We start from the raw sequence: 57671 nt of genomic DNA on the forward strand, positions 1-57671 counted from the left end.
GATCGGGCGGAAACGAGATGAGAACCGGTGGTTCGAGGAATTTGCCTGTAACAGGATCGTCGCCCGGGTCGCGCCAGCGCTTCAACGGCGCGGGGAGCTCAGCATTCGTCGCGCGGATTACGTTGGCGGGCGCGCCTTGCAAGGGCGCGCGCGCGCCGGGAATACGCTCGAAGGCGTCAAACAACATCGGCGCTGCGGCGCTGCGGCCGACGAGCCCGGGGATGCTCGAATTGTCCGGACGGCCGACCCAGGCGGCAATCACATACTTGCCGTCGTAGCCGATTGCCCAGGCGTCGCGATAACCATAGGACGTGCCGGTCTTGTAGGCGAAGCGTCCGCCCTTGGCGTTGAGCGGCGGCGGTGCGTCTTTCAGGACATCCGTCACATACCACGCCGCGAGCGGTGACATGAGACGATGGGCGTTGACGAGCGGCTTCAGATGCGATGTCGCCCAGACCTTGCCGCGCTCGTTCCAGCGATGGGTCAGCATAATGCTGTCGCCGCCGCGCGCGAGGCCGGCGTAGAGCTGCGTCAGTTCCTCGAGCGTCAAACCCGTACCGCCGAGTGCCATCGCCAACGTCGGCTCGGACTTGTCTGGGAAGCGAGCTTCGACGCCGGCACGGCGGAAGCGGCCAACGAGCTTGCCCGGTCCGACGCGGGCCAAAACGCGGACAGCGGGGATGTTGAACGACTGCTCCAGCGCCTCGCGAATGGAGACGGTGCCGTGATAGCCTTCATCGAAGTTCTTCGGCGCGTAATTGCCGAAGCGAACGGGCCGATCCTCGATGAGTGTTTCGGGATGCGCGAGGCCGGCTTCGAAAGCCAAACCATAAATGAACGGCTTCAACGTCGACCCGGGCGAGCGCACGGCGGTTGCCATGTCGACGGCGCCCTGACGCGATTTATCCATATATCCGGCGGAGCCGACCTCAGCCAAAATCTCGCCCGTCTGATGGTCGGCGACGATGACGGCGGTCGAAACGTTGTCGCCGATCATGCGGGCGTGATCCTGCGCGAGCTTTTCCAGGCTCGCTTGCAGATTGCGGTCGAGCGTCAGCTTGATCACGCTTTCGCTCGGATGGGCGGCAACTTCGCCTTCGGCGAGATGGGGAGCGAGCAGAGGAAACGAGTAGCGCGCGGCTGGAATGCGCTCGGTCTTGGCGCGTTCGGCTTCCGCCAGCGTGATGACGTGTGCGGCGACGGCGCGATTGAGCACGCGATTGCGGGCGCGCAACGCTGCATTCGGATTGCGATCGAGACGGCGAATTTCCGGTGACTGCGGGAGGGCGACAAGAAGAGCAGCTTCGCCGAGCGAGAGGCGGCGTGGTTCCTTGCCGAAATAGGCGAGCGAGGCGGCGCGAACACCTTCGAGATTGCCGCCGAACGGCGCGAGGCGAAGATAGAGCTTGAGGATCTCCGTCTTGGAAAGGGTGCGCTCAAGTTCGATGGCGCGCGCCATCTGGCGAAGCTTGCCGCCCGCCGTGCGCTCGTGACGGCCGTCGAGCAGGCGAGCGACCTGCATCGTCAGCGTCGAGCCACCGGATATGATGCGGCCGTGGCGCAGCATCTGCATCACCGCGCGGAGGATGGCTTTCGAGTCGACACCGTGATGCGAATAGAAGCGCTTGTCTTCGAAGGCGAAGAGCATTTTCAGGTAGTGCGGATCGACGTCCTTGGGATCGAGCGGCAACCGCCACATGCCATCGGTCGTCGTGAAGGCGCGGAGCAGGCGATCGTCGCGGTCGACGACGGTGGTCGATACGGCCCTGGCGTTCTCGAGCGGCAGGGGGCCGGCGTCGGCGAAGGCTTTGAGGTAGAGGCCGCAGGCGCCGGCCGCGAGTACGAAGAATGCCGCGCAAGCCGCAATGGCCACACGGCGCAGCGTGAATGGATTTCGGCTTTTCTCACGCGGCGGAGAAGCAGCGCGAAGGCGAGATAAGAAGGGGACGTAGCGCCGGAGGAGGGTGGCTGACGCTGGGGGCACCGACGGCTCGTCACCCCCTCTCCGGCCTTCCCCCATTGGGGGAACTGCAGACGAGGAGACTTGCGCCCCCTCACCCTGGCCCTCTCCCCGAGGGGAGAGAGAGACGTTCTTCTTTGCCCATGGCCCCAGCCGCACGTCGCATCACTCCTTCGTCGAGACGGCGAGCGTGCCGGCGGCGGAGCGCGCGTACCGTTCGGGCCGGTACATGTCTTCGACGGTTGCCGCCGGATGGACGAACGTGCCCGGCGTCACGGCGCGAACGATGTAGGCCAGCGTCGCGGTGACGGCGGTCGTCTTCGGCTGCGTGGTGCCGTCGGGCAGAACGACCTGGCTCTCCGGCGTGCTGTTGCCGCTTGTGTTGTCCGGCGTATCGCTATTCTCGGCATCCGAGGACGAAGACGATGTCGACGTGCGCACGTTCGCGAAGTTGAACGCGGCGACGAAGCGATCATCGCGGAACTCGGTGTGCTCCGGCTCGGCCGTCGACTTCAGCCACGACAGGCCCGAGATCGCGCCGCTGTCGACAAGGTGCGGGTTTTCGATCTCGAAGCCCGCAGGCAGGCGATCGACGACCATCACGCGGCCGGCAGGATCTTCGGACGTGACCTTCACCACCATGACGAAGCGATCGTTCTGCTTCACCTTGGCCTTGCCGCCGGTGAGGCTTGCCAGATCGATCTTCTTGCCATCGACCGTGTAGGCCTGCCGCTCGATCTTGAAGCCTTTCGAGACGGCGGGTTCCGGCGTCAGCGCTGCGCCGATGACGGAGATCACCGCATCGACGGCGGTGTCGCCGTTGTTGGTGATGGTCAAGGCGCCGTTCTTCAGCTCGGCCGGCGTGAGGCCCTTCAGCAAGGGACCATTCACCGGCTTGCCGTCGATCGACAGCGTTGTTGCTTTCACTTCATCGTTCAAGGCTTTGGCGGCGAGCAGCATCCAGGCCTGTTCCTGCGTGGATGTGTACGTCCGCGTTTCGTAAGCCTTGGCGATGACGGTCGCGAGGCGCGGCTGGTCTTCGCGGGCGATGCCGGTTTCGGCCGCCAACGTGACGAGCGCGGCGCCATCGCGCAGCGTCGAGCCATAGTCGCTGCGATAGCCGCTGTCGGGGGTATCCGGCATGGCGGCCAGTGCGGCGGCGAACGTGCGTTCGGCGCGTTCCTTGTCGCCCATCATCGCGAGCGCCGCGCCGACTTGCGCCTTGGCTAGCGGCGTCGAGAAGCGGCCGATGCGTTCGTCGGCGTAGTATCTCAGGTCACCGATCGGCGCGCGGCCGTTGCGGGCGAGGACATAGAGCGCATAGGCCCGATCTTCGCCACCCTTCTCGAAGTCAGAAGCGTAGGCGATGAAGTTCTGCAGCCGGTCGAGCGCGCGATTGAAGCTCTCACGCGGCACATCGTAGTTGGCTTCCTTGGCGCGCGTCAGGAAGTCGGTGACGTAGGCCGTCAGCCACAGGTCGGTGCTGTAGGGTCCCCAGACGCCGAAGGCACCCGTCGAGTCCTGCATCTCGAAGACGCGGCCGATGGCTTTCTGGACGCGATCCTTCAGTTCCTTGTCCTGGGCGAGACCGATCTGGGCCGCCACCGCGTTGGCGACGACCAGCGGCATCGCTCGCGATACCGTCTGCTCGGCGCAGCCGTACGGATAGCGGTCGAGCTGCGAGAGAAGTGTCGGCACGTCGAGGCGAGCGGCCGGCCCGACCGACATGTTAATGCGGGTTCGCGACGGGATCAGATCGTAGGCGAGATCTGCCGATACGCTGAGCTTGCCGCCGGGCTTCAGCGACGAGATCGTGGTGCGCTTGATATCGCCGGCGGGCGGGAAGACGTTGAACGTCATCTCGCGCTTGACGGCAATGTCGTTGGGCCCGGTGACGACAGCCTTGAGCGTCACTTCGCCAAGCTCCGTCGGCTTGAACAGGATGCGCTGCATCGTGCGTTCGCCCTGTTTCAGGTCAGCCGTCTTGTCGGCAACAGGCGTCAGCGTCTCGTTGCGGTCGTCGCCCGCTTTACGCGACAGCGTCAGCTTGTAGGGCGCGGCCGGGCCATCGACGTTGTGGATGCCGAAGCCGAGGTCGACTTCGTCGCCCAAGGTCATGAAGCGGGGGACCGCGACGGTGAGAGCCACCGCATCCCGGACGATCAAGTCGCCCGAGCCATGACCCACCTTGTCCTTGCTCCATGCCACCGCCATGAACCGCACGGTGCCGTTGAAATCCGGCAGGTCGAACGAGACGCTCGCGGTGCCGTCATCCTTCACCTGAACGATGCCGGAATAGAGCGAGACGACCGTTTCGACCGTGGGGTTGCCTTGCAGCGCCGCGCCCGCGTCACCACCCGAGCGCAGCTTGCCGCGATCGGCGTGCATGCCATCGATCAGCTTGCCGTAGAAGTCGCGGATTTCGAAGGCGAGCTTCTGTTGTTGCGAGAACCACTTCTCAGGCGCGGGCGTCTCGAAGCGTGTGAGGTTCAAGATGCCGAGGTCGACGGCTGCGACGACGACGCGCGCGTCTTCGCCGGGAGCCAAGCCTTCGACTTTCAGCGGCACATCGACGTGCGCGCCGGACTTCACCTTGTCGGGAAGCGTGACCGCAACTTTCAGGTGCTTGCTGCTCTGGTCGATCGGCAGCCAGCGGATACCGATGGCGCGGCTCGGCATGCGCTTTTGCCCCTCGTCCATCGGGCGATAGAGGATTGCGGTGGCGTAGGCGCCGGGGCCCCACTCGCCATCGACGGGGATCTCAACTTCGCCGCCGCCTTTGGCAATGTCGACTTCCTTCATCAGGTCGAGGCCGGTTCCGAGCACGGCGACGAGCGCCTTGCCGCCGAGCTTTGATGCGATGCGCAGCTTCGCGGTGTCGCCCGATTTGTAGCTGTCCTTGTCGAGCGCCACGTCGAGCTGTTCGGGTGAATCGACGTTGTCGCCCGCCGTGTACCAGCCGGCATTGAAGATGATGCTCGAGGCCGGGCCATCGGCAGCGGACGAGGCGATGTCGAGGCGATAGCGGCCCCAGTCGATCGGCTGGGAAATCTTGGCGGCGCCGCCGGCGGTGACGGCGAGCTCGCCACTGCCGATCTTGCGCTTGACCGTGACGGCTTCGTACGTCCAGGCGCCGTCGCGGCGATACCACTGCCAGTTCGTGTCGAGACGCGTCAGAGTCCAGGTGAGATCGCTCGCGGCTTGCGCCTTTCCGTCGGCGCCGAGAAGCACGACGTTGAATTCGGCGTTCTGGCCTTCGGGCGCGGACAAGTTGTCAAACAGCGGCTTGATGCCGATGCGCTGGAGTTTGAGGTCGACGGGGAGCGTCAGGTTGCGCTCGATCGTTCGGCCGCCGTCCTCGCGCAGCTTGACCGTGATCTGCGCTTCGAGCGGCTTCGGCGTCTTGGGCATTTGCGGCAGCGTGATGGGCACAGCGGCCTTGCCGGACTGATCCATGGCAAGGTTCGCCTGCAGTGCCTGACGCGCGGGGTTCACGAGTTCGTCGGCTTGGCCGAACACGTATCCGGCATAGCCCGGCACGTCCTTGTTGGAGGCGCGCACGACGACTTCGCCTTCAAGTCCGAGGCCTGCCGCGGGCGGACCGTAGAGATAACGGCCGTCGGCGTTGATCGACTGGTTCTCATCCGGCGACAAGGCCTTGAGGTCGGACGTGAGCGTCATGTCGAGGCGTTCGGGGACGAAGTCTTCGACGAGGAATGAGCGCTCGGCGATGGGTTCCGCCTTAGGATCGGTATAGAGCTTCACCCGCCACGTGCCGGTCATCGCCGTCTTGGCGAGCGTCAGGATGCGCGAGCGGCCGCCGAGGCCGGCATCGTTCATCAGGAGGCGGGCCTGCTCGACGCCGTCGGGCCGGAAGAGCATCAGCGTCGCGGGGATCGCCGACGCCTTGCCGAACTGATCGCGCACCAGCGCCGTCACGTTCACGTCCTCGCCGCCGCGATAGACACCGCGCTCGGTGTAGATGTAGGCGTCGACCGGGCCGGACGGATCGCGACCCTGCACGCCGCGATCGGAAAGATCGAAGGAGTTGAGCGTCAGGTCGAGGAAAGCGTATTCGCCTTCGCCTTTCTGAGCGACGAGGATGGCGGGCGCGGCGCCGCCTTCGCCTTTCGTGATCGCCGCATCGAACTTGGCATAGCCGCGGCCATCGGTCGTCGCCGTTGCCAGGACTTCGTTGTTCTTGGCGATCAGCTTCACGGACGAGCCGCCGATGCCGGTCGCGTCGCTCAAGGAACGAACGAAGGCGTGGACGCCGTCATTGCCGGAAAAGGCGGTTAGCCCAAGATCAGAGACGATGAACCACTGCGTGGCGCGTTCGTAGCTTTCCTGCTTCTGCTTCTCGGATGGCTTGGCGACGATGACGTAGACGCCGGGTTCGAGCTTGCCGGTGGCGTCCGTCACGGGGACGGCCGTGGTCACGTCCTCGTTGAGCTTCGAGGCGATATCCATCTGGCCCTGGTAGACCTTGATGCCGGAGCGGTCGCGAATGTTGTCGACGTCGTAGCTCGAGAGCTGACGCGCCATGTCGCCGCTCTGCAGCGTTGTCGCCAGATTGCGGTCGCCGATGCGATAGACTTCGACATCGATCTTGCTGGTGTTGGTCGTGGTGACGGGAATGCCCTGCTGGCCGCGTGAGGGCAGCACGTAGGCTTTGCCGCCGAAGCGTACGAAAGGCGAGCGATCGGGGATATAGACGGCGATGTCGGACGTCTTCAGCAGCTTTTCGCCGATGTCGGACGGAAGTCCGGCACGGATCTGGACCTGATAGCGCTCGCCGTACTTCAGGCCTTCGAGGCAGAGCTGCTTGCCGTCCTGCACAAGGTTCTGCGGGTCCTTGCCGCCAACCGAGATGAACTTCGCAACATCGGTCTGCGTGCGCGAAAGGTCTTCGGAGAATTGCAGGCAGAGGCGCGGCGGCGTGGCGTCATTGTCGGTCTTGTAGTCGGTCATGCGGAAGCCGTACTGGCCACGCAGGCGGTCATACATCTCGCGCGTCGTCTGATCGTCGGCGATCGACAGGCTCAAGCTCAACGCGTCGATGGCGGGACGCCAGTAGGAGCGCGCTTCGAGCGTGCGGCCCAAGACGTAGAGCGCGTGCGCCTTCTCGGCATTGCCGGTCGCGCGCTGATAGCCGGTGTAGGCGGCGCCGGAGGCATAGATCGCCAGGTCGTAGCGCTCGTTCGAATTGTTGGGGTCCGGCGGGATGGCGATCAGCGCTTCCGCGAGACGCGTCCAGGCGGCGGAGTCCTGAGCGTTGGCGGAGACGACGTTGGCGAGCGCCCGTGAGGCTGCGCGCGGATCGCTCGCGAAATCTTTCTCGGCCTGCGCCTTGAGCGCGGCCGGCGACTTGCCGTCCGGTTTCCAGTTCGCCTTGAGATAGGCCTCATAGCGTTTGGCGTCGGCGGCGACGCCCTGATGCAGGAAAGGCTTCGGGTCTGCACTGGCAGTTGCGAATGTCGCCAGCATGAGAGTGAAAACCGCTGCAAGGCGCGCGAGGAAAAGCATTGGTCGCATCCTGTTTGAGTGCCTCGATGTCGGAGCGCACGAGCGGCGAGGGACTTCGCGCTCGGGTTGGCCCGCGCCGGAGTATCTTGAAGCGAGCCTTTGCGGGGAAGCCCAACAAGGCTCAAGGGCCGAAGCGCGGCGATAAAATTGGAAGTTCCGTTGGTTGCGCGTTCTTGCGGCCTTTTTCCGACATTGCTCCCAGGGCGAAACTTAACACCCCGGCAAAGTGCGGGGATAAGTTTTTTATCTCGCGGGATATCGGGCCTGACGGCGCGCTGAAACAGGCAGCTGCCGGAAACCGGCCTCGCCGCCCGAATGACAGTTTCCTAACGGCGCACGCTCAAACGGCGAAAAGATGTAACAGGTCTAAACTTTCCCAAGTCATGACTGTGGCCGGGGCGAGCCCGGCCACAGCAAAAGGAAAGTGGTTTCGCCTTAGTGCCGCGGGAGAGGTAGCGGCAGCGCTGCGGGGTCGTCCGACTGCGCGGCGATGATCTCGGGCGAAAGGCGCGGGAGTTTCAGCGGGCGGCCGCGGGACCAGAGTTTCTCAAAGGAGGCGGCGGCGAAGACGCCAATCGATGCGTCTCCCGGATGGTAGAGTTCGAATGCGTCACGCTTTGTGGGATCGCGGCGCAGGCAGTCCCCGATCCAGACATGGGCCGGGCCGACGACCAGCTGTTCGTGCGCCGGACCGAAGCTCGGATCGGCGAGGACGCGGACGTCCGCGTCAGTCATGTCGAGCAGCGATGGCGCGGTGGCATCTTCCATATTGGTGTCGCAGATCACGATGCGGATGTGGGCCGCCTCGACCCGTCCTTCCGACCATGCGGAATGGAGCGCGCGCGCAACCGGGCTGTCGGGACTGCGGACGAAAAGCGTAAGGCTGACCCCATGAGCAAGGGGGGTACGGGAGGCCGTCATCGCCTCGCCGATAAAATCCTTCAGCCGTGATTCCTTATCGGTCCGAGACATAGTCATGAGCCGCGAAGGTGTGGCGGTGCGCATTTATGAGATTCCCATTTCGAACGGTCATGTTCGCAAAGATCGAACGCTCCCCCGGTCGAGCATTCGGTGTCCCCATTAAGCCAGCAAGAATGTTAAACAAGCGTTGCGGGCGGGTTCGATTTAAGGCGAACATCGTTATTCCGTTTTCTTTCCAAGCTCTTTTTTATTCTGCCGCAGGCGGCGCGATGCGCCGGATGAAGGCGCGGTCATGGTCAGAAAGCTGATCATCCTGGGGAATCACGCGTTCGCGCGCGTCGGCCAAGATGGTGCTGGGGGCGGCCGAGAGTTCGACCGAATCGCTCTCGTGTTCTGACGGCCAGCGGCTTTCAAACGCCCGCATGGCCGATTTCAGCGACGGCGGCATCACGGCTTCGCTTACCGGCACCGAGAATGTCGCGGTTTCCCGCTGCAACACGACGTGGGCGTGGGCGGGAGCGGCCTGGAGCGGTTCCGTCTGCAACGTAACCCGGGGAAGGGTGACCACCGTGGCTGGACGGACCTCAGGTGCCGGAGCCTCGGCGGCAAGCTCGGCGATGTTCGTGTTCGCGGCCTTCACCGTCACGTCGGCTTCTGGATCCGGCTTGGGTGCTGGCCGCTTCACGCGCGGGGCCTGCGGCGGCGTCAGCTCGGGCTCAGGCCGGTAGGTTCGTGCGTAGGGTCCGAAACGGGCGGCGTGATCGGGGTCGATCGCCATATTCGGGCGAACCGCGCGAAGGGGCGCTTCGAACCTCGGCGGCGCGGTCGGTTCGCGGTCGTCGACATCATTGCCGGCCTGGAGCGGCGGACGCGGGGTGCTCGGGGTCTCCGGGCCGGGCGCCTGCGGGCCGGGCGTCGTCGTCACCGCGTCGTCTTCGATGTTGCGACCGCCGAACTCATTCCTTTCCGCGCGGCGCGCTGCGCCCATCACCGCGCCGAGGATGATGTCCGACCAGGCGCCGTTGGTGAACTTATAGACGCGGAACGATTCAGAGCCGGCGAACTTCGATCCCTGGCGGGCGAGCCGCTTCTGGATGCTGCCGGTCGTCGGCAGGAGCGTGCGCTTGAAAATCTTCTCGCGCTCGAAGCTGGCGAAGAGATTGGAGAGCAGTTGCGCCTCGACGCGGAGGCTTTCGCGCTGCGCCGGGTTCATGCGCGGCGGTGCATCGAGCGGCACGGCGACGTAATAGTCGCCGTTCATGTCGAAGACGACGTGGCGGAACAACTCGAAGTTCTCGCGGATCTGCTTGTCGCGGTGAATGTCGTTGAAGCGCGAGAGGATCTCGATCACAGGTCCGCGCTCTGCCGCCTTCATCTTCGGCACAAGGCCGTCGAGGCGACCGCCGGGCCGCTGACCCATCGATACGAGGAAGAGGCAGAGATCGACGAACAGAGCGACGGCGAGCGGAACGTAGTCACGCTTCGACAGTCCTGAGGCTTGGCCATCGCCTGAAGCGCGCACTTCCGCCGGGCTCTCGACGGATTGGATCGCCTTCTTTTGCAACTCGCGCAATTCGTCAGCCGAAGGCGGCATCTTGAAAGCAAGCAAGCCGTAGAACGTTGTGGTCAATCGGCGGAACGCTTCGATGGTCGCCTCCGGGCCCTCGACGGTGGCGATCTCGGGCTTTTGCAGTTCGGGAAGCTGATCGATCGCTTTGACGACGCCGCGCAACGCCATTTGCAACTGCGGATCGGGGCAGGAGACGGTGCCCGCTTTACCGTCGCCGAAGGTCGTGCGCTCGGCGCGGTCGGCCAGATCGGTGCGGATCTGGCGAAGCTGTGGGTCGGTGCGGAAGGCGTTAAATCCGGTCGCGGTCAGGTCGAGCTTGCGGCCGAGCGCGCGCATGAATTCATTTCGCGTTCCCGTCTTCGGATCGAATGTCGAGGCGTCCGCCGAGACGATCTTTGTCAGGTCGCCGTTCAGGCCCTGCATGTCGGCTTTCACGGCGCCGATCCGACCCTTCACAAAGTCGGATGCGAACGAGAAACGCTGCGCATCGTCTTCGCGCATCTTCCGGCGCGGTCCGTCGCCCGGCTTCGAGTTCGGACATGAGGTTCCTTTCGTCTGCTCGAGCTGCGCTTTATCGGTTGAGACCTGGGTGAGCTGGGTGAGCGTCGCCTGCAGCTGCTCGAGGCGCGTTTCGGCGCCGTGCAGCGCGTTCTGGACTTCGGAGACGGCGCTTTCCGCCGAGCGCGAGGCTTCCCCCCGGCTTTCCAGCACCTTCCAGTAGAAGCCGAAGCCGAAGCCGATCGAGATCAGCGACAGAAAGATGTAGCCGCCCGCGTAGAAGAGCTTGGTGAAGAACGGGTGCGGTCGGAACAGCTGGTCCAGCAGCCAAATGATCATCGTCATCAGCATCGCGACCGAGAAGCCGACGATGACGCGATGGACGATCGGAAGATCGCCCATGTTGGCTTCGATCAGTTCGAGCATGCCGACGTAGGTCGCGACCCAGGACAGCGCGCCGAGACCGAAAATGAGGATCGCTCGTTTCCAGTCGCGCGGCGGCTTCTGCGGCGCGCCGCTATCGCGCACGTCCGCGTATAGGCGCAGCGAGCCCGCCTCGCGCCCGAGTTCAGCACCATCCCGGTTCATTGCCGCCAACCCTACCCAAGAGAAGCGTGCAGACTCGGCGGCCACTCAGCGTTTTTGATGGTTGAACTGAGGCTGAGCAATGTCGGACTTCCGGCTCTTTTTCAGCGCGGCGATGAATGATGGCTGCAACTGCTGCGTCACGCGCGCTCGACGCTGCGGCGTCGGGCCGATCAGTTCGCGCTCAGTGTGCGCAGTTGTTCGTCGGAGGGCGAGCGCTCGCGCGGAGAGGAAACATCTGTCGCTGCGACGCGGGCAGCAGACGCGGCAGAAGCCACCGGCGTAGCTCGGCGCTGTGGCAGGAAATCGCGACGCGGGTTCGACTTCGCGTGCTCGGCTAAATCATGCAGCAGAACATCGAGCAGCGGCGCGGCGATCTGAGCCGCGTGAAGATCATGCGCCCAGGGTTGCGAGGCATTCCCGGTGCCTACCAGCACGACGTAGGAATAGGCGGCGCCATTCGCGAACTGCAGGCCGCCCGACGCCCAGGTGTCCACGGTCGCGTTCGGATCAAGCGTCACCGAAGTTCCCGTCTTGGCAAAGTGGAGCCGGAGGTCGCCTCGGCGTCGCGCGCACCACTGGCTAAGGCTTTTCAACGTGCCGTAGGACTGGCCAGCGGTCTGATAGCAAAGGGGCGCTTCAAGAAGCGTGCGGATCAGTCCCGACGCGCTCGGTCGGATCAGGGATTTCGGAATGATGGCCGGGCGCGCCTCTGCCGTAATGCCCGCGCCACCTTCGCCTTTCTGCGTGAAGTCGTAGGCCGCAATCAGCGTCGGCGGACGAATGGGTTTCGTTCCGCGTCCGATGAGCGAAGCGAGGATAACGCTCGACATGAAATGCACCCGCCGAGGCGCGCCCGCAATCTGACCAAGAACAACGGCGGTCGACGGTGGCGTGCCACCAAGTGCGGCGGCCGGCGGCATCGTGAAGCCGAAGCCGTCGATCAGCCGCTTGATGGGCGCCTGTCCAAGCTGCGCGCCGCGATTGATGAGCGGCGCATTGAGCGAGCAGGCGAACGCGACGATCGAGCGGCGGCTGCCCGAGTTCGCGCCCTTGGCGCAGGTATCGCCGCCCTGAGCGGGGAACTGGCTGTCGGAATAGAGGCTGTCGGGTCCGTCGCGGCCCTGGTTGGCGAGAGCGACGGCGAGAAGCATTTTGCCGGTGGAAGCGACCTGTCGGCTTTCGAGCGACGGCTCGTATTGGCCCGTATCCGAGCGCCGGGCCGGAAGCGAGCCGAAGTAGGCGGCTGTCTCGCCGGTCTCGTAGTAGCGCACGATGTTGCCATTGCCGTCGGCGGCGACCACGATGACATTGGGAAGCGTTTTATCGGCGCTGACTTTCTTCGGATCGAGAGTGAAAGCCGTGTCGATCCGGGAAGCCCATTTTGCGTCGAGCGAGGCAAGCTCGGAATCGACCTTGTCGCGGAACGCCAAGTTCTCGCCGATATCGAAGGTTGTCGTCACGCCCCGGACGTAGTCGCGCCAGGCGAAGCCGTAGCTCTGCTTCATCTCTTCGCGAATGCCGAAGCGTGCCGCGGGCAAAAGCAGATTGGCGCGGATCATCGGGTTTGCCTCGGCGCGCTTCAGCTGCGTTGGAGCGAAGCGCTCGAGGGCGGCTTCGAGCTTCGGCTTGATCTTGGGGTTCGGCGGTCCGCCGGCGAGGGCCATCAGTTCGAAGACGACCTTCTTCTGCTCGGCTTCGTCAGTGATGAGCTTCTCGGCGCACGTGCGAGCGCGCACTTCGGTGATGTAGCGCCAGCGGTCGAGGCGGACGGCATTCAGCCGATCATTGCCTTCAAGCAGGATGATCGGCTTGTTGACGGCGGAGGCGAGCACAAACTGCTCAGCAGTCGAGAGATCCTTGGCTTCCTTCCCGAATACAACTTGGCTTGTCACCTCCACGCCGTGCAACGGCTGGCCGCCGGTGCGTTGCGCGAGCCAGATGTGGTTCGCCGCCCATTGCTTCAGGAGGGTATCGTCGCCGTCGCGCGTTAGCTCGCGGTAGATCACAGGAGCGAGCCACCATTCGCCGAGCTTGCGCTTCAGCTTTTCGATGCCGCCCTCGTCGGCGCGGGGCGGCGTTTTGTAGATGACGCGGGCGAACTGCATGGGCAGCGTCGAACCGCCAACGCCGAGCACGGGTCTGTGCGCGGCGATCGAGCGCGTGACGGTCGAGACGGGAATTTTCAGAACGCCAACGAGATCGATGCCGAATGGGTTGAGCGGGCCGCCCAGGTAGCGATCCTCGTGATAGGAAAGGCAGCGCCAATATTGTTCGGGCACCTGCCGTACTGGGATCGATTTGTGATCGGGGTTGGCGACGTAATCGCCGAGTGCGATGGCGCTGTCGGTGTAGTTCACGTCGCGCAGGCTATCGAGGCGCGGGTCGAACGTGCCGACGAAATTGCCTTTGGGATCATAGATGGCTGTCGCAAGCCAGCGCTCGGCGTCGTAGCCAAGTTTGTCGTGCATAGACAGATCGCCGAGGTAGCCTCGGACGGGCGCGGCGATGTAGACTAGTGCGATCGCGAAGAGGACGTAGACGATCGCGCCGGTGAAGACGTGGCGCAGTGGTCCGAGCTTTGGATTGAAAGCTACGGCCATCATCAGCCAACGCACGATCCAACGCGGTGCCCATAGGCAGAAGTCCGCGAGGGCGGTCAGATGCCGCAGAAGACGTAACATCGGTGTCGCAAAGCCGCGCTACTGCCAACGCCGTGAGGGGCTTTGGCTAAAAGCTAGACTTAGTTGACCTTTGCGGCGTCAACTCAGCGAAGTCGGGGCAGCTTCGTCGCCCCGTCGCGGCAAATCTATGGCTGGCGCTGACAGCTCAAGCTGACGGCGACGCGCACGCGTTTGCCGGGCGACGGACCGAAAGACCCGCGCTTCAGAAGTTGTTCATCAGAATGAAAAGGCCCACGCCGACCGCTGGACCAATGAGGGCCGCAACGACCATCATGACGAAAGGTTTCGCCACCATAACACTACCCCGCACTGAACTCTTATAAGTTCACTCCACTGTTACGCGCGGCCCTAAACGACGGATCAGCCGGTTTGCCCCCTCGGCCGTCCATCTTATTGTCACTGAAAGGAGCCGCACCCAATCAGCGTAGCTGAGCATAACCCCTACTTCTCAGCTTTCTTGAGACTACAGTGCGGTGAAAAAACTTGACAGGGCCGAGACGAATTTTGCAGGCGGCGGCGTAGAAACCAGAACACACGTCAGAAAATGCTTAATTGAGACGTAGGCCGCTTATTCAGGCGTTGTCCGGCATTCCAGATTTATACGTTTTATCAGCGTGTTATGAATATGTCGTACAGCGACGTTCGCACACGCGTGGCCAACTGCCCGCTCCGCAACATCACAGAATGTGTCGAAAGCTGAAACGCGAATTGAAGGTCAGCGCACGTCGAACAGGCGCAGCTGGCGTTCGTCCGTACCCCTCGTTTCGGCAGCGAGTTGCTCGATCCGGTCGAACGGCACCTGCTCGGCCGCGATAAGCGATCTCTGCGCCTTCATCGGCCTGACGAGGCCTTCCTGAACGAGATGGAATTCGCCCACCGTCTGGCCCGGCAACGCGGACGCCGGGTCAAGGCCGGATTCGGACTGGAACGCGGCTTTGAGCTTGCGGAGGGCTGTATCTTCGCGGACGCGGCCGATGAACCAGCTCGTGATCTGGTCGCGGCTCTTGTAATCGAGGTCGCCGGGCGACTGGGTCGCGAGCATCATGCCGAGGCCGGCAGAGCGCGCCCGCTTCAGAAGGCTCTGAAGCGGTTCGGCCGTGGCGGGTTTCGAGTTCGCGGGAATGTAAAGGTCGGCTTCGTCGAACATGACGACGGCCTGCAGCTCGTCGTTCGGGTTGCGCTGACAGAAGCGAAGCGCCTCCGAGAGGAATTGCGAGACCCAGAACAGGATGTTTTCGTTGTCGCCGAGAAAACCCGTGTAGATGACAGACAGGCGCGTGCGGTTCGGGCGCTGGTAGCGTCCCAATCCGAGCAGGCTTTCCATGCGCAGACTTTCGCCGCCGCCCTCGAAGAGCGCGGCGTTGCGCAGACGCAGCGAGTCGAGCTGCGCCACGAGATCGCGACGAAGCTTGCCTGACGGATCCATGCGCTGGGTCTGGTCAGTGAGTTCGGGATGCTCATCTTCCAGGAGATGGATGAGATCGGCGAGCGTCACTTCATTCGTCGAGAGCGAGCCGAGAATGCGCAGCGCGACTGCGAGCACGCCGGACTGTTTCTGGTGTGTCGCCGAGTTCTTGAGGTGAAGCATTTCGCCGAGCGCGGCGGCAGACAGATTGGCGAGCAGCTGCTGCTCGTGATCGGGCAGTTCGTTGATGCCGTTCGGTAGCAACGTGATCGAGATCGGGCGGCCCGAGGCGCGGCCCGGCGTATAAACGGCGACATCGATGGCGTCGGCGAGTTTTTCGCGTTCAGCGCGGCGGTCCGGCGTCTCGTTATCGTTCGAGCGCCAGACTTCCGGATTGGCATAGCTCGCGAGGTCGCCCTTGCGATCGATAAGAACAGCCGGCACGCCGCGAAGCAGCAGCTGCTCTATGAGCGACAGGGCAAGGGTGGTTTTACCTGAGCCTGAACCACCGAGAAACGCAGCATGGCGCTTCAGGACGCTTTTGTTGAGCGTGACGGGGCGCGTGCCCCGAATGCCGTTTTCTCGTCCCGCAAGAATGCTCGCGCCGTAGCTGCCGTCTTCATCGAGAATGACGGACATCGGCAGATCATCGTCGTTCGCGGGAAGGCCCGAGTCGCTGCCATCAGGGTTTGCGGAGCGCGCCTGCTCGGCGGAGAGCAGATCGAAGCCATCAAGAGAGGACTGCGGATCGTCCATACTTTTGGCGACGAGGCGCGGCACCGGCCGGCCAAGCAGGTCGAGGCGGAGGAGGTGCGTGATCGAGATGAGGCTGGACAGAGGCTTCGTGCCTTCCAGCCATTGCGTCATGCCCGTATCGCCACGGTGATGCGCGGTGAACTCGCGCACCGTCATCATGCGCTCCCACTCGGGGATGGGCACAAGAAGCTGGCGCCCGCCGCCATCGCGGAATTTGCGGAAGGCCTGGGCAGTCTGGTTCTTCTTGTTCGGTGGGAAGTCGCTGGCGCGGAGCATGAAGCAGGGCTTGCCCTGCATCGCCGTCAGCACCTTGTCGAGCTGACGCTTCAGGCCGCCACCCTGTGTCGGGCGGTTGCACAGAAACACGCGAACGTCATTGGCAAAGCCGGTGCGATGCCGAACCGTCAGATCGAAGGCCGGCAAATCATCGCCGAGCTCCAGACGCTTCACCGTCACTTCGATCGATTTGCCCCACTCGTCGCGCGCCAACAAGAGCGCGGCGGACAAGACGTCGACCAGTTCCTGGTCGTCGGCTGGCATTTCGGCTTCGCTCTCGTTGGCAAAGCGCTCCCACATCTCGCGGAACTGCACGGCCGACAACGAACCCGGCGCCTGATCGTCAGGGCTGCCGAAGCCAATCACCTGGCCGAGCGCCTGAGCGAGCGTGGAAATGAAGGACGGGCGTTCTGGCTCGGGTTCGCGCTCGTCGCCTTCCGTGGATGTCGCCTCGCGCAGTCGCGACTGGGCATGCTCCAACAGGCGCCGCGTCGAGAGGCCGCCGAACTCTTCGAAGAATTGCGGGCCGAAGAACTGCGATGCGTCGGGAAAGCTCAACCCGTCGCCGTTCACTTCCGAGTGGTAGGCGATGCGCTTGGAAATGATGAGGCGGGCTTCTTCCGGCGTCCGGCTTTCACGCAGAAGCACGGGTCCCGACTTCTCGATGCGATCGATGTAGGATTGCGCCACGAGGCTGCGCACCTGACCGTAAAAGTCTTCCAGGCACGAGATGATGATGATGGCGTTGGTGAGCCGGTTGGCGATCTGGATCAGGTCGCGAACGGCGCGCTGGAAGCGATCTTCCGCATTGTCGAAGAAGCGCAGGTCTTCGACCTGGTCGATGCAGAAGACCAGCGCGGCGCGGTCCACGGTCCAGACGAGCGCGCCCAGAGCCTTGATGATCTCGAACGCGCGATCTTCCCCGTCGTTGGGATCGAGCGCGCTGACGGCCTCGTGCGCAATCGCAGTCAGGTTGCGACCGTTGAGGTATTGGCGGATGCGCTGATCGATGCGCGGATCTCGGCGCTGGAGATAGAGCAGCGCGCGGACGATGTTGATGTCGAGTTCCTGCGTCTGGAACTTCTCGCAGGCGACGATCTGATCGGCCAACCGGAGAATGAGTTTCGCGAGCTGTTTGTCGTCGAGCGTATCGTCGCGAAGCTTGTCGAGATCGGCCGACGAGATCACCTCGGAATCGAGCACCATCCGATTGGTCAGGCGCGACAGGGCCGACTCGCCGAAACGATCGGGGTCGTATGGCTTCTCCAGAGAATGCACGAGACGGCGCAGATAGAAGTCGGCGTAATTCTGCACGTCCGGCGTCATCTGCGCGTAGCCGAAATAGCTTTGGCCGGTGCGATGCGAATCAGTGCGAAGCGCGCGCAGAAGATGCGTCTTTCCGGCTCCCGATTGGCCATGGAACAGCAGGATGCGATCCTGCATGTGATAGCCGCGGCCGGAGGTGACCGCGTTCAGCAGCTCGCTGAATTTTTGGCGCGCCTTGGCGTGGATCTCCGGCACGTCGACCGGGTCGGCGCGCCATAGATCATCTTCCCAGGTGATCGAATGCTCAAAAGCTTCGCTCAGCTTGTCGGGCGCGAGCGAGGGAGCGAACGTCGACTGTTTGAGGGAGGCGCCTTCAACACCCATTTCGAACCGAAATGCCTTCAATCTTGAACGCGCACAAAGTGCCAGACAGTGTTCTTGTAGAGGATCTTGGAATCCTCGAGCGATTTGAGATCGCGACCGTCTTTGAGATCAGCGGTCGCCAGTTCGAGCTGCCCTGAGCGATGGGCTTCCGCGAGCATTCCCTTGAACGCAATCTCGGATAAACCCCAGTCGGGACGCGCGTTGCGAATCGCCTTCCATACCAAAGAGATAAACGCCTTCCGGTTGCCTGGCCAGCCCTCAGCGACAGGACGTGCCGCGTCGACAACAGCCTGACAGAATTCCGGCATGTCGGGTGGAGAGACAACTCGCGGTGCCGGTTTGACATGGCTCTCGTCGAGCGGAAGTCGATCGTTGGCGGGCTTCGGGGTCGGCGCTCGAACGACGCGCTTACCCGGTTCTTCGCGCGCGTGCGGCCTCGGGGCGTTCGCGCGTGCGCTTTCCTCTTTCGGTCCAACGAGGTTGCGAAGGAGCGCCAGTTCGAGCGCCGAGACGCTTCCCTCGCGAGCTCCGACGATCTCGCAGGCAAGTTGGACGATGAGCTTGCCATCGCTCGATATTTCACGCGGCGACCGGAAGAGTTGTCCGGCGAGAATGCGCCCGGCCTTGGCGGGTAGTCCCGCGCCTTTGCCGAGGCCGGTCTTGATCTTGTTTCCGAAGGCGCGCTCAAGAGCGATGATCGCGAGTTCGGCTCTCAAGTCGGCCGGCGAGAGCACGCGGGCGGTCGTCTTGCCGAAGTGATGCTGCACGATGAGCGCCGCGATGCCTTCGGGGCGAGCAAACGCTTTCCGGATCGAAGGCGTGTCCGTCGCCGATAGAGCGCCAAGTAGCAGAGAAATTTTGGCGTCGGTCCAAGCGGCGGGGAATGTCCGCGACGACGCATAACTCGCCTCTGCAACCTGGCGACCTTTCTCGGTGGAGGCGAGGCGGCCCTTTTGCTCGGTTACGTATTGGGCGCCGATGAGGGTACTGATGGCGAGTTCGGCCGAGCGGCGAAATTCGAGGCTGGACATGCGCGGTGCGAGTAATGGGGCGACATCCCGCTGCAGATCAGCGCGCGTCGCGCCGCCGACCGCTATGCGCAATAGCAAGAGTTCACGGACCGACAGCAGAGGCGATGCCCCGTCGCCAGTCTTCAACTCGGAATGTTCGATGGCTGCACTCATCGAATGGCCTCCCCGCGCGAATCATTTGCGCCGTCGCGACAACTTCGATGATTGGGTGAGCACTTCCAAGAGCCAGGGAAGATTGACCCACAACCCCAAAGGCTCGCTGGCAAAATGCTCCTTTAAGTCCGCTGCGCCAGCCTTTCGCCGTGGCGCGGTCAAAATCGCGACACCTTGTTGGCGCGATCATTACCACGGGGCGGGGTCAGATTTTTCGAGGGTTCCGGTGCCATGGTTGGCTCGCAGAGGCCGTTTCAACGCGCGCTGCGCCGCGTGCAACACTTCATTAGCATTAACGTCCAGTTAACGGATTTCCGGCAATGCTGAAGGCAGCCGCACGTTTAGTGCCGGGAGTTGCTCAAATGTATCGCGTTGCGCTCATCGCCGGGCTGGTCACCGCCCTTGCCGGTTGCAGTCTTGGCTCAACCAATCTTTCCTCAGGCTTCACCGAACCGGATACGACGGCATCGGTGTCACCGTCATCGTACTTGTCGTCATCAAAGAGTGTCGGACTTGGAGGCGAGCCATCCACTCCGCGCGCCGCCGGCGTACAGGTGGCGATGCTCGACAAGGCGCCGTCGGGAACTTTCGAGAAAGCGGAGCCCGGCGTTCTCGCCAGCCGCGATTACTCGCATACCGCGCTCAACGCCGAGATGGCGCGCGACATCATCAATGCCTACCGGAAGAAGTACGGGCTGAAGCCATTGAAGCTCAATCCGGAGCTGACGGAGGCCGCGAAATCGCACTCGAGCGATCTCGCCAAGTGGGATCGCATTTCACACTATGGCTCTGACGGCTCCAATCCCTGGGATCGCGTCAAGCGTACCGGTTACAAGGCGCGACTGACGGCTGAGAACGTCGGCACGGGTCAGGTGAACTTCAACGAAGTTATGAAAGGCTGGGAAGAGAGCCCCGGTCACAACAAGAACCTGCTGACGCCTGATGCGACCAACATGGGCATCGCGCTGGTTCAGGATCCTCACACCGAGTTCAAGTCGTTCTGGACCCTCGTCCTCGCGGCGCCGATGTAGTTCTGATGATTGGCGTTGGCTGTTCGCCAGCGCCGGTCTTCTCAGTTTTCTTCGAGACGCTCGCGTTCGCGGGTCCTGACAAGTTCAGCGACACCGGTCCACGCCCACGCCCGTCCGGCGTCGCCCTTCTGTCCATGATAGAGGGCGAAGAAATCAGCGATACTTGCGGCAAAGAGGCCGTGTTTACCTTCCAGAACCTCCGCCATCGCGCCGAGGTCTTGCGGCGGTGGTGTGCAGTCGATTTCGCCGCCATGGGTGGGCAGGGAGCTTGTTGCGCGCGTTGGCGAGCTCATCGTGTCAGTCCTATTCAATTCTCGAATGCGGATTAGCGAGGAGCTAAAAGCAAATTTGACGCCACGCAGCGTTTGCGCGCATTCCGCCGCTCTCGAAGATTGGTTAAACTGATCATCTTTCATTGGCTTCGCCGGGCAAAAGCGGCGAATGGCTGGGATATGCGTCTCATGCGTAGACTTCGCACCGCATTAGTGATCGCGATTGTCGCGGCGCCGCTCGTCGCCTTGAGCGTCCACGCGGAAGGCAAGAGCCGTTCCATTTTGCTCACGTGTACCGGAATGGAACTGACGCAGAGCCCTGACCCGGACAATGCTGCGCCGGACGCGAACTCAGGGCAGCAGCCGGATGATGGCTCGCCGGGGAACTCGCAAGCGCCCGGTGATGATGATGCGACGGGAGATGGCGAAGACGCCGATCCGGGTTCGACGCCCGATACCGCGCAGCCGCCAGGATGCCATTTCCAGAATGGGCCGCTTGAGCTGATCGTTTAGCTTAAAGATGGTTTGAGCTAGTCGGCCGTCGCCTGGGACGCGGGCTTGGCGTCTTCGGCGGCGCCTGAAGCGGCGGGTTCGGCAGCCTTAGGCGCGTCCTCGGTTTGCGGTCCCTTCAGGGACGAGCGAGAGTCTGCCGCAGCGTCATCGCTCTTCTTGGCGGACTTCTGTTTTGCCGCGAGCTTGTTCTTCGATCTGTGCTTCGCGCCGGCGGTATGCCGCTTGTGGCCGCCACATCCCCACGCGGCCACCGTATCGCGCACCGACATCACCGTCTTGAAGTTCGGATCCATCGGGTAGGTGTCGATCGTGGAGCTGTTGAAGAGCTGCTTCCAATCGTAATTCTGGAAACCGTACTCAAGCAGGCTCGCGGCGCGAACGGCGCGTTCGTTGCCGGAGGACTCGCCGAGCACGATCGCCATCAGGCGGCGGTTGTCGCGCGTGGCGCTGGCGACGACGTTGTAACCGGAGTCGCAGGTGAAGCCGGTCTTCAGACCGTCGGCGCCTGCAAAGGTTTTCAACAACGCGTTATGGCTGCCGAGGCGACGTTTGCCGATGTGCATCGCCGGCATCGCCCAGTAGCTCGCGTATTCGGGATATTCGCTCACTACCGCGCGCGCGATCTTGGCGATGTCGCGTGCGCTCGTCAGCTGGCCCGGGTCGGGTAGGCCATTGGTGTTGACGAAGTTGGTGTGGGTCATGCCGAGGCGCTTTGCCGTCGCGTTCATCCGCTCGATAAAGGCCGACTCGCTCCCCGAGATCGCCTCGGCCAGCATCACGGTGACGTCGTTGGCAGATTTGATGATGACCGCTTGCAGGGCCTGCTCGACCGTCAGCGTCTGGCCGACCTGAAGTCCGACTTTGCTTGGCGGTTGGAGCGTGGCGGGCAGCGAACAGGGAATCTTGTCGCTGAGATGGATCTTGCCTTCCTTCACCGCTTCGAAAGCGACGTAGGCCGTCATCAGCTTCGTCAAGGAAGCCGGGTGCCAAATATCATCGATGTCTTCGGCGTAAAGGATTTTTCCAGTCGAGGGCTCGAACAGGAGCGTCGGGCCAGCAGCGGCGGGCGATGTCGCCAGCCACATCAAAACAGCGGCCACGATGCTCGTCGTCAATGAGCGCATTCAAGTCCTCAATATTCTTTCTTATTCGGCTAGCATATTCGCGCCGAAGGGCCAACCTTGCCCTACCGGGCGCTGACCATATGCCAAGTTGTGTTGCTTATGCGGCGCTACTTCAGGGAACGCCTAGTCCCTCGCGGAATTTCACGATTGGCCACAATTAGTCTATTGCGACCACTCACGAGATACCAGCACGATGTCCAGGTGTTCCACGGGCAATGTTACTAAACGCGGTAAGCAAGCCGCGGAATCGCAGGGTTGATCTTTCCGCCGCATGTCGCATCGAACTCACCACCATCCGCCGGAGATAAGTTCGCGCGAACGCATCGCGATCTTTTCAGCGCTCGCGCTGGTGTTGCTGCTCGCGTCGCTGGACCAGACTATCGTGTCGACCGCTTTGCCGACGATCGTGCGTGAGATCGGCGGGCTTTCGCATCTTTCCTGGATCGTCACGGCATATCTGCTTGCGACCACGATCGTCGTGCCGCTCTACGGCAAGCTCGGAGATCTCTTCGGCCGGCGGACCGTGCTGCAGGTCGCGGTCGTGATCTTTCTCGTCGGATCGGGATTATGCGGCGCGGCGCAAAATCTACCGGAGCTCATTGCGTTTCGTATCCTGCAGGGATTAGGCGGCGGGGGATTGATCGTCACTGCGATGGCGGTGGTCGGCGATGTCGTGCCGCCGCGCGAGCGCGGACGCTATCAGGGATTTTTCGGCGGCGTTTTCGGACTGTCGACTGTGCTTGGTCCGCTCATTGGCGGCTTCATCGTCGGTAACGCGTCATGGCGATGGATCTTCCTGATCAATCTGCCGTTCGGCATCCTCGCGCTCGCTGTGATCAACCGAACCTTCCGGCCGCAACGGCAGCCTTCGAAAATTCAGATCGATTACCCCGGCGCAATACTGCTGGCGCTAGCGCTTTCCTCAATCGTCATCATTACCAGCCTCGGGGCGACGTTCGCGACGGAAGCGCCGGTGAGCTTGGTGGCTTTTACGCTGCTCGGCGCAGCGTCGCTCGCCGCGTTTATCTACGTCGAGACGCGCGTGCCCGATCCACTGTTGCCGCTTTCGCTTTTCAAGAACCGGTCGTTCGTCGTTGCCGCTGCGATCGGGTTCATCGTCGGCTTGGCGCTGTTTGGATCGATCACGCTGCTCCCGCTCTATTTGCAGATCGTCAAGGGACTGGATCCGACAAGTGCCGGCTTGCATCTGACGCCGATGATGCTTGGCGTTTTCGCCAGTTCCATCACGAGTGGCCAGATCATCAGCCGGATCGGGCGCTACAAGATTTTCCCCATCATGGGGACCGGGATCATGACGGTTGCGCTGATGCTGTTGTCGAGCATCACAGTCGAAACCTCGGCGTGGACGGCATCGGTCTACATGGTCTTGCTCGGGCTCGGTCTCGGTATGGTCATGCAGATCTTGGTTATGGCGGTGCAGAACGCGGTCGCCTACGAACAATTGGGTGTCGCGACTTCAGGCACGACGCTGTTTCGCTCGATTGGCGGGTCTGTCGGCGCGGCCCTCTTCGGGGCGATCTTCGCCTATTCGCTTGGCGAAGAAATCAAAACGGCGATGCCGGCGCTGGCCGACACCATGAGTGATCCGGCTGCGATCTCAACGCTCACCGGAGCGGCGAAAGCAACTTATAACGAGCTTTTCGTCGCCGCGCTGCGTCCGGTGTTCCAGACGGCGGCGGTAACCGCGTTCGTTGCTTTTGTTCTGGCCTTCACCATCAAGGAAGTGCCTTTGCGGGCGACGCTGACGACGGAGCCATCGAACGATCCGCTGCAGATGCCGCGCGACGCGACTTCGCTCGACGAGCTCAGGACAATCGTGTCGCGTGCCACAGCGAAGGAAAATCGCTGGCGGGTCTACGAGCTGGCGGCGAAACGGAACGGCGTCGATCTCCAGCCGGACGAATTTTGGCTTCTCGCACGCATCGGCGAAGCGGGCGGGCGTGAAAGCAAGGAGAATTTGCGGAAGAAGCTCGGGCCGAGGGAGCTGCATCAGCCACGCCCTATTGGACGTCTCGAGGACGCCGGCATGGCGCGCGAAGCGCATGGCGGATTTGTCGAGCTGACGGATAAAGGAAGGTCGCTCTATGCGCACCTTCTCAAGCAGCGTGAAGACAACCTGGCGCACATGCTTGCCGATTGGGATCGCAACGAGCATCCGGAAGTGAAGGCCTTGATGCGAGAGATGGCGCAGTCATTCGCCAGCTCTCCACCCATCAAGCCTGCGGTCAGTGCCGCTGTTTCGACAGCTCACTGATTTCCGCGAACTCCTTATCGCTCAGTTCGATGTTCGCACCGGCGACGTTCTCTTCGAGGTGTTTGACCTTCGATGTTCCGGGGATCGGCAGCATCACCGGGCTTCGCTTCAAGAGCCACGCCAGCGCGATCTGGCTTGGCCCGGCATCGTGACTTTTGGCAATAGCTTCGAAACGCGAGCCGGGTTTGGCGAGATCGCCGGCCGCCAATGGATACCAGGGAATGAAACCGATGTTGTTCTTCTCGCAGAAGTCGAGGACGTCCTCGCTGGCGCGATCGACAAGGTTATAGCGGTTCTGGACGGTCGCGACCTTGAAGAACTTCTGCGCCGCCTCGATTTCCTTGATGCCGACTTCGCTCAAGCCGACGTGGCGGATCAGTCCTTCGGACTGCATAGCCTTGATCGCATCGAACTGCTCGTTCTGCGGAACCTTGGAGTCGATGCGGTGCAATTGCCAAAGGTCGAGACGCTCAACGCCCAGGCGGCGGATGCTCAGGATCACCTGCTGACGGAGATACTCGGGACGGCCTAGTGGAATCCAGACGTTCGGACCCGTGCGCGCCAGGCCGGCTTTGGTGGCGATCTTGATGTCTTTGTACGGATAGAGAGCTTCGCGTATCAGCCGCTCACTGACTTCGGGTCCGTAGCTATCTGCTGTGTCGATGAAGTCGATGCCGAGTTCAGGGAGCTTGCGAAGCGTGCGGAGCGACTCTTCCTTGTCTTCAGGCTCACCCCAGACTCCCGAGCCTGTGATCCGCATGGCGCCGAAGCCCAAGCGGTTGACGGACATGTCTCCGCCGATCTTGAAAACTCCGGAGTGGTTTCTCACGATCGTTGTGGTTGCCATGGGGAAGCCTTTCGTTTTGTGCGAGGGGAGGCGCGGAGCGGTGGGGGTCCAGCAATTGCCGCTACGACCAGGCCGCCTTGCGGTAGTCGCACAAGTCGCCAGCCGTTGCGGCGTTCCAATTGTTCGTTAGCGTGCGTCGCGCGGCGTCGGCATGACTTCCGAGCACGCGGTCTGTACGCGAATGTCAGTGCCTATGAAGCGGCAAATTTCCTCCTTGCGAGAGGGATTGTTGCGGATTGCTGCGGGCGACGTCTTGAACCCATATTCACGGGCAACCTTCGCCAAATAGCCGTCGCGGCAGTAGGGCGTCGAAATGGGCTGGCCCTGAACGATCTGATAATCTTCCTGGCATTCGATCGCGGCCGCGTTGGAAGCGGCTAGCGCGACGCATGATCCCGCGAGAAGGCAAAGTTTAGCGGCTTGGTACTTCATGATTGAGTAACTCCGGTTCGCGCTTGATGTGAGGGCAATCAAGCTGATGGGGCAAAAGCGTGAACGCTCGCCGCCGGACACGTTCTCTCAATCATATAGGCGCGATCGGAGGATGCTCAATACGGGCCGCGAGAGGCGATGCTTGCAATCACCCCATCGAGCGCCTGGATACGCTCGTCGTAAACGGCGGTGAGGCAGCCGACGTTTCTGCCGCACGCATCACGCGACGCCAGCCATTTGCGTTGCGCCTCCTGAATGTCGCCGCGTTGGCCCATGGCGACCAAAGAGGTCGCGACGGAATAGAGGGTCGCCATACGGGCTTCGCTCTGTCCAAGAGCGTAAGAGTCACAAATGGTTCGCTCCGCCGGGGACTCCGCCTTGGAGCAGTTCAGCGGCGCGTAGTCGGCGGCCATCGCGGAAGTCGACGCGCACGCCAGTGCCGTCACCATGAAAGTCGTGGCGTACCGAACCATATCCGTCTCCTTGCGGGATTTTAGAACATAGAGGCGAGCGAACGCTGCAAAGTGTCGAAGCCTTTGCTGATCGTCGTCTCGACATTCTCATATTTGGCGGGCCGGTGTCGCGCCGTCTTTGTCTTTTTTGTCTTTGCGGGCTGTGCCGCCGGGTCGTCGGACGTCGACTTGGTGGCGCTGGGCAATTGCGACGCTGCAGATGGGATTGGAGGTAGGGTGGCGTTCGTCTGCACTTTGGTCGGCGAGGCCGCCGGAGCCGGAACGGACTGCGGCTCGGTCGCCGACTGATCGTTGCTGGCGAGCACCTCATGAGCGCGCGCTGTTTCCGCTGCGGTGGCATCTGAGACGACCGGAGCCGGCGAAGGGTCGGGAGCCTTGGGTGGCACGAGCATGCCGGCCGGCGCCCAAGCTTTCGTCAGCAGAGCCGGCGTTTCCGCTGTGTTGTTCGGGGCCGGGGTGGACGGCAGCGATGCCGTCGAAATCGCTCTTCCCGATGGGCAGGTCGCAGTTTCGTTGGTCTCGATGAGGGCAACCAGCGTGTCATCGGGATTTTCGACCGGTAGCGCCGCGTTCACTGTCGTCACGAAGCCGCGCATGGCGTCTTTCGACGCGTCACTCCAGACGCCGCTGATCGGACCGCGGTAACAGCCCGCACGTGCGAGCGCCTTCTGGAGCTGGCGAACGCGGGTTGCACCGTCCGAGACTGCCGCCATCGAAGGAGCCGACGCCTTTGTCAAGGGCGCCGGTGTCGAGGATGCCTCAACAAGAAGCGGAGAAACGAAGCGGGGAACGCTCGAAGGGGCGAAGGAAACTGTTTCGATTTTCGCGCGGGGCGCAGCAGAGTCGGCGGGATTTGCAGGGGCCGACACACTATCAGGCACGGTCCAGAGATAGATTGCGAGCCCTGCACCTGAGGTGAGCACGAGGAGGCAGAAGCCGCCAAGGACCGTAAAAAGGTTCGCCAGGATTGTTCGAACGCTACTCACGAACAGAACTCAGGTTACTGGAACACAAAAACAAGCTCTCGACGTCGCCCGGCAAAACGAAGCGCCTAATCCGGGTGACGCCCGGTCTGGCATATTGCCGAGTGGGGAATTTGATAGGCCTTGGCAGCCGTGCCGCCTAGTGCGCGGCGGCACGAAGACGGGGAAAATTCAGGCGTTCAGAAAGCTCTCGGCCGAGCGAGGCAAGTTGGCAACAGGTGGGCTGGCGGCGCCGAGGCTGCGACGCTCGGACCCAAACGGCTGCCGGCGGGTCACACCGGCTTGTCATTTTATATGACGTGAATCATTTAACGCACATGTTTCCGTCGGCTGCGATCTCTGTATGGTGGGGCCGCTTGGGGCAAGCCATTGATGGTGGGAGACGAAATGGGACGCGCGCGGATTGTCGTTACGGGATTGGGCGTTGTCTCACCGCTCGGGGGGAATGTCGATACTACCTGGAATCGCCTCATCGCGGGGCAATCGGGCATTCGCCGCCTCGACGACGCGATCGTTCCCGACGTCGATTGTAAGGTCGCGGGCACCGTCTCCGATATTGCCGAGGACCCGGAGGGCTTCGATCCCGGCATCGCGATCCCGGCCAAAGACCGCAAGAAGATGGATCGCTTTATTCAGTTCGCGGTCGAAGCATCCCGGCAGGCTCTGAAGCAGGCGAACTGGGCGCCGGAGGACGAGCGGTCGCGCGAGCGCACGGCGACCGTCATCGGCTCGGGCATCGGTGGTTTCCTCACGATCACTGACGCCGTGCACACCGTCGACAATCGTGGCGCCAAGAAGCTCTCGCCCTTCACGGTTCCGGCGTTTCTCGTCAACCTCGCTGCGGGCAACGTGTCGATCATGTTCGGTCTCAAAGGGCCGCTCGGTGCACCGGTGACAGCATGTGCGGCCAGCGTGCAGGCGATTGGCGACGGCTTGCGGCTGATCCGCAGTGGCGAAGCGGACATCGCCGTTTGTGGAGGGGCGGAAGCGTGCATCAACAGAGTCGCTCTTGGCGCTTTTGCAGCAGCTCGCGCCCTGTCGACCGGCTTCAACGATGAACCAGCCAAAGCATCGCGGCCCTTCGATCAAGCACGGGATGGTTTCGTGATGGGCGAGGGCTCCGGCATGCTCGTGATCGAGACGCTGGAGCATGCGCAGGCGCGCGGCGCGAAGCCGATCGCCGAGCTGGTCGGATACGGCACAAGCGCCGACGCCTATCACCTTACTTCGGGGCCGCCGGATGGCAACGGCGCGCTACGAGCCATGCGGTGGGCGCTGGAGATGGCTGATATCGGACCGGATCGCATCGGCTATCTCAATGCGCACGCGACGTCGACGCAGGTCGGTGATGGTGGCGAGCTCGCCGCCATGCGGGCGCTGTTCGGCAGCAATCGCGGAGCGGCCATTTCCTCGACGAAATCGGCTACCGGGCATCTGCTCGGCGCCGCAGGCGGTCTCGAAGCCGTCTTCTCCGTTCTGGCGCTTCGCGACGGCATCCTGCCGCCGACGCTCAATCTGACCAATCCCGATCCAGAATCGAAAGGTCTTGATCTGATCGGGCCTGAAGCGCGGAAGAGCCAAGTGGAATACGTGCTTTCAAACGGCTTCGGCTTCGGCGGCGTCAACGCTTCGGTGATCTTCAAGCGCTGGGCGGAATGAGACGCGGTGATCAGCGGCCGTCGAGCTTATCGGCCATGGCGCCGATGGTGCGGATGTACACCTCAGCCTTGTTCCACTGGCCGATAACGCCGTAATTCGGCGAGCCGGGCTGCCAACCGGCGCCGCGCTGCCAGCCGTGGCTCGCCAGGAAATTCGCGGTCGAGGCAAGGATGTCAGGCACGCTGTTGATGAGGTCCTTGCGCCCGTCGCCGTCGAAATCTACGGCGTAGCGGATGTATGGTGTGGGGAGGAATTGCGTCTGTCCGATCTCTCCCGCCCAGCCGCCGCGCAGTTGCGACGGTGAGAGGTCGCCTTCCTGTATGATCCGCAGGGCATCCAGCAATTGTCCAGTAAAGAATTCGCTGCGGCGGCAATCGTAGGCGAGTGTCGCCAGCGAGCGGATGATCGAATACTTCGCGCCCATGTTGGCGCCGTAGTTCGTCTCCAGACCCCAGATCGCCACGATGATCGGTGCGGGCACGCCGTAGCGCTGCTCGATGCGGTCGAGGACGGGTCGATAGCGCTGCATCAGCGCGCGGCCATGCTTGATCATGCCGCCGCTGACCCGCCTCGCATAGAATTGTTCGAAGCTGAGTTTGAAAGAATGCTGCGAGCGATCGAGGCGGATCACGGTCGGATCGTAGGAGACGCTCGACAGGGCTGACAGTACCGTTCCGGATTTGATGCCCTGGGCGGCAGCTTCGAGGCGGAAGCGCTGCAGCCAGTTTGAAAAGCCGCCCGGCCCATTCCCGCATTGAGCGGCTTCCGCTGCGCTCCCGAAGCTTGCGAGCAGGAGGCAGGCGATCGCGGCCCCTTTCCACTTCGCGCTGGACAATAAGGGGAGTGCCGGCGGCATGATTGTCATCCGAATGTGAGCCAGATTGGGGGATGAGCGTCGCTTTATGCGCGCCTTGGAGCCTTACTGTCATAAATATTTGGCTGCGCCAATCCGCTCATGCACAGCGCGGCCAGTTCCGCGGGCTGCGGCAGATGGTGCCAAGGCGGCTGTTCCCTGGGGAACAGTGCGGCGGAGGGGGCAGTGCCATCCTGCTACCCCTAGCGATGGCGGACTAAGACATGACTACAAATTTCTTTGCTGCAGTCGATCTCGGCAGCCTGGTTATTGGCGTTGCCGTGATCGCGATCCTGATTTTTTGCCTGTCACTCTGTGTGGAGGAACCGCCAGGCGCGTCAGGCTTTCTGAAGCGCAGCCCGAAGCCGACGGGCGATGATCAGGCGGATGCAGATGAGCGAACGCGCGAACGGCACATCTTGTGAGCCGTTCGCTGTTCGGTACGAAGCGTCAGAGTTTGCAGAAAGTCGCCTGAGCGTGGCAGGTCCACATGCCGCCACTGTCAGAGCAGCGGTATTTCCGCGGGCTGAAGCTGTAGCCGGGCGTGCCGCCACCGGTCATCCAGACCGCCCAGACGCCCCAGTCGGTTGACTGGAGAAGCGCTTCGTCGGCTTGGAACTTCGCCGAATCTTGGGTGAGAGATTCGCCTACTGAGTATTTCTTGAAGCAAGAAGATTTTGCGTTCGCCGGTATCGCGGCGAACGTAGAGGCGGCGAGCGCCGCAAACATCAGCACGGTCAATTTGCGCATCGGCTTCACTCCTGGTGTGAATGGACGTGAAAAGCCGTGCCAGCGTGCCATGCGAGTCGAATCCCTGTTCATCACAAATCGCAGACGGATTTCAATTTCGGGAAGAGGCGGCTCGGTCGCATCAGTTTCTGTCTTTTCTGTAAACTCCGACTTCGCGCGGTTGCGGTCGGGAGCCGGCGTGTCACAGGTGTGCAAAGCTCGCCGGTCAATTAAGTGCGGTCATGTGATAGCAGGGAAAGGCAGTTCCAATGACAGCGCTTTGGAAGTCGAGAGCACTCGCGGCGGGTGTCGTCGCATTCGTCATGGCGCCGGCGCTCGCGTGGGCCGACGACCTCAATTGTCCGACGCCACCTGCGGATCCGCTGCTTGAATTTCTTTCTCCGCCGCCGTGCGATAGTTGCGCGGAAGCCAAAGTCGAAATGGACGAACTGCGCACCATCGAGCGTAACCGTACCGAAGCGCAGGCGAAGCACGCGTTGGCCGACTACGAAATATCCGTCACGCGGTTTCTCGATGGCGCCGACATCAAGTTCGACGCGGCGGCGTTTGCGAAGTGCAAGCCGTTCTTCGATAAGTTCAGCGAGAAAACGAAGGCGGCGGCCGAGCATGCGAAAGATGCGTTCTGCCGGCGGCGCCCGTACAATGTTCCCGGCAACGATCTACAGCCATTGCAGACGGGAAAGAACAGTCCGTCCTATCCTTCTGGGCATACGACCTACGGCGCGGCCATCGGTGCGGTGCTCGCGCAGATGGTGCCGGAAAAGCGTGCCATTCTTTATGCGAGATCCGCCGACTATGGTCACAGTCGCATGGTCGCCGGTGTGCATTACCGTAGCGACGTCGAAGCGGGAAAGCTTCTCGGGCTGGAAGTGGCGACCGAGGCATTCGCGAGAGACGATGCGTTTCGATCCGCATTTCCCGACGCGGCGAGGTGCGTCCGGGAGGCCCTGGGGCTCGCTCCTGACGTGCCGAAGGACGCACCGCAAGCTGCGGTCGAGGCGCCCGCGCCCAAACCCTAGCCATTCGGCATAGACCACTTCGCAGATCTCACTCTCGAGCGCGTGCCGGAGAACCGTCTTCGGCACGTTTGCGTTGGGCGCTCCTGTGTCCGCGCCACAACAAGCGGTTCCCTTCGATCGATGTGACAGCAAGTTCTCTTGAACGTCGAACGCCGATGTTTGCATATATCGGATATTATAACATTGGGAAATCGTCATGGCGTCATCGAAATTGCGCGGCCTCGTTGTGGGCCTCGGAGTAAGTGCGGTTGCTGGACCGTTGTCTTCGGCGCTCGCGCAAACCGCTCCCGCCGCGACGCAAACACCCTCACCGCCTGCGGCCGCCGCGCCGACTGCACCTGCTGAACTGCCGGATGTGGTGGTGGCTGAGCCGAGTGCGAAAGCGGCTTCGAAGACCAAAAAGGCGCCGTCCAAAGCCCGGACCGTTCCGGAGGCTGACAGTCCTTCATCTCCAGCCGCTGCGGACGCAGCGGCGAGCGAAGCTGAAGCTGCGAAAGATCCGTTTGTTTTCCAAACCAATGCCTTCAACGCGGCGCGGAAGGACATCTTCACGCAAGTCGGGACGACTTCATTTTCTTTCGACAGGGACGCGCTGCAGGCCTTGCCTCAGGGGACGCAAACTCCGGTCAGCAAGGCCCTTCTGCAGGCTCCGGGTGTCAGTCAGGATTCGGCGGCGAGCGGTCAGCTCCACGTGCGCAACGAGCACGCGAACCTGCAATACCGCATCAACGGGATTTTGCTTCCCGATGGAGTTTCCGGCTTTAGCGATGTGCTCGAGACGGGATTCATCAACAGTCTCTCGCTCGTCACGGGTGCGCTGCCGGCCGAGTACGGACTGCATACGTCGGGCCTCGTCGATATCACCACGCGTTCCGGAGCGCAGGAGCCGGGGGGAGCGATCAGCTTCTACGGCGGAAGCCGCGGCACCTTTACGCCAAGCATCGAGTACGGCGGGAGTACCGGGGCGGTCGATTACTTCTTCACCGGCCGCTATGTGATGAATGAAGAGGGCATCGAAAATCCCACTGCGAGCTGGGACGCCATCCACGATCACACCGATCAAGAGAAGGGGTTCGGTTACGTCTCGGCGCTGCTCGACGATTCGACACGGCTGAGCTGGATCTCCGGCGTCTCCGTGCAGAATTTTCAAATCCCCAACACGCCTGGCCTCGCGCCGAAGTATTCTGTGCCCGGCGTCCCTGGATTTGACTCCGCTCTTTTGAATGAGACGCAGTTCGAACAGAACTACTATGATGTCATCGCGCTGCAGAGGAAGATCGAGAACGGCGACTATCAGATTGCCTACTTTTCTCGTTACAGTGAGCTGCATTTCAATCCCGATGACATCGGCGATCTCGTCTTCAACGGCATTGCTTCCGATGTGCAGCGACGCAGCTTTCTCAACGGCTTGCAAGCCGACGGCTCGTATCGCCTGAACGCCTTCAACACGCTTAGGGCTGGTTTCACCGTCAGCGCCGAACAGACGAAGGCGATCAGCAATTCATCGGCGATTGCCAACGACGGCTCCGTCAGCAACGGTCTCTTCGATGAAACGTCGAAACTCGGCTGGCTGATCGGCATCTATGCCCAGGACGAAATTCGCCTCACAGACAAGCTTACCCTGAACGTCGGGCTGCGCTTCGACCAGATGTACGAATACGTCGATGCCAATCAGTGGAGCCCGCGCGTCAATCTTGAATATCGGCCCTTCGCTGGCACGACGCTGCATGCGGGCTACGCGCGCTACTTCACGCCGCCGCCGCAGGTCGCCTCAGGTCCAACGAATGTGGCCCTCTTCGATGGAACGGTGGCGGCGAGCAGTTGCCCGGTAGGCGGTTGCGGATTGGTTCAGCCGGAACGGTCGCATTACTTCGATGCAGGCATTACGCAGACGATCTTCCCGGGGCTCGAGGTTGGAGTCGATGCTTACTACAAACTTGCGCGTGATCTTCTCGATGACGGGCAGTTCGGCGCCGCACTCGTTCTCGATGCCTTCAACTACGAGAAGGCTGTGAACAAGGGTATCGAAATTACGACGAAGTACAACTGGGGGAATTTCAGCGCTTATGGCAACGTCGCCATCGGTCAGCAGAAGGGCAAGAACATCGTCTCCAATCAGTTCCTGATTGGTGCGGACGATCTGGCGTACATCGCCGACCACTACATCTTCACGGATCATTCGCAGACGATCACCGCGTCGGCCGGCTTCTCGTATATGTGGGATGGGACGCGTCTTAGCGTGGACATGATCTACGGGAGCGGACTGCGCACCGATACAGGCATTCCCAATGGCGGGACGGTGCCCGCCTATACGCAGGTCAATCTCGGCATCTCGCACGAGTTCGACAATCTTTTCGCGAGTCCGACGACAGTGCGGTTCGATGTCGTCAATGTCTTTGACGAGATCTACGAGATCCGGGACGGACAAGGAATTGGTGTGTTCGCACCGCAGTACGGGCCGCGGCGCGGCTTCTTCGTGGGCGTGTCGCAGAAGTTCTGAAAAAACGAAAAGAGCCCGCCAAACGGCGGGCTCTTCCAATTGTGCGCTAGTGATCGGTTATGGGTTCGTGGACGGCGCGGGCGTCGGGTTGTTAGCCGGCGTATCCGTCGACGACGGGGTATTTGCAGCCGGGCCGTTCTTGCTTCCCGGCGCGCCTTGGACACCAGACGAGTCCTGCGAGGGCAGCGTCGACTTGTCGATGTTGGTGTTGTCGCCGCCTACACCCGTATTGCCGGACGAGGCACCGGTCGAAGATCCGGCCGCAGGCCCGTTCTTGCTGCCCGAGTCACCAGCGACGCCCGGGTTCGAGCTTTGCGGCGACATGGTCGTGCCGGAATTGTTCTGGGCGGAGGACGACGTCGTCGGCTGCGAAGCGGACGTGTCAGCCACCTTCTGGCTGTTGTTATAGAAATACCAGCCGCCGAAAACGATTGCGGCAAGGAATACGATGCCGACGATCAAAGAGCCGGTAGAACCACCAGCATCTTCTTGTCCGAGATTGCGGTCTTGGCCGGTCCGCGGATCTTCATATGTCATGTTGTTTCCTCCGAATACCTGCGCCAAGAACGACCGGGGGCGGTTTCTGGTTCCTGCAACCGGGCGGGAATCGCACGTACTCGGCATTGCGCAGTGGAGATCGGCGGGGCTGTTGGTCATCACTGTTCGATCGGAGGCCCGAGGTCTGCTAGCTGCTGTTGCTATAACTTGTGGATTTCCCGCGTCTTAGGCTGTCGGCGCCTCGCGCGCGTGCCGCATTGTCGTAATGGGATCAATGCTTGGCTTTCCGGCGCAAGTAACCAAATTCTGTTTGCCGCTTCGTGGTTTGTGACTTCGCCCGCTTCGTCAAAGGCCTCTTGCCCAAAATCATTCCGCCGGATGATGATGCGTGGCGTAGAGGCGGGGACGTAGGGCGGATGGGCGAACACAAGACGGTCGCATTTTTTCCCGAGGCCGCTTACGGGCCGGCGCTTAATTCCGTGGGCATCGCGCAGGCAATCGAAGCGCGGGGGCACAAGGCCGTCTTCCTCTCCGATCCGGGCTTCCTCGATGTTTATCGCTCGTATGGTTTCGAAGCGCATCCAATCAATCTGTCCGAGCCGATGCCTCCCGAACAGATGGCGAAGTTCTGGAGCGACTTCATCAACGGCCACATCCCCAATTTCAGAAAGTCGCCGTACGATCAGGTCGACAACTACGTGAAGGATTGCTGGACGGCGATCGTCGACAGCGCGAAATGGGCCCAAAAAGATCTGCCGGACACGCTGGCGCGATTAAATCCCGACCTCATCGCGGTCGACAACGTCATCCTGTTTCCGGCCATCAAGCAATTCGGGAAGCCGTGGGTCAGAATCATTTCCTGCTCGGAGAATGAAATCGACGATCCGGCGATCCCGCCGCATCTATCGGGCTGTTCGGAGCACGATCGAGAGGGTCATCGCGCGTATCGAGCGCATTTCAATGAGGTGATCAAACCGATCCATGACGACTTCAACGGCTTTCTTGCGAGCTGCGGAGAAGCGCCTTATCCGATCGGGCAGTTCTTCGAAACATCGCCGTACATGAATCTCCTGCTCTATCCTGAGGCCGTGAAGTTCAAACGGCAGGAGCAGCTCTCGCCGGCGCAGTTTCAATATCTGGAAGGCTGCGTGCGCAAGGAGCAGCCGTATGACGTTCCAACGTTTGCGGCGAACAACGACAAGCCGCTTATCTATATCTCCTATGGAAGCCTCGGTGCCGGCGATACCGATCTGCTGAAGCGCATAATTGCAGCTTTCGCCAAGCTCCCCTATCGCGCCCTCGTCAACGTCGGCGACTACATCGACCAGTACAGCGAGGTGCCACCGAACGTCATCATCGACAAGTGGTTCCCGCAGCCTTCCGTCATTCCCCAGGTCGATGCCGTCATCCATCACGGCGGCAACAATTCCTTCACGGAGTGTCTCTACTTCGGCAAGCCTGCCATCATCATGCCCTACGTCTGGGATGGTCACGACAATGCAACGCGCGTGGAAGAAACCGGGCATGGGTTCAAGCTTCCGCGCTATGATTGGACGGAAGAGGATCTCGCTGCGAAACTCAATGGGTGCCTGACCGACAGCGCGATGCAGTCAAAGCTTGCGGCGACGAGCGCGCATATGCAGGCGCAAAATGGGCCGGCGAAAGCCGCGGACATTCTCGAGGCGCTGCTACGCCATGGACATTACAACGCTTGAAATTTCGAACTCACGGAAAATGACAGTGAACACGCCCATCATTCGCAATCCCCTGGACGTCACCGATCTCGCAGATTGGGGTGTCATTCCGACAATGATCGAGGGGACTTCGCACACCTCCGGCAAGCTTCTTCACAAGAATGCAAACGGCGATTCCGAGTGCGGCATATGGGTGTGTACGCCGGGCAAATGGGAGTGTCACGTCACACGCGACGAATTCTGCCATTTCCTTTCCGGGCGCTGCACCTATGTGCGCGATGATGGAGAGGTGATCGAGATTACGCCGGGAACGGCGGCGTTCTTCCCGCAGGATTGGAAGGGCGTCTGCACGGTTCATGAAACCGTCCGGAAGGTCTACATGATCCGCTAGCGCTCAGTTTGCGCGGCGCTGAACCCGGAGGATTATGCCATGGCGCAGCAAACCGACAACGCGGCAAAGCCGATCAAAATTCCGGGCCCAGATCATCCGATCATCATCACCGAACACCGTGGCCGCGTGATCGTGACCGTTGCAGGCGAGGTGATCGCGGATACGCTGCACGCTCTTGCGCTGAAGGAAGCGAGCTATCCGCCGGTGCTATATATCCCTCGGGGGGATGTGAAGATGGCGCTTCTGGAGACAACGAGCCATACAACACATTGTCCGTACAAAGGTGCGTGCAGCTATTTCAGCATTGGCGGTGGCGAAGATCGCGTGGTCAACGTGGCGTGGAGCTATGAAGCGCCCCATGAGGCGGTCGCGCAGATAAGAGAGTTCATCGCTTTCTATCCCGACCGCGTCGATCAGATCGAAGAGCTAAGTCGATAGTAGCATTCGGGCGCTCGCAATTTGCTTGCGCGCGCCCGTTGCTATTTGGCTGATTAGAATCGTTCGCCGATCCAATCCTCACTGTTGGCCCACAGCGCTTTGGCACGTTCCGGATCCAGCGCGTAACGTCGAACGCCGCCACTCAGGATGTCCATCTCGCCTTCGTTGATCGCGGCGACGTGGCAATCTTCGCAGTACTTGGCACCTACATCGTCGGCTGGAGCGACGAAGGCTGCCCAGACGGATGTCGCCGCGCCTTGCGGGATCGTTTTCCATTGGAAAGGTGGCCTGCCGAGATTGGCCTGCTGGGCGTTGATCTGTTCGAGCATCTTTTCGATCTCGTGCGGCTCGATGTGACGCGCGAGTTCGGTTCGAATGCCGCCCGGATGAATTGCAGTCGCCCGCACGCCTCGCGACTTATGCCGGCGATCGAACTCGACAGCGAACAGGATGTTCGCGGTCTTCGATCGGCCGTAGGCGATCATAGGCTCATACGGCATGTGCTCGAAGTTGGGGTCGTCCAGATCGACGTCCGAATAGCGGTGTCCGGCGGAGGAGACGTTCACCAGTCGGCCGCCCGATGCGATCAGCGGCGCGATACGATTGACGAAGGCGAAATGGCCGATGTGATTGGTGCCGAACTGTATCTCGAAGCCATCTTCCGTATGCCAGAACGGCGTGCGCATCACGCCAGCGTTGGCAATTACGACATCGAAGGGTCGTGCGTCTGCAAGAAGCTTGTCGGCGCAGGCGCGCACGCTCTTCAAAGACGCCAAGTCAAGTTCTGTGATCGTTATGCTGCCGCCGCCGCGCGTGGCTTCAGCGCGAGCTTCTGCCGTCGCGCGTTCGGCTTTCGCGAGATCGCGCGCGGTGCCAGTCACTTCGGCACCATGCGCCGCCAATACGCGGGCCGTCTCAACCCCTAGCCCCGCGGACACGCCTGTCACCAGAACCCGCTTGCCTTTGAGGTCGACGCCATCAAGGACGTCGTCGGTCGTGGACGTTCTGCCGAACGCCAATGCTACTGTCATGACTGTCTCCTTCGTTGGACGCACGCCTCCGACGGCGACGATCCCTTGTCCGTCGACCTCGATGTGGCATAATAGGAGGGTGCCTCCGCTTATATACGGAGGCATCCTCCGTTTATCAAGAAGGGTATGCGCTTGGCGCGCGAAGAAGACTCAGCCGGTCGGAAGGTGCGCGCGGATGCGGAGCGCAATCGCGAGCGCTTGCTGCAGGCGGCAAAGATCGCTTTCTCGGCAAAAGGCTCGGCGGCAAGCCTGGAGGAGATCGCGCGGGAAGCCGGCGTCGGCATCGGAACGCTCTACCGGCATTTTCCGACGCGCGATGCGTTGATCGAAGCCGTCTACCGTAACGAGGCCGGGCAACTTTTCGCAGCCGCCGAGCAATTTGCAGCGAAGCTACCGCCGGCGGAGGCGCTGCGCCAATGGTTGCTGGTGTCGGTCGATTATCTGGCGACGAAGCGCGGAATGTCGGAAGCGCTCAATTCACTCGTGGGCGGGACTTCGAAACTCTACGAGGCGTCCAGCACACGCTTGAAGGAGGTTTCTGCGATGCTGGTTGGAAACGCGATCGCAAGCGGTGACATCCAGCTCGATACCGAGCCGCTCGATCTTTTGCGCGCGCTTGCGGGCGTCGCGACGCTGAGCCCTGGTCCGTCGAGCACGGAAGCTGCCAAGCGCTTCGTCGATATCCTAATGGCAGGCATCTCGACGCGAACCTGATGGGTTCGCGCCGGGATGCGCCGAGCAAATCAATCGCCGTAGCCGACGATCCCCTTGATCTCGAGGAAGTCGTAAATGGCCCAGTCGGCGTATTCGCGCCCGTTGCCGGATTGCTTGTAGCCGCCGAACGGGGCCATCGTGTCCCAGTCTGGATAGTTGAGGTAGACTGAGCCGGCGCGCATTTTCAGCGCAATGTCGCGAGCGTGCGCAATGTTCTTCGACTGTACGTAGGCAGCAAGGCCGTACACCGTGTCGTTGGCGATGCTCACCGCTTCGTCTTCGTCCTTGTAGGGCATGATCGACAGTACCGGCCCGAAAATTTCCTCGCGCGCGATGGTCATGTTGTTCGTGACGTTGCCGAAGACGGTCGGACGAACATAGAAGCCGCGGTTGAGGTTTTCCGGTCGCCCGAGGCCGCCGGTGACGAGCGTTGCGCCTTCGGCGATGCCAGCCTCGATCAGCCGCTGCACCTTGTCGAACTGGATTTGCGAGACGAGTGGGCCAAGAGCGCTCTTTTCGTCGCGCGGATCGCCCACAGTGAAGGTTTCGGCTTCGGCCTTGGCGTAAGTCAGAGCGTCGTCGTGACGGTCGAGCGGAACCAGCATGCGGGTCGGCGCATCGCAGGATTGACCGGTATTGCCGAAGCAGCCTTGAACGCCTTTACGCACGGCCGTTTCGAAATCGGCGTCAGGCAGGATGATGTTGGCGGATTTACCGCCGAGTTCCTGCGCCACGCGCTTGACCGTATCGGCAGCGGTCTTGGCCACGATGATGCCGGCGCGCGTCGAGCCCGTGAAGGAGACCATGTCGACATCGGGGTGACCGGCCATGATCTGGCCGACATCTGGGCCAGTGCCGTTGACGAGGTTGAAGACGCCTTTGGGCGTGCCGGCTTCTTCCATGATCTCCGCCCATATGATGCCGGAGATCGGCGCGATCTCGGACGGCTTCAACACGGCGGTGCAGCCCGTTGCGATCGCGGGCGCGACCTTGCAGACGATCTGGTTGAGCGGCCAGTTCCAGGGCGTGATCAAGGCGACGACGCCGATCGGCTCTTTGACGATGGTGGTCGTGCCGCGTTTCTCGCTGAACTTGAACTGTTCGAGGCCGGCGATGGTCGCTTCCATATGCGCGCGGCCCGCCCAAGCTTGCGCGTCACGAGCAAAGGAGATCGGCGCGCCCATTTCGCGGCTCACGGCCTGAGCGATGTCCTCGAAGCGTCGATTGTAGATCTCGAGAATTTTGCGCAGGAGGGCGAGCCGATCCGTCACCGAAGTTTGCGAGAAGGAAGGAAATGCGGACTTGGCAGCCGCGACCGCTTTGTCGACGTCGGCCTTCGAGCCAACGGCGATCTTGGTGTAGGCTTCTTCAGTCGAGGGATCGATGACGTCGAGCGTGGCAGGGATGACGGGATCAACCCAGGCGCCGTCGATGTAGAATTTCAGATTGTTCGACATATTTCCTCTAAGCTCCGGGGCTGCTCCGGTCGCGGTCCGGTACGGGCGAGCGCACCATAGTGCGAGCCGCGGCCGCGGCCTTGACCGCGTGCGGGATGCGGCTGTCAATTCCAAAGCGCGGGCCGGTCGGGTCGCCTTGTTGTGATTATATGGAAGCAAGGACGCAAGAGGCTGGCGCACTCGAAGTGCTGTGCGCAGAGCTGGTATGCCTGGAGAAGGAACGGCTCTCAGAGTGTGTGGCGAAGTGGAGAAACGATGGATTATTCCAGCGGCACGATCAGAAATTTTGGTAAGGACCCTGTGAGGGTCCCTACCGTCACGTGCGCATTGTGAAGTCGTCAGATCAACCAGAGACTAGGCCGTTCTTGCAGCCGGCTTTGAATTCTTCCCAGTTGATCGCGCCATTCTGATCAACGTCGACCTGCTTGAAGTCCTTGATGAAGGGAGCGGCCTTGTCGGGCGTCAGGTCGGCGCCACCGGCCTTCTGCCAAGCGGCTGCACACTGATCGTCGGTGAGAGCGGCACCTGAATCTGCAGCGACGGCGACGAGCGGGAATGCAGCGAGCGAAAGAATGACGAGGGACATGCGCATTGGGGGTCTCCTGATTTTCTTGGACGAGCGGTGATTGCTCGGCGTGAGAACTATAAGGCGGAGACACCACGTCACGATAGATGCGGTGGGCTGATAAACGCTTCAATTGGAAAAAGAAATACTTCCAACAGACTCAATCATCGAACGAAATCTTTGCGGAAAATTTACTGTCCGCTGATGGGAGCCGTTACGCTCGCCTTGCGAGGTTGCGGAGAAAAAATCACTGCCCGCTTTCGATCCTCGGGAGGTCTTCGTAGAAAATGCGAGGCGTCGTTTCGAAGAGGATGAGAAGTTCGCGAAGTCGCGACAGCTGGCCACCTCTGCGGTGCGGCGTTCGTCGATCACCAAAGCTGGCGTCGCTGAAGTCAGCGCCCGCCAAGCCTGCGCTTGGACACCTGTCCGCTTCAAAGATTTTGTGGTGCCCCAGGAGGGACTCGAACCCCCACACCCTTGCAGATAGCAGATTTTGAGTCTGCCGCGTCTACCGTTCCGCCACTGAGGCAAGCCGCCCGCCGGGGGCGAAGCGGCGACTTATAACGGCCCATGTCGCCACGTCAACGCGGTACGGTTTATTTCAATGTGTGCGTGACCCGGCCCGTCGCGTGATGGTGCTCAACAACCTCGATTTTATCGCCAACCTTGATGCCCCGCGATTTATAGGCGAGCACACGGACGAGTTGGCCGTCGACAAGGCGGACAATGACGTTTTCGCCATCGGCGGCGTCCTGCTTCGACACCAACGGCTCGATGTCCGTGACGGTGCCGCCAATGTTCTTGTTCTCGACCTTGAGGTCCAGTTCCTCATAGGAAAACGCCAGCCCGATCGCCGCCAAGACGGCGAGGCCGATGCCGGCCTTCTTGGCACGGTCGATCCAGAGTGCCCTTTCGAGCCGCTTTCGTGTTTCTTCGCGCAAGGGCCCCTCCCTAGTCGCGCTGCGTGTACCAGACCTGTCCCCACGGTGTCACCCATTCCGTTAGGGATATGGCGCTGCCGATCTGAATGCTGTGGGGAGTTCGGGTGGCGGCTTCGATCACGCGGCCGTCGGCCAGCTGCACCTTGAAGCGTGGCGGGGTTGCGGGCAGCCATTTCGGGGTTGGATTTCCAAGGTCTACGCCGATGACGACGCCGGACAGTACACCGCGCTCTCTCGATAGGAGATCACGGGCCAAACCGAAGGCAATCCCTACGATGAGCAGGCCGAGAAACAAAGCGAGCCAAATCTTCATGCGTCATGCTCGATCTGGTTCGCTTCGATAGGCGCCCACCAAAAAGCTGGGCGCCGAGATGGGAGGCTGTCAGGCCGCCTTGGCGTAACGATCAACGAGCTTCACGATATCGGCCATGATGTCGTTGAGCTGGAAGTCTTTCGGCGTGTAGACGGCAGCGACGCCGAATGCCTTCAACGTCTTGGCGTCTTCGGGCGGGATGATGCCGCCAACGACGACAGGTACGTCGTCGAGGCCTTCCTTACGCATGCGTTCCATGACGTCTTTGACCAAGGGAACATGCGAGCCGGAGAGGATCGATAAGCCGACGACGTGGACACCTTCATCGACAGCGGCTCGCACAATTTGCGCCGGCGTCAGTCGAATGCCCTCGTAGACGACCTCCATACCGGCATCGCGCGCCCGGACGGCAATCTGCTCCGCACCGTTCGAGTGGCCGTCGAGCCCGGGCTTGCCGACGAGAAATTTGATGCGGCGGCCGAGACGGTCAGAGACTTCCTCGACGTTGGCGCGAACGGCTTCGAGCTGTGTGCTGTCACGGGCGACCGCCGCCTGCGCGACGCCGGTCGGTGCGCGATACTCGCCGAAGATCTTACGCAGCGCCGATCCCCATTCGCCCGTCGTGACGCCGGCCTTGGCGGCGGCGATCGAGGATTCCATGATGTTGCGGCCTTCTTTGGCTGCTCGCTCGACTTCAGCAAGCGCCGCCTCGGCCTTCTTCGCGTCGCGGCTGGAACGCCAAACCTTGAGGCGTTCGATCTGCTCGGCCTCGACGGCCGGATCAACCACCATGATGGCGTCGGAGCCAGCCGAGAGCGGCGAGGCTTCCGTTTCGGTGAACCTGTTGACGCCGACCACCGTCAGCTCGCCACTTTCGATTTGCGACAGGCGAGCCGTGTTGCTTTCGACAAGGCGTCGCTTCATGTAATCAATGGAGGCAACCGCGCCGCCCAGTTTTTCGATGGTGGCGAGTTCGGCCTTGGCTTCTTCCTTCAGCGCGGCAACCTTCTTCGCAACTTCGACGGACCCGTCGAAGATGTCGCCGTATTCGAGCAGATCCGTCTCATAGGCAACGATCTGCTGCATGCGGAGCGACCACTGCTGATCCCAGGGACGCGGCAAGCCGAGGGCCTCGTTCCAGGCGGGAAGCTGCACGGCGCGTGCACGCGCATTTTTCGAAAGCGTGACGGCGAGCATCTCGAGCAAGATGCGATAGACGTTGTTTTCCGCCTGCGGTTCGGTGAGACCGAGTGAGTTCACCTGCACGCCGTAACGGAACATGCGATGCTTGGCATCGGTGACGCCATAGCGTTCGCGCGTGATCTCGTCCCATAGTTCACCGAAAGCGCGCATTTTGCACATTTCAGTGACGAAGCGCATGCCGGCATTGACGAAGAAGGAGATACGGCCAACGACGTTGCCAAACTCCTTTTCCGGAACTTCGCCGGACGCTTTGACGGTATCGAGAACGGCAATTGACGTTGCGAGCGCGTAGGCAAGCTCCTGCACAGGCGTCGCTCCGGCTTCCTGCAGATGGTAGGAGCAGACGTTGGTCGGGTTCCACTTCGGTACGTTCTTCGTGGAGAAGACAATCGTATCCTTGATTAGTCGGAGCGATGGCTCGGGCGGAAATACGTAGGTTCCGCGAGACAGATATTCCTTGATGATATCGTTCTGGATGGTGCCGGTGAGCTTGTCGCGCGACGCGCCCGTCTGGTCGGCAACGGCGATATAGAGCGACAGGAGCCAAGCCGCCGTCGCGTTGATGGTCATCGACGTATTCATCTGATCAAGCGGGATGCCATCGAGCAATGTCAGCATGTCGCCCAAGTGTGAGACCGGAACGCCCACCTTGCCCACTTCGCCGCGCGCGAGCTCGTGATCGGAATCATAGCCCGTCTGGGTCGGCAGGTCGAAAGCGATCGACAGGCCGGTTTGTCCCTTGGCCAGGTTCGTCTTGTAGAGCGCGTTCGATTTCGCCGCGGTCGAGTGTCCGGCGTAGGTCCGGAATAGCCACGGCTTATCGCGCACGATTTTCTCCGACATCGAGGGGGCGCCCCTTAGGCTCAGGTCAATGACACTTGGAAATACGATTAAGTACCCGAATGCCGGGAAAAGGCAAAACCGTCAGTTCGACGCGCTTTGCCATGGATTTGGGTATCGGTCAGCGGCGAATCCGGGACGCGCGGGTGGGGATGGCGACGAGCTTCGTCCGTTTCACGCGGTACTCGACTGCCAGTGTCCACAGCCAATTCAACAGAAGCATCAAGAACAGTCCGAACAGCGTCCCAATTGCGGAGGCAGCGACTGAGTTGATCGTCCTATCATACGAAAGGGTGATCATCGCCCGGCCCAGAAGGGTGGGTGAAAGTATACCTCCCAGCAGGAGGACGGGGGCTGAAACGCACGCAAGCATCGGGGAGCCCACGATTTCGTATATGAACCAGCACACCGCCAGGGCAAAGCCCATCGCCACGTAGACCGTGAACGAGTCGGTTGACTGAAGCTGCCACCAGAGATCTTGCATGCACGCAACCCACTGCCGATATCGGTCCGGAACGGCAGTTAGGATAGCGCCCCCCCGTTAAGGAGGAATTGAGCGCAGGTTAACTGCAGACTAACCTCTTCATTGCATCGCAAAAACGTGCTTCATACTGCGATCCCCGCGGTGAAGCCGGGGACCAACGCGAAGAAGACGAGCCATAACGGCCCTCGTCGCGGGGAAAGGTCGGGAGACGCAACACCAATGTCGAGCCAGAATTTGGCAGCTAAAAGCGACGTCGCCGATACTCAATCGGTATCGGGTGGAATTAAAAAAGATCTTTACGAAATCGGTGAAATTCCGCCGCTCGGGCATGTTCCCAAAAACATGTACGCGTGGTGCATCCGGAAGGAACGTCAGGGCGAACCCGACACCGCCATGCAGGTCGAGGTGGTGCCGACGTGGGAACTCGACAGCCACGATGTCCTCGTCCTCGTGATGGCCGCCGGCGTCAACTACAACGGCGTGTGGGCTTCGCTCGGCGTGCCGATCTCGATGTTCGACGTTCACAAGCAGCCCTATCACATCGCGGGTTCGGATGCGTCGGGCATCGTTTGGGCCGTCGGCTCGAAGGTGAAGCGCTGGAAGGTCGGCGACGAGGTCGTCATCCACTGCAATCAGGATGACGGTGACGACGAGGAGTGCAACGGCGGCGACCCCATGTTCTCGACGTCGCAGCGCATCTGGGGCTACGAGACGCCCGATGGTTCGTTCGCGCAGTTCTGCCGCGTGCAGGATCGGCAGCTTCTGGAACGTCCAAAGCATCTGACATGGGAAGAGGCGGCCTGTTACACGCTCACGCTCGCGACGGCTTATCGCATGCTGTTTGGCCATCGTCCGCACGTGCTGCGGCCAGGTCATAACGTCCTCGTTTGGGGCGCGGCCGGCGGTCTTGGCGCGTTTGCGGTGCAGCTGTGCGCGACCTCGGGCGCCAACGCGATCGGCGTGGTCTCCGACGACGACAAGCGCGATTTCGTCATGCAGCTCGGCGCCAAGGGCGTCATAAACCGCAAAGACTTCAAATGCTGGGGGCAGCTCCCGAAGGTCGGCTCGCCTGAATACAACGAGTGGCTGAAGGAAATGCGCCGCTTCGGCAAAGCGATCTGGGACATCACCGGCAAGGGCGTCAACGTCGACTGCGTATTCGAGCACCCTGGCGAGACGACCATTCCGGTTTCGGTTCAGGTCGTGAAGCGTGGCGGCATGGTCGTGATTTGCGCCGGTACCACCGGCTACAATCTGACGATGGATGCGCGGTATCTTTGGATGCATCAGAAGCGGGTGCAGGGTTCGCACTTCGCCAACCTCATGCAGGCGAGCCAAGCCAACCGTCTCGTCATCGAGCGCCGCATCGATCCGTGCATGTCGGAAGTCTTCTCGTGGGAACAGATCCCGAAAGCCCACATGCGCATGATGAAGAACGAGCACAAGCCGGGCAACATGGCCGTGCTGGTTTCGGCGCCGACGACGGGTCTTAGAACCCTTGAGGACGTGATCGAAGCCGGACCGAAGTCTCGTTGACTTAGCCGCGGCTGCGATTTCCGGCCAGTTTCAAAGGCCCTTTCGGATCACCGAGGGGGCCTTTTTGCTGGCCGTTGTTAAGTCCGCTCGAGATTGGCGGGCTCGGCCGCGGGTTGGCGCCGGTTGTCGGACCGGAAAGCTGCCCGTTCGGCCGCTTCTCGCCGCATCCGCTTCATTTCCATGATGCCGCGATTGAGCTCCGCACCGAGCAGGATCGTGATCGCCGTAAACTGGAAGAAAATCAGAGCGATCATCAGCTGCGAGAGGCCGGCGTAGAAAAGGGAGTAGTTCGTAATTTCAAGGTAATGGGACCAAAGTCCCGCCAGAGCCAGCCAGAGCAAGATCGTGAGTGCGATGCCGGGCCAAACGTCGGCCACACGACGCTGCCCAGCCGCGAGCAGGAGATGTAGTGCGAAGAGCTGCGCGGCCATGACGGCGCCGGAGAGGCCATAGCGAATCCCCGGTCCGATGCTCGACGAATCGAAAAGGATTCTGACCCAATTGTCCGGGAGGTGTGATGCGATCGACGGGCCGACCACGCTTGGGCCGACGACGACGGCCCAGGTGAGCACCAACGTCGAGATGCCGTTCACGAACACGAAGAGCATGCTGAGAAGCAAACACAGCGGGTATGGGCGCTTTTCGCGAACTCGATAAGCCCCGTTCAGCGCCGCACGCAGAGTTTCGACGGCGCTCGTGGCGAAGAATAGGGCGAGGAAACCGCTGAGGGTTGCGAGATCGATGCGCCGGGTTCCCATCACCGCTTCGATCTGAGGGGCGATGCCCTTGGCTACCGGTTCCGGCAGGATAGCAAAGAGTTGATTGATGGCGTCCTGCGCCAGTTCCCGACCGCCGAAATAACCTGATAGCGCACCAAGGAAGATGCAAAATGGGAAGATCGATACAACGAACGAGAATGCGACGGCGCCAGCCATGGCGAAGCCGGAGTGCTCATAGACACGGTAAAGAGCCTCCAGTAATCGCCGCATGCGCTTCATGAGTAACTTCTCTCCCGAGGCTTCTTGTTTTATCGCGCGGAACCTAGTGTTTCGGCCGTTTGGGGTCCACACCTAGATGTCCTGGCCCACCGAAAAGGAGGTATTTGGGACACAGCCCGAAAGAGGGGTTCGGGACCCGCCGAACAGGGCTAATGTTCCTACCTCGTTAGCGATCCAATCGTTCATTTCTGCCGTAATCGCGAGAATAGGTCGCGACCGGCGTCCTTGCGGCCGGTGGCCAATTGACTAAACGTTTGCGAGCAGCGAATTGGTCGCAGAGTTTTTTGGCAATGGTCCGGCGTTCCTGCCGCGCAAGTTACTATCACTCAGGAGAAACGTATGTCCGTGACGCCTCTGAAGGCCGGTGAAAACATTTTAGCTGCCGGCCCGTCCAAGCTGATCGAGCGCTGCGGTGAAGCCGTGGCAGCGGCGGACAAAATCCTGCAGGCGGCTAAGGCGGGCGTTCGCATAAAGATCCAGGAAGCTGGCGGCGTCGACGAGGCGCAGCATTCCGCGCACGGGCTTGCTTGGCTGGCGACGACTGTTGAAGGTCTTCGCCAGATGCATGACTGGGCGAGCCGACTTCAGTCCGAAGGCCGTTTTGGTGAGTTCGAACAGCTCCTGCTGATCGCAGCGTTCGGCGAATTCGCGGCGCAAATCGCCAGCGGCATTCCAATGAGCCAGCTTGAAATCGCTCGCGCGGAGGCGCTGGGCGTGCCGAAGGCGGAGATCCGGCGTTATGAGGATGCCGTCGCGGATCTGGTAGCGGAAGGTGGTTCCGAGACGGTCAAGGCTCGTCTTGGTGAGTTGATTGCCGCGCAACCCGAAGCGATGACGTTCGGCGATACTGGCCTCGACGAGACTCATGCGCAAATCCAAGATCTCATGCGCACGTTCTGTCTCGACGAGGTCATTCCGCATGCCCACGAGTGGCATCTGAAGAACGAGTACATTCCGCTCGAGGTTGTTGCAAAGCTTGCGGAGCTTGGCGTGTTCGGTCTGTCGTTGCCGGAAGAATTCGGCGGCATGGCGCTCGGCAAAGAATCGATGTGCGTCGCTTCGGAAGAGCTTTCGCGCGGCTACATTGGCGTCGGTTCGCTCGGTACGCGCGCTGAGATCGCTGGTGAATTGATCCTGCACAACGGCACGGCGGAGCAGAAAGAAAAGTATCTGCCGAAGATCGCGTCTGGCGAAATGCTGCCGACGGCTGTCTTCACGGAGCCCAATACGGGCTCGGATCTCGCTTCGCTCAAGACGCGGGCGGTGAAGGACGGCGACGTTTACAAGATCACGGGTCAGAAGACGTGGATCACGCATCCCGTTCGCGCGGACATCATGACCGTGTTGACGCGCACGAACCCGAACGAGCCGGGATACAAGGGTCTGTCCATGCTGCTTGCGGAAAAGCCGCGCGGCACGGACGATGAGCCATTTCCGGCCAAGGGCATGACGGGTGGCGAGATCGAGGTTCTCGGCTACCGCGGCATGAAAGAATACGACATCTCCTTCGACAATTTCGAAGTGCCCGCCGAAAATCTGCTTGGCGGCGCCGAAGGGCAAGGCTTCAAGCAGCTGATGAATACCTTCGAGGGTGCGCGGATCCAAACGGCGGCACGAGCCGTCGGCGTGGCGCAGTGCGCGATGGATTTGGGCTTGAAGTATGCGCTTGAGCGAGCACAGTTCGGAAAGCCGATCTACGCGTTCCCGCGCGTTCGCAACAAGGTGGTGATGATGGCCGTCGAGACCATGATCGCGCGGCAGCTGACATACTTCTCGGCCCGGCAAAAGGACGCCGGCCGGCGTTGCGACCTCGAAGCGGGTATGGCGAAGCTGCTTGGCGCGCGCGTCGCCTGGGCGAATGCCGACAACGCGCTCCAAATTCATGGTGGCAACGGCTTCGCGCTTGAATATCCGGTCAGCCGAGTCCTGTGCGACGCGCGTATCCTGAATATCTTTGAGGGTGCTGCGGAAATCCAGGCGCAGGTCATCGCGCGCCGGCTGCTCGAAGGCGCGAACTAGTGCGCGGCGCACGCCGATTTTTGGGCGTGCGGCGCTGGCGCAACGAAGCAGGAAGGGCACTCCGCTCCATCCATTCTGCACAGCTTCGGCTTTCATACTGGTAGGGGAAAGACGTGCGGTTTGCCTCGTGGTAAGGCAAACCCGCAGGTCCCCTTCAGCTGGAAGTCTATGACACGAACGATACTCATCACCGGATGCTCGTCCGGCATCGGCCTCGATGCGGCACGCACTCTACAGGAGCGCGGCTGGCGCGTGATCGCGACGGCGCGGAAGCCGGAAGATCTTGCTCGGCTGAATAATTTCCTCAATGTCGAAGCCTTGCCTCTGGAGCTTTCGGATCCGCAGTCGATCGCCACTTGTGCCATTCGCGCGTTGGAGATGACGCGTGGCAAGATCGATGCGCTGTTCAACAACGCTGCATTCGGCCAGCCCGGCGCGGTGGAAGATCTGACGCCTAAGCTGCTGCGCGAACAGTTCGAGGTCAACGTCGTCGGCACGCACGATCTCACGCGCCGTCTGATCCCCGCGATGCGCAAGAACGGCTCCGGGCGTATCGTCAATTGCTCCTCTGTGCTGGGGATGATCGTTGCTCCCTATCGCGGGGCTTATTGCGCCTCGAAGTTTGCGCTGGAAGCGTTGACGACCTCGCTGCGTCTCGAACTCGAAGGGTCGGGAATTCAAGTCTCTTTGATCGAGCCGGGGCCTATCCGCTCGCGCTTCGTCGAGCATTCGGTGAATAGATTACTTGCCACGGTCGATATCGAAAACTCGCCGCATCGAAGCGTTTACCGCAGCCGTCTCGAAGCGATGCGGGCAGGCGGACAGCAGACGTTCAAACTCGAGCCTGAAGCTGTGACGAAGAAGTTGATTCATGCCTTGGAGAGCCGGCGTCCGCGACGGCACTATTACGTCACGACGCCAACATATCTCGCGGCCGCCATGCGGCGCGTCTTGCCGGCCTTTGCGATAGATTATTTCGCCCGCCGCTTCTGATCGGGAAGGTAGAGCGAGAGACTTGTTCGCCAGGCGTCAAGCTTCTCCTCGAAGGGTATGGTGTGGAGCGGGCTCGATGATGGAAGTTGAATGGTCGTAAAGCGTGCACCGTCGACCATGCCCGCTTTCACGACATGCCGGCGAAAAAGGTCATGGGCCTTCTGACCGTTGAAGGCGACGGCTTCAATCGTCGGGTTGGCGGCGAAGAAGGTGGCGAAGTCGTTGACCGAAGGGTTGCGGATCGCTGCGTCCGAGCTGCCGATCCGTTCGGCTCCTGCAAGGACATCCCAGAGCGCCCAACGGTGCGCGTGCATCAGTGCTATGCGGTCGGGGTAAAGCATGGGAACGGGTTCTTGGATGAGAGCTGCGATCAGTGCCCAAAAGTGATTGCGGCCGAACCCGTAGTATTGCTGAAGGCGCAGAGATTCTTCACCAGGAAGCGTCCCCAGGATCAGGAGCTTCGCTCGCTCGGGAACGATTGGCGGAAAGCTGTATTTGATCATCGAGATCGGATTGGCCATCGCGATGGGCCTTACGCCCGATGATAGGGGTGGCCCGACAGGATCGTCGTGGCTCGATACAACTGTTCCACCAGAACGACGCGCGCCAAGCCGTGAGGAAGTGTCAGCGAGCCGAGCGAAAGTTTCAACGCGGCAGCATCCAGTGCCGCTTCGCCGTGTCCATCTGGGCCGCCGATGAGAAAGACGCACGTATTCGTGCCTCCATCGCGCGTGGCCCGCATGAACGCGGCGAATGCTTCGCTCGTGAGTGATTTTCCGGTGGGTTCGAGAGCGACGACAAAATCACCGGAGCCGACGTCCTTTAACAGCCGCGCGGCCTCATCGCGCTTGCGCGTGGCGACATCGGGCGCGCGGCTTTCGGGTAGTTCGCGTATTTCGAGAGGGCCGAGGCCGAGCGGCTTGCCGGCGCCACTCATTCGCTTGGCATACCGCTCGACGATGGATCGTTCTTCCGGATCCTTCAACTTGCCGATCGCTGTAATGGCGATGCGCATCAATCGGACCCGCGCGGCCAATGGAGGGCCGCGTCATCAAGCAAGAAGGTTCGATCCGCGCGCTTAGTGCTGCGAGGATTCGCCGCGTCCGGCATCCGGCGGGATCTCCGCCTGCCACATCTTTTCGAGGTTGTAGAATTCACGAACCTCTGGCCGGAACACGTGGACGATCACGTCGCCCGTGTCGATCAGCACCCAGTCGCAGGCGTTCAGCCCTTCGACGCGGACGCGAGCTTCGCCACGCGCTTTGATCTTTTCGCGCAGCTGCTCGGCGATGGCGCCGACGTGCCGATCGTTGCGGCCCGAAGCGACGACCATGAAGTCGCCCAATGCTGATTTGCCTTCGAGGGGAATGGAGACGATGTCCTCTGCCTTCGCGTCGTCCAGCCATTGGACGATGTCATCGAGCAGGGCTGCCGAGTCCGACGCCTTGGCGGCGGACGGGGCGATTGAGGAGCTCTTGCGAGCGGCCTCGGTTGTGGGTCGGATCAAGCGGCGAGCGTCCTTTGCTGGTTGGTCCCGCATGTCACTCAAGGTCCGGACTCTCCGGACCTCCTAATAATAGTGAGCGTCGCCCTTTGCTGCAATTGGAAAACCGCTCGGCACCGTCTTAAATATGTCATGAAACTCAACAACTTAAGTCGATTGCTAACCGTTTCCAGGCTTTGCAGTGCGCAAGGCGGTCGAGGAAAGGCCGGATAGGCGGATCGTCAGCAGCATCCAAGCCGGAGGGTTTTTGTTCGCCAGGGAGGCCGCTTCGGCCTCGGGTAGGCGGTATCGGCGCAGAGCCTGGGCGGCCGGAGACGCGAGGCCTGCGTGGCGCCATCCCGGACGGTCAACGACGGCGATCGGCATCATCTGCGCGATCTCGCGCCAGTGCTGCCAACGGTCGAATGACGCAAGGTTATCGGCGCCCATCACCCAGACGAAGCGCACCGCGGGAAAGCGGCGTTTCAGGAATGCGAGGGTCCCCGCAGTGAAGCGGGTGCCAAGCTCGCGTTCAAAGCCGGTGATTTTCATCCGCGGTCCGCGAGCGAATGCCTGCACGAGCTGCATTCGTCCTTCCAGCGGTGGCAGGCCATTGTGAGACTTCAACGGATTTCCGGGCGTGATCAGCCACCAGATCTGGTCGAGGCCGAGCCGCTTCATAGCGGCTTCGGCAGCGATACGATGCCCTTCGTGAGGCGGATTGAACGTTCCGCCCATGATGCCGATGCGCTGCCCCGGAAGGCAGAGGGGCGTGCGGACGCGAAGGGAGCCAAAGCTTTGCAGCGGAATCTTTCGCGTCAACTCAGACGTGCCTCACTCCGCTCGCGTCACTTCGGCCGGATCTGGCCGGTGCCGCGCACCTTGTACTTGAAGCTCGTCAGTTGCTCCACCCCTACGGGGCCGCGGGCATGCATCTTGCCGGTGGCGATGCCGATTTCGCCGCCAAAACCGAATTCGCCACCGTCCGCGAACTGGGTCGAAGCATTGACGAGCACGATGGCTGAATCGACTTCGTTGAGGAAGCGCTCGGCGGCGGACTCATCCTCGGTGATGATCGCGTCGGTATGTTGTGATCCGAACCGGGCGATGTGCTCGATTGCGCCCGCGACGCCGTCGACCAGCTTTATCGCGATCACCGCGTCCAAAAACTCCTTGCCGAAATCTTCGGGTGCAGCGGCTTTGACGCGCGGGTCGGTCTTTTGTATCGAGGCGTCACCGCGGACCTCGCAGCCTGCTTCAAGCAACGCCGTGACCAGGGGCGTCACGATGTCGGCCGACGCGTTCTTGTCGATCAGTAGGCACTCGGTAGCGCCACATACGCCGGTGCGGCGCATTTTGGCGTTCACCACGAGCGGCACCGCGATGTCCATGTTCGCGGCCTTGTCCACATAGGTGTGGCAGATGCCTTCAAGATGCGCGAACACAGGCACGCGCGCTTCGGTCTGAACGCGCTCTACAAGGCTCTTGCCGCCGCGGGGCACGATTACATCGATTGCGCCATCGAGACCACGCAGCATCATGCCGACGGCGTCGCGGTCGGTCGTCGGAACAAGCTGGATCGAAGCTTCCGGTAGGCCCGCCGCGCGCAACCCGTCCACCAGGCAAGCATGGATGGCCACGCTGGAATGATGGCTGTCCGATCCACCGCGCAGAATGGAAGCGTTGCCTGCTTTCAACGAGAGAGCACCGGCATCGGCAGTAACATTCGGCCGGCTTTCATAGATGATGCCGATCGTTCCAAGCGGAACCCGGACGCGCTGGAACTTGAGCCCGTTGGGTCGGGTCCATTCAGCGAGAACGGTGCCGACGGGATCGGGCAACTCCGCAATTTCATCGAGGCCCTTTGCGATAGCCTCGATGCGCTTTTCGTTGAGCTCCAAGCGGTCGACGTAGGAGGCGAGCCGGTTCGCAGACTTTGCGGCTTCGACATCCAGCACGTTGGCTTCTAGGATCTTCGGAACCGCTGCCCGCAGAGCTTTCGCAGCAGCCTTGAGGGCGGCGTTCTTTTCTTCCGGGGTTGCGATAGCGAGACGGCGGCTGGCGGCCTTTGCAGCGTCGCCGATACCGCGCATCAGCGCGGCGGTCTCGTTTTCGATGCGCTCAGGTTTGTTCATCGTTCAAGTCCTCGTCAGCGCCATGTCATCCCGGTGGATGAGCGTAACCCGCCCCTCATATCCGAGGATCGCGGCGGTCTCGCTTGATCGCTTGCCCATGATACGCCGGGCCTCCGCTGCAGTATAGGCAACCAATCCGCGGCCAAGTTCGCGGCCGTCGGCGGCGCGGATGATGACGGCGTCGCCGCGATCAAATGAGCCATCAATGCGGGTGACGCCTGCAGGGAGTAGGCTTTTGCCGGTCAGCAGCGCCTTTTCTGCTCCTGCATCGAGGAAGATCTGGCCATTGGGCACGAGCTGTCCTGAAATCCAACGCTTGCGCGCGGTTACCGGATCCGACTTGGCGATGAACCAGGTCACGCGGGCGCCCTGAGAAATCGCGCGCAGCGGATGCGCGATCTTGCCCGTGGTGATCACCATGTTCGTGCCCGCAGCGAGCGCGATCTTCCCGGCGGTGATCTTGGTCTTCATTCCGCCTTTCGAGAGTTCGGTTCCGGCGTCGCCCGCCATCGCCTCTATCTCCGGCGTTATCTCGGTGACGAGAGGAATATGCTTCGCATCCGGATTCTCGTTCGGGGGAGCCGTGTAGAGGCCATCGATATCCGACAGCAGGACGAGGCAATCGGCCGACATCATCGATGCCACTCGGGCCGACAAGCGATCGTTGTCGCCATAACGAATTTCGGCCGTTGCAACGGTGTCGTTCTCGTTGACGACCGGAATGGCCTTCAGCCCCAAGAGAACTTCGATGGTGTTGCGGGCGTTGAGATATCGCCGGCGCTCTTCCGTATCGCCGAGCGTCAGCAGAATTTGTGCGGCCGTCAAACCGCGGGCCGCAGCCAGTTCCTGATAGGCGTGCGCCAGGCTGATCTGGCCGACGGCTGCTGCAGCCTGGCTCTGCTCCAAGGCGAGCGGACCCTTGGGAAGCTTCAGCATGTGGCGGCCAAGCGCAATCGATCCGGACGAGACGAGAATGATCTCCTTCCCCGCGCCTGCCAGTTCAGCGACATCGTCCAGGAGGGAATTGAGCCACGCGGACTTGATGCCTCCCGTCTCGCGGTCGGTCAGGAGTGCGGACCCGATCTTGACGACGATTCGCTGCGCGTCTGCCCACTCGGGGCGAGGAGCGAGAGTCGAAGCTTCGAGTGCGGGTGAACCGGCCATTGGCGTCTCGGAATTGCGAAATAGGGTGCTTGGGGAGCGTTATCTGCAAATGTGGGCGTTCGAGCAAGGGGACGCCATAGCATACCGGTAATGTGTCGCCGGGTTTACCGACAATGCTGGCTAAACGCCTCTAAACGCCTTCTACGGCACGAAGGATAGGAACATAAACGTCCCAAAGATCACAAGGTGAAGGAAGCCGAAGAGAACGTTGGTTCGGCCTGTTCCAAACGTCAGCATGCTTGCTCCCAGTGTCATCACCAAAAGCGTCAGGTCCCCTGGTTCCAAGCCGAGCACGAGCGGTTTGTGCAGGAACAGATTGGCTGCGGCAATGGCTGGGATCGTCAAGCCGATCGTCGCCAGCGTCGAGCCGAGCGCGAGGTTGAGGCTCTTTTGAAGGTCGTTCTTCTGGGCGGACCTTACGGCCGCGATTGACTCCGGCGTGAGCACGATGAGGGCGATGATGACGCCGCTGATGCTTCCGGGCGCATCAAGCTTGGACACGCCGACATTGATGACGACAGCGATGATCTTTGCCAGCAAAACGACCGCCGCCAAAGCCACGCACAGGAAGAACGCGGAGAGCGCAAGCTTGCCCTCGGATGGAGTTTCTGTCGCGTTGGGGTATTCGCCGACGAAGTAGCCACGATGCAGCACGGTCTGGGTGTAGAGAAAAACCAGATAGAGCGCGATCGTGCCGACGCTGATGAAAATCAGCTGGCTCTCGGAATAGACGCCGCCGGGTGTCGTCGTCGTATAGTTGGGCAGTATGAGCGTCATCGTGCTGAGAACGATCAGCACCGCCAGATAGATTTTTGTCGACGTGACGTCGAAGCTTTGCTCCCGGTAGCGCAATCCACCAACGACGATGCACAATCCAACGAGGCCCGTCGTCACGATCATGATGACGGCGAACACGGTCTCTCGCACAAGCGTCGGCGTCGCCTTGCCGGTAAGCATCAGAGAAATGATGAGCGCCAGTTCGATGATGGTCACGGCGACGGTCAGCACCAAGGTGCCCACGGGCTCGCCCATGATGTGGGCGACTTCTTCCGCGTGATAAACGGCGGCAAAAACCGCGCCGATGAGCAGCGGTACGACGAGCAGTGTATTCACGATGCCCAAGGTCGAGAGGGCGAAGTCGTCGCCATAGCCGGTCGCGGTGGCTTCGATGAACAATAGCAATCCGAGAACAGGCAAGATCCATGTCCAGGCCGGTGTGCGCGCCGAATGGGTCATTTCAAATCTTCCTGTTTTGGGAAATAAGGTGGCTGGAACGCTATCTTGGGGGACTTGCGCGCTACCAGCAAGACATCTGCGCCGCTACGAAGATGGTCGCCTGACGCAGGGAGGCATCATGGCTGCCAGGTGCCGGTCTCGTCCCCACCGGCGTCTTCGTCGCTGTCATTGGCACGTGTGATTTCTCGTGCGAGCGCATAAAGCGCCTCCTTCACGCCCTGGCCCGAGACTGCCGACAATACCAGCGGGGTCTTGCGAGCCGCTTTCTTCAGAAGTTCGCGGCGCTCGTTCAACGCCGCTTCGTCGAGAGCATCGCATTTTGAGAGCGCGACGATCTCCTTCTTTTTCTCGATGCCGCTGCCGTAGGCCTTGAGCTCGCGGCGAACGGTTTTGTAATCCCGCCCGACGTCATCCGAGGTCGCATCCACGAGATGGAGAAGAACGCGGCAGCGCTCGATGTGACTGAGGAAGCGGTCGCCCAGCCCGGCGCCATCGTGCGCGCCTTCGATCAGTCCCGGAATATCGGCAAGCACGAAGTCGGTCTCCCCGGCCTGCACGACGCCGAGATTGGGATGCAATGTCGTGAAAGGATAATCGGCAATCTTCGGTTTGGCTGCAGAGACGGCAGCAAGAAACGTCGACTTACCCGCGTTCGGCAGGCCGACAAGCCCCGCATCGGCGATGAGCTTGAGCTTCAGCCAGATCGTCAGCTCTTCGCCGGGCTGGCCCGGATTGGCATGACGCGGAGCCTGATTTGTCGCGCTCTTGAAATGGGCGTTGCCGAAGCCGCCGTTGCCACCTTTGGCGAGGCGGATGCGTTCGCCAGGCGCCGTCAGGTCGGCGAGCAACGTTTCACCGTCCTCGGCGAATACCTGCGTGCCGGGTGGCACTTTGATCACCATGTCCTTGCCGTTGGGTCCGGCGCGGTTCTGACCCATGCCCGGCGTGCCGTTTCCGGCAAAGAAGTGCTGCTGATAGCGATAGTCGATGAGCGTGTTGAGGTTCTGGACGCACTCGACCCAAACATCGCCGCCTTTGCCGCCGTCGCCGCCATTGGGACCGCCGAACTCAATGAACTTCTCACGACGAAAGGCGATGCAACCGTTGCCGCCGGCACCGGAGCGAATATAAATTTTTGCCTGGTCCAAGAATTTCATGACGCTCGCGCCCGGATAGCCATCGTCCACGGCCGGCGACGCTCGTATGCAAGCGCAGGAAGCTCGCATTGGCGCGCTTCGCACCAGCCGGTCGCAGCGCCCGTGAACCTGAAGCCAAGCTTCTTGATCACGCGAGCTGACGCATCATTGCCAGCGAGATGTTTGCAGGTGAACCGGCGAATGCCGGCTTTCGAGAATCCGTACGCCATCACAGCGCGTGCGGCTTCCGTGGCATATCCGCGACCCCAGTAGGGCTTGCCGATCCAGTATCCGAGTTCAGCGTCGCCGTCGTCATCGAGCGTAAAACCGCAGATGCCGATCAGATCGCCGTCGAGTTCGATACCGAAGACTTCTTCCTGATCGGTGACGCCATCGACCCACTGGTGCGCGGCTTCTTCCGAGTAGGGAAAAGGAATGCGACCCGTCATGCTTGCCACATCCCAATCGCCAGCGAGCGCGGCGATGCGCAGTGCATCATCGCGGACGATAGTCCTTAGGCGGAGACGAGCGGTCTTCATGGCATCCGTTCGTGTGCGGCGACACGTTCACGATATGAGGCGGGATCTCAAAAGGCAAAAGGGGACGGCAACGCCATCCCCGTAGTGCGTACAACCTGGTTCGGTGGCGAGCGGCTT

General features: G+C 61.4%; 48 protein-coding genes and 1 tRNA gene (2 of these 49 cut by a window edge). 14 read left to right on the forward strand and 35 right to left on the reverse strand.

Going from position 1 to position 57671, the window contains the following annotated elements; genetic code table 11:
- The 7 genes from pbpC to EKK30_RS11535 all read right to left on the reverse strand — a co-directional run.
- Positions 1-1984, reverse strand: partial view of a penicillin-binding protein 1C gene (gene pbpC, locus EKK30_RS11505; protein ID WP_290984952.1) — the 5' portion only. 215 nt of this gene lie to the left of the window's left edge; only the first 1984 of its 2199 coding nucleotides appear in the window; its start codon is at positions 1982-1984; the stop codon falls past the left edge of the window.
- Between the two features lie 141 nt (positions 1985-2125).
- Complete coding sequence (locus EKK30_RS11510) at positions 2126-7486, reverse strand: alpha-2-macroglobulin (RefSeq protein WP_290984955.1); 5361 nt, start codon at positions 7484-7486, stop codon at positions 2126-2128.
- A 435-nt stretch (positions 7487-7921) separates the two neighbouring features.
- Positions 7922-8491, reverse strand: a complete 570-nt coding sequence (locus tag EKK30_RS11515) for a hypothetical protein (protein WP_290984958.1) — start codon at positions 8489-8491, stop codon at positions 7922-7924.
- Between the two features lie 163 nt (positions 8492-8654).
- Positions 8655-11063, reverse strand: a complete 2409-nt coding sequence (locus EKK30_RS11520) for a hypothetical protein (protein ID WP_290984961.1) — start codon at positions 11061-11063, stop codon at positions 8655-8657.
- 170 nt (positions 11064-11233) lie between these two features.
- Positions 11234-13744, reverse strand: coding sequence for a transglycosylase domain-containing protein (locus EKK30_RS11525; protein WP_290984963.1), 2511 nt, complete (start codon positions 13742-13744; stop codon positions 11234-11236).
- Between the two features lie 715 nt (positions 13745-14459).
- Complete coding sequence (locus EKK30_RS11530; RefSeq protein WP_290984966.1) at positions 14460-17831, reverse strand: helicase HerA-like domain-containing protein; 3372 nt, start codon at positions 17829-17831, stop codon at positions 14460-14462.
- Between the two features lie 17 nt (positions 17832-17848).
- Positions 17849-19015 carry a hypothetical protein gene (locus EKK30_RS11535; RefSeq protein ID WP_290984969.1) on the reverse strand — a complete coding sequence of 389 codons (1167 nt, stop codon included), beginning with the start codon at positions 19013-19015 and terminating at the stop codon, positions 17849-17851.
- A 320-nt stretch (positions 19016-19335) separates the two neighbouring features.
- Here EKK30_RS11535 and EKK30_RS11540 point away from each other — a divergent pair, with 320 nt between their 5' ends.
- Positions 19336-20046 (forward strand): CAP domain-containing protein, encoded by a 711-nt coding sequence (locus tag EKK30_RS11540; protein WP_290984972.1) that lies wholly within the window; start codon positions 19336-19338, stop codon positions 20044-20046.
- A gap of 41 nt (positions 20047-20087) precedes the next feature.
- Here EKK30_RS11540 and EKK30_RS11545 read toward each other — a convergent pair whose 3' ends face one another.
- The gene (locus tag EKK30_RS11545) at positions 20088-20339 is read right to left on the reverse strand and encodes a hypothetical protein (RefSeq protein WP_290984975.1); all 252 of its coding nucleotides are present in this window, start codon (positions 20337-20339) and stop codon (positions 20088-20090) included.
- 168 nt (positions 20340-20507) lie between these two features.
- Between EKK30_RS11545 and EKK30_RS11550 the strand changes: the two genes are divergently transcribed.
- Positions 20508-20831, forward strand: a complete 324-nt coding sequence (locus tag EKK30_RS11550; RefSeq protein ID WP_290984978.1) for a hypothetical protein — start codon at positions 20508-20510, stop codon at positions 20829-20831.
- 17 nt (positions 20832-20848) lie between these two features.
- Here EKK30_RS11550 and EKK30_RS11555 read toward each other — a convergent pair whose 3' ends face one another.
- Positions 20849-21955, reverse strand: coding sequence for a D-alanyl-D-alanine carboxypeptidase family protein (locus EKK30_RS11555; RefSeq protein WP_290984979.1), 1107 nt, complete (start codon positions 21953-21955; stop codon positions 20849-20851).
- A gap of 271 nt (positions 21956-22226) precedes the next feature.
- On the opposite strand from EKK30_RS11555, the gene EKK30_RS11560 reads away from it, so the two are divergent.
- On the forward strand, positions 22227-24230 hold the full coding sequence (locus EKK30_RS11560) for an MDR family MFS transporter (RefSeq protein WP_290984981.1): 2004 nt from the start codon (positions 22227-22229) through the stop codon (positions 24228-24230).
- Here the strand turns inward: EKK30_RS11560 and EKK30_RS11565 are convergent.
- The 4 genes from EKK30_RS11565 to EKK30_RS11580 form a co-directional block, all read right to left on the reverse strand.
- Positions 24202-25077, reverse strand: coding sequence for an aldo/keto reductase (locus EKK30_RS11565; RefSeq protein WP_290984983.1), 876 nt, complete (start codon positions 25075-25077; stop codon positions 24202-24204). The genes EKK30_RS11560 and EKK30_RS11565 overlap by 29 nt on opposite strands.
- Before the next feature lie 126 nt (positions 25078-25203).
- On the reverse strand, positions 25204-25509 hold the full coding sequence (locus EKK30_RS11570) for a hypothetical protein (RefSeq protein WP_290984985.1): 306 nt from the start codon (positions 25507-25509) through the stop codon (positions 25204-25206).
- Positions 25510-25625: 116 nt separating this feature from the next.
- Complete coding sequence (locus EKK30_RS11575; protein WP_290984988.1) at positions 25626-25982, reverse strand: lysozyme inhibitor LprI family protein; 357 nt, start codon at positions 25980-25982, stop codon at positions 25626-25628.
- A gap of 20 nt (positions 25983-26002) precedes the next feature.
- On the reverse strand, positions 26003-26968 hold the full coding sequence (locus EKK30_RS11580) for a hypothetical protein (RefSeq protein ID WP_290984991.1): 966 nt from the start codon (positions 26966-26968) through the stop codon (positions 26003-26005).
- Positions 26969-27352: 384 nt separating this feature from the next.
- On the opposite strand from EKK30_RS11580, the gene fabF reads away from it, so the two are divergent.
- A complete protein-coding gene (gene fabF, locus EKK30_RS11585; protein ID WP_290984994.1) occupies positions 27353-28624 on the forward strand; it encodes a beta-ketoacyl-ACP synthase II in 1272 nt (423 codons plus the stop codon).
- Between the two features lie 10 nt (positions 28625-28634).
- On the opposite strand, the gene EKK30_RS11590 is transcribed toward fabF, so the two are convergent.
- Positions 28635-29489, reverse strand: a complete 855-nt coding sequence (locus EKK30_RS11590) for a lytic transglycosylase domain-containing protein (protein WP_290984997.1) — start codon at positions 29487-29489, stop codon at positions 28635-28637.
- 212 nt (positions 29490-29701) lie between these two features.
- Here EKK30_RS11590 and EKK30_RS11595 point away from each other — a divergent pair, with 212 nt between their 5' ends.
- Positions 29702-29902 (forward strand): hypothetical protein, encoded by a 201-nt coding sequence (locus EKK30_RS11595; RefSeq protein WP_290985000.1) that lies wholly within the window; start codon positions 29702-29704, stop codon positions 29900-29902.
- A 25-nt stretch (positions 29903-29927) separates the two neighbouring features.
- On the opposite strand, the gene EKK30_RS11600 is transcribed toward EKK30_RS11595, so the two are convergent.
- A complete protein-coding gene (locus tag EKK30_RS11600) occupies positions 29928-30227 on the reverse strand; it encodes a hypothetical protein (RefSeq protein WP_290985003.1) in 300 nt (99 codons plus the stop codon).
- Positions 30228-30475: 248 nt separating this feature from the next.
- Here EKK30_RS11600 and EKK30_RS11605 point away from each other — a divergent pair, with 248 nt between their 5' ends.
- Together EKK30_RS11605 and EKK30_RS11610 are read left to right on the forward strand one after the other, a co-directional pair.
- The gene (locus EKK30_RS11605; protein ID WP_290985005.1) at positions 30476-31246 is read left to right on the forward strand and encodes a phosphatase PAP2 family protein; all 771 of its coding nucleotides are present in this window, start codon (positions 30476-30478) and stop codon (positions 31244-31246) included.
- A gap of 196 nt (positions 31247-31442) precedes the next feature.
- Entirely contained in the window at positions 31443-33746 is a 2304-nt protein-coding gene (locus EKK30_RS11610) for a TonB-dependent receptor (protein ID WP_290985009.1), read from the forward strand.
- A 57-nt stretch (positions 33747-33803) separates the two neighbouring features.
- Here EKK30_RS11610 and EKK30_RS11615 read toward each other — a convergent pair whose 3' ends face one another.
- Positions 33804-34283: a hypothetical protein gene (locus EKK30_RS11615; protein WP_290985011.1), complete on the reverse strand. Its 480-nt coding sequence runs from the start codon at positions 34281-34283 to the stop codon at positions 33804-33806.
- 377 nt (positions 34284-34660) lie between these two features.
- Between EKK30_RS11615 and EKK30_RS11620 the strand changes: the two genes are divergently transcribed.
- Genes EKK30_RS11620 through EKK30_RS11630 form a run of 3 tightly spaced genes read left to right on the forward strand, consistent with a single transcriptional unit; the run spans position 34661 to position 36767 of the window.
- Positions 34661-35959 carry a glycosyltransferase gene (locus EKK30_RS11620; protein WP_290985014.1) on the forward strand — a complete coding sequence of 433 codons (1299 nt, stop codon included), beginning with the start codon at positions 34661-34663 and terminating at the stop codon, positions 35957-35959.
- 25 nt (positions 35960-35984) lie between these two features.
- Positions 35985-36329 (forward strand): cupin domain-containing protein, encoded by a 345-nt coding sequence (locus tag EKK30_RS11625; protein ID WP_290985299.1) that lies wholly within the window; start codon positions 35985-35987, stop codon positions 36327-36329.
- Positions 36330-36368: 39 nt separating this feature from the next.
- Complete coding sequence (locus tag EKK30_RS11630; RefSeq protein ID WP_290985017.1) at positions 36369-36767, forward strand: DUF427 domain-containing protein; 399 nt, start codon at positions 36369-36371, stop codon at positions 36765-36767.
- A gap of 53 nt (positions 36768-36820) precedes the next feature.
- Here the strand turns inward: EKK30_RS11630 and EKK30_RS11635 are convergent, their stop codons facing one another.
- Positions 36821-37798 (reverse strand): SDR family NAD(P)-dependent oxidoreductase, encoded by a 978-nt coding sequence (locus tag EKK30_RS11635; RefSeq protein WP_290985021.1) that lies wholly within the window; start codon positions 37796-37798, stop codon positions 36821-36823.
- Positions 37799-37924: 126 nt separating this feature from the next.
- Between EKK30_RS11635 and EKK30_RS11640 the strand changes: the two genes are divergently transcribed.
- A complete protein-coding gene (locus EKK30_RS11640) occupies positions 37925-38512 on the forward strand; it encodes a TetR/AcrR family transcriptional regulator (protein ID WP_290985024.1) in 588 nt (195 codons plus the stop codon).
- A 29-nt stretch (positions 38513-38541) separates the two neighbouring features.
- On the opposite strand, the gene EKK30_RS11645 is transcribed toward EKK30_RS11640, so the two are convergent.
- From EKK30_RS11645 to EKK30_RS11675, 7 genes are all read right to left on the reverse strand, one after another.
- Positions 38542-39969, reverse strand: coding sequence for an aldehyde dehydrogenase family protein (locus tag EKK30_RS11645; RefSeq protein ID WP_290985027.1), 1428 nt, complete (start codon positions 39967-39969; stop codon positions 38542-38544).
- Positions 39970-40312: 343 nt separating this feature from the next.
- Positions 40313-40561: an EF-hand domain-containing protein gene (locus tag EKK30_RS11650; RefSeq protein ID WP_290985030.1), complete on the reverse strand. Its 249-nt coding sequence runs from the start codon at positions 40559-40561 to the stop codon at positions 40313-40315.
- Positions 40562-40977: 416 nt separating this feature from the next.
- Positions 40978-41063, reverse strand: a tRNA-Leu gene (locus EKK30_RS11655).
- A 67-nt stretch (positions 41064-41130) separates the two neighbouring features.
- Positions 41131-41475, reverse strand: coding sequence for a hypothetical protein (locus EKK30_RS11660; protein ID WP_290985033.1), 345 nt, complete (start codon positions 41473-41475; stop codon positions 41131-41133).
- Positions 41476-41485: 10 nt separating this feature from the next.
- Positions 41486-41788, reverse strand: coding sequence for a hypothetical protein (locus EKK30_RS11665; RefSeq protein WP_290985036.1), 303 nt, complete (start codon positions 41786-41788; stop codon positions 41486-41488).
- 69 nt (positions 41789-41857) lie between these two features.
- Positions 41858-43834, reverse strand: a complete 1977-nt coding sequence (locus EKK30_RS11670; protein ID WP_290985039.1) for a protein meaA — start codon at positions 43832-43834, stop codon at positions 41858-41860.
- Between the two features lie 118 nt (positions 43835-43952).
- On the reverse strand, positions 43953-44315 hold the full coding sequence (locus tag EKK30_RS11675) for a hypothetical protein (protein WP_290985042.1): 363 nt from the start codon (positions 44313-44315) through the stop codon (positions 43953-43955).
- A gap of 219 nt (positions 44316-44534) precedes the next feature.
- On the opposite strand from EKK30_RS11675, the gene ccrA reads away from it, so the two are divergent.
- Entirely contained in the window at positions 44535-45851 is a 1317-nt protein-coding gene (ccrA, locus tag EKK30_RS11680) for a crotonyl-CoA carboxylase/reductase (protein ID WP_290985045.1), read from the forward strand.
- Between the two features lie 77 nt (positions 45852-45928).
- Here the strand turns inward: ccrA and EKK30_RS11685 are convergent, their stop codons facing one another.
- On the reverse strand, positions 45929-46849 hold the full coding sequence (locus EKK30_RS11685; protein ID WP_290985048.1) for a YihY/virulence factor BrkB family protein: 921 nt from the start codon (positions 46847-46849) through the stop codon (positions 45929-45931).
- Positions 46850-47188: 339 nt separating this feature from the next.
- Here EKK30_RS11685 and EKK30_RS11690 point away from each other — a divergent pair, with 339 nt between their 5' ends.
- Together EKK30_RS11690 and EKK30_RS11695 are read left to right on the forward strand one after the other, a co-directional pair.
- A complete protein-coding gene (locus tag EKK30_RS11690) occupies positions 47189-48868 on the forward strand; it encodes an acyl-CoA dehydrogenase family protein (RefSeq protein WP_290985050.1) in 1680 nt (559 codons plus the stop codon).
- 168 nt (positions 48869-49036) lie between these two features.
- A complete protein-coding gene (locus EKK30_RS11695) occupies positions 49037-49861 on the forward strand; it encodes an SDR family NAD(P)-dependent oxidoreductase (protein WP_290985052.1) in 825 nt (274 codons plus the stop codon).
- Here EKK30_RS11695 and EKK30_RS11700 read toward each other — a convergent pair.
- From EKK30_RS11700 to rpmA, 10 genes are all read right to left on the reverse strand, one after another.
- Positions 49840-50382 (reverse strand): DNA-deoxyinosine glycosylase, encoded by a 543-nt coding sequence (locus EKK30_RS11700; protein ID WP_290985055.1) that lies wholly within the window; start codon positions 50380-50382, stop codon positions 49840-49842. The genes EKK30_RS11695 and EKK30_RS11700 overlap by 22 nt on opposite strands.
- Positions 50383-50393: 11 nt before the next feature.
- Positions 50394-50876: a 23S rRNA (pseudouridine(1915)-N(3))-methyltransferase RlmH gene (gene rlmH, locus EKK30_RS11705; RefSeq protein WP_290985057.1), complete on the reverse strand. Its 483-nt coding sequence runs from the start codon at positions 50874-50876 to the stop codon at positions 50394-50396.
- A 63-nt stretch (positions 50877-50939) separates the two neighbouring features.
- The gene (gene rsfS / locus EKK30_RS11710) at positions 50940-51401 is read right to left on the reverse strand and encodes a ribosome silencing factor (protein WP_290985302.1); all 462 of its coding nucleotides are present in this window, start codon (positions 51399-51401) and stop codon (positions 50940-50942) included.
- 123 nt (positions 51402-51524) lie between these two features.
- Positions 51525-52166: a nicotinate-nucleotide adenylyltransferase gene (locus EKK30_RS11715; protein WP_290985060.1), complete on the reverse strand. Its 642-nt coding sequence runs from the start codon at positions 52164-52166 to the stop codon at positions 51525-51527.
- A 26-nt stretch (positions 52167-52192) separates the two neighbouring features.
- On the reverse strand, positions 52193-53479 hold the full coding sequence (locus tag EKK30_RS11720; RefSeq protein ID WP_290985063.1) for a glutamate-5-semialdehyde dehydrogenase: 1287 nt from the start codon (positions 53477-53479) through the stop codon (positions 52193-52195).
- Between the two features lie 3 nt (positions 53480-53482).
- Entirely contained in the window at positions 53483-54643 is a 1161-nt protein-coding gene (gene proB / locus EKK30_RS11725) for a glutamate 5-kinase (RefSeq protein ID WP_290985066.1), read from the reverse strand.
- Between the two features lie 141 nt (positions 54644-54784).
- On the reverse strand, positions 54785-55879 hold the full coding sequence (locus tag EKK30_RS11730; RefSeq protein ID WP_290985069.1) for an ionic transporter y4hA: 1095 nt from the start codon (positions 55877-55879) through the stop codon (positions 54785-54787).
- A gap of 116 nt (positions 55880-55995) precedes the next feature.
- Positions 55996-57036, reverse strand: coding sequence for a GTPase ObgE (gene obgE, locus EKK30_RS11735; RefSeq protein ID WP_290985072.1), 1041 nt, complete (start codon positions 57034-57036; stop codon positions 55996-55998).
- Positions 57033-57554: a GNAT family N-acetyltransferase gene (locus tag EKK30_RS11740; RefSeq protein ID WP_290985075.1), complete on the reverse strand. Its 522-nt coding sequence runs from the start codon at positions 57552-57554 to the stop codon at positions 57033-57035. The genes obgE and EKK30_RS11740 overlap by 4 nt, the downstream gene beginning before the upstream one ends.
- Before the next feature lie 115 nt (positions 57555-57669).
- A protein-coding gene (gene rpmA / locus EKK30_RS11745; protein ID WP_290985078.1) for a 50S ribosomal protein L27 crosses the window boundary here: on the reverse strand, positions 57670-57671 show a 2-nt sliver of it. It continues 271 nt past the right edge of the window; only 2 of the gene's 273 nt are visible here; its start codon lies beyond the right edge, outside the window; only part of the stop codon is in view: it crosses the right edge, with 2 bases visible at positions 57670-57671.

This window comes from Hyphomicrobium sp. (assembly GCF_003987855.1).
GTDB lineage: Bacteria > Pseudomonadota > Alphaproteobacteria > Rhizobiales > Hyphomicrobiaceae > Hyphomicrobium_B.

Excerpts from the sequence above, each read along its gene's own strand:
- EKK30_RS11510 (WP_290984955.1), bottom strand. The coding sequence starts at position 7,486 with ATGCTTTTCCTCGCGCGCCTTGCAGCGGTTTTCACTCTCATGCTGGCG.
- EKK30_RS11515 (WP_290984958.1), bottom strand. The coding sequence starts at position 8,491 with ATGCGCACCGCCACACCTTCGCGGCTCATGACTATGTCTCGGACCGAT.
- EKK30_RS11520 (WP_290984961.1), bottom strand. The coding sequence starts at position 11,063 with ATGAACCGGGATGGTGCTGAACTCGGGCGCGAGGCGGGCTCGCTGCGC.
- EKK30_RS11525 (WP_290984963.1), bottom strand. The coding sequence starts at position 13,744 with ATGTTACGTCTTCTGCGGCATCTGACCGCCCTCGCGGACTTCTGCCTA.
- EKK30_RS11530 (WP_290984966.1), bottom strand. The coding sequence starts at position 17,831 with ATGGGTGTTGAAGGCGCCTCCCTCAAACAGTCGACGTTCGCTCCCTCG.
- EKK30_RS11535 (WP_290984969.1), bottom strand. The coding sequence starts at position 19,015 with ATGAGTGCAGCCATCGAACATTCCGAGTTGAAGACTGGCGACGGGGCA.
- EKK30_RS11540 (WP_290984972.1), top strand. The coding sequence starts at position 19,336 with ATGCTGAAGGCAGCCGCACGTTTAGTGCCGGGAGTTGCTCAAATGTAT.
- EKK30_RS11545 (WP_290984975.1), bottom strand. The coding sequence starts at position 20,339 with ATGAGCTCGCCAACGCGCGCAACAAGCTCCCTGCCCACCCATGGCGGC.
- EKK30_RS11550 (WP_290984978.1), top strand. The coding sequence starts at position 20,508 with ATGCGTAGACTTCGCACCGCATTAGTGATCGCGATTGTCGCGGCGCCG.
- EKK30_RS11555 (WP_290984979.1), bottom strand. The coding sequence starts at position 21,955 with ATGCGCTCATTGACGACGAGCATCGTGGCCGCTGTTTTGATGTGGCTG.
- EKK30_RS11560 (WP_290984981.1), top strand. The coding sequence starts at position 22,227 with ATGTCGCATCGAACTCACCACCATCCGCCGGAGATAAGTTCGCGCGAA.
- EKK30_RS11565 (WP_290984983.1), bottom strand. The coding sequence starts at position 25,077 with ATGGCAACCACAACGATCGTGAGAAACCACTCCGGAGTTTTCAAGATC.
- EKK30_RS11570 (WP_290984985.1), bottom strand. The coding sequence starts at position 25,509 with ATGAAGTACCAAGCCGCTAAACTTTGCCTTCTCGCGGGATCATGCGTC.
- EKK30_RS11575 (WP_290984988.1), bottom strand. The coding sequence starts at position 25,982 with ATGGTTCGGTACGCCACGACTTTCATGGTGACGGCACTGGCGTGCGCG.
- fabF (WP_290984994.1), top strand. The coding sequence starts at position 27,353 with ATGGGACGCGCGCGGATTGTCGTTACGGGATTGGGCGTTGTCTCACCG.
- EKK30_RS11590 (WP_290984997.1), bottom strand. The coding sequence starts at position 29,489 with ATGACAATCATGCCGCCGGCACTCCCCTTATTGTCCAGCGCGAAGTGG.
- EKK30_RS11595 (WP_290985000.1), top strand. The coding sequence starts at position 29,702 with ATGACTACAAATTTCTTTGCTGCAGTCGATCTCGGCAGCCTGGTTATT.
- EKK30_RS11600 (WP_290985003.1), bottom strand. The coding sequence starts at position 30,227 with ATGCGCAAATTGACCGTGCTGATGTTTGCGGCGCTCGCCGCCTCTACG.
- EKK30_RS11605 (WP_290985005.1), top strand. The coding sequence starts at position 30,476 with ATGACAGCGCTTTGGAAGTCGAGAGCACTCGCGGCGGGTGTCGTCGCA.
- EKK30_RS11610 (WP_290985009.1), top strand. The coding sequence starts at position 31,443 with ATGGCGTCATCGAAATTGCGCGGCCTCGTTGTGGGCCTCGGAGTAAGT.
- EKK30_RS11615 (WP_290985011.1), bottom strand. The coding sequence starts at position 34,283 with ATGACATATGAAGATCCGCGGACCGGCCAAGACCGCAATCTCGGACAA.
- EKK30_RS11620 (WP_290985014.1), top strand. The coding sequence starts at position 34,661 with ATGGGCGAACACAAGACGGTCGCATTTTTTCCCGAGGCCGCTTACGGG.
- EKK30_RS11630 (WP_290985017.1), top strand. The coding sequence starts at position 36,369 with ATGGCGCAGCAAACCGACAACGCGGCAAAGCCGATCAAAATTCCGGGC.
- EKK30_RS11635 (WP_290985021.1), bottom strand. The coding sequence starts at position 37,798 with ATGACAGTAGCATTGGCGTTCGGCAGAACGTCCACGACCGACGACGTC.
- EKK30_RS11640 (WP_290985024.1), top strand. The coding sequence starts at position 37,925 with ATGCGCTTGGCGCGCGAAGAAGACTCAGCCGGTCGGAAGGTGCGCGCG.
- EKK30_RS11645 (WP_290985027.1), bottom strand. The coding sequence starts at position 39,969 with ATGTCGAACAATCTGAAATTCTACATCGACGGCGCCTGGGTTGATCCC.
- EKK30_RS11650 (WP_290985030.1), bottom strand. The coding sequence starts at position 40,561 with ATGCGCATGTCCCTCGTCATTCTTTCGCTCGCTGCATTCCCGCTCGTC.
- EKK30_RS11665 (WP_290985036.1), bottom strand. The coding sequence starts at position 41,788 with ATGAAGATTTGGCTCGCTTTGTTTCTCGGCCTGCTCATCGTAGGGATT.
- EKK30_RS11670 (WP_290985039.1), bottom strand. The coding sequence starts at position 43,834 with ATGTCGGAGAAAATCGTGCGCGATAAGCCGTGGCTATTCCGGACCTAC.
- EKK30_RS11675 (WP_290985042.1), bottom strand. The coding sequence starts at position 44,315 with ATGCAAGATCTCTGGTGGCAGCTTCAGTCAACCGACTCGTTCACGGTC.
- ccrA (WP_290985045.1), top strand. The coding sequence starts at position 44,535 with ATGTCGAGCCAGAATTTGGCAGCTAAAAGCGACGTCGCCGATACTCAA.
- EKK30_RS11685 (WP_290985048.1), bottom strand. The coding sequence starts at position 46,849 with ATGAAGCGCATGCGGCGATTACTGGAGGCTCTTTACCGTGTCTATGAG.
- EKK30_RS11690 (WP_290985050.1), top strand. The coding sequence starts at position 47,189 with ATGTCCGTGACGCCTCTGAAGGCCGGTGAAAACATTTTAGCTGCCGGC.
- EKK30_RS11695 (WP_290985052.1), top strand. The coding sequence starts at position 49,037 with ATGACACGAACGATACTCATCACCGGATGCTCGTCCGGCATCGGCCTC.
- EKK30_RS11700 (WP_290985055.1), bottom strand. The coding sequence starts at position 50,382 with ATGGCCAATCCGATCTCGATGATCAAATACAGCTTTCCGCCAATCGTT.
- rlmH (WP_290985057.1), bottom strand. The coding sequence starts at position 50,876 with ATGCGCATCGCCATTACAGCGATCGGCAAGTTGAAGGATCCGGAAGAA.
- rsfS (WP_290985302.1), bottom strand. The coding sequence starts at position 51,401 with ATGCGGGACCAACCAGCAAAGGACGCTCGCCGCTTGATCCGACCCACA.
- EKK30_RS11720 (WP_290985063.1), bottom strand. The coding sequence starts at position 53,479 with ATGAACAAACCTGAGCGCATCGAAAACGAGACCGCCGCGCTGATGCGC.
- proB (WP_290985066.1), bottom strand. The coding sequence starts at position 54,643 with ATGGCCGGTTCACCCGCACTCGAAGCTTCGACTCTCGCTCCTCGCCCC.
- EKK30_RS11730 (WP_290985069.1), bottom strand. The coding sequence starts at position 55,879 with ATGACCCATTCGGCGCGCACACCGGCCTGGACATGGATCTTGCCTGTT.
- obgE (WP_290985072.1), bottom strand. The coding sequence starts at position 57,036 with ATGAAATTCTTGGACCAGGCAAAAATTTATATTCGCTCCGGTGCCGGC.
- EKK30_RS11740 (WP_290985075.1), bottom strand. The coding sequence starts at position 57,554 with ATGAAGACCGCTCGTCTCCGCCTAAGGACTATCGTCCGCGATGATGCA.